The organism is Herbaspirillum lusitanum (genome assembly GCF_026127345.1).
GTDB lineage: Bacteria > Pseudomonadota > Gammaproteobacteria > Burkholderiales > Burkholderiaceae_D > Herbaspirillum > Herbaspirillum lusitanum.
Genome location: NZ_QXFG01000016.1, coordinates 1 through 55,940 on the forward strand (window position 1 = coordinate 1; position 55,940 = coordinate 55,940).

The 55,940-nt window shown below is 56.0% G+C and carries 58 protein-coding genes and 1 tRNA gene (1 of these 59 running past the window's edge); 27 read left to right on the forward strand and 32 right to left on the reverse strand.

Annotated elements, in window-relative coordinates; translation table 11 throughout:
• From DXT88_RS20755 to DXT88_RS20765, 3 genes are all read left to right on the forward strand, one after another.
• The coding region (locus DXT88_RS20755) for a heavy metal sensor histidine kinase (protein ID WP_265215858.1) at window positions 1–1,279 on the forward strand (1,279 nt) is incomplete at its 5' end.
• Between the two features lie 562 nt (window positions 1,280–1,841).
• Window positions 1,842–2,069: a hypothetical protein gene (locus tag DXT88_RS20760; RefSeq protein WP_265215859.1), complete on the forward strand. Its 228-nt coding sequence runs from the start codon at window positions 1,842–1,844 to the stop codon at window positions 2,067–2,069.
• Window positions 2,062–4,548 carry an AAA family ATPase gene (locus tag DXT88_RS20765; protein WP_265215860.1) on the forward strand — a complete coding sequence of 829 codons (2,487 nt, stop codon included), beginning with the start codon at window positions 2,062–2,064 and terminating at the stop codon, window positions 4,546–4,548. Before DXT88_RS20760 ends, DXT88_RS20765 begins: the two co-directional genes overlap by 8 nt.
• A gap of 2 nt (window positions 4,549–4,550) precedes the next feature.
• Here DXT88_RS20765 and arsH read toward each other — a convergent pair whose 3' ends face one another.
• The gene (gene arsH, locus DXT88_RS20770) at window positions 4,551–5,273 is read right to left on the reverse strand and encodes an arsenical resistance protein ArsH (protein ID WP_265215861.1); all 723 of its coding nucleotides are present in this window, start codon (window positions 5,271–5,273) and stop codon (window positions 4,551–4,553) included.
• On the reverse strand, window positions 5,254–5,685 hold the full coding sequence (gene arsC, locus DXT88_RS20775; protein ID WP_265215862.1) for an arsenate reductase (glutaredoxin): 432 nt from the start codon (window positions 5,683–5,685) through the stop codon (window positions 5,254–5,256). Before arsC ends, arsH begins: the two co-directional genes overlap by 20 nt.
• A gap of 173 nt (window positions 5,686–5,858) precedes the next feature.
• Between arsC and DXT88_RS20780 the strand changes: the two genes are divergently transcribed.
• From DXT88_RS20780 to DXT88_RS20800, 5 genes are all read left to right on the forward strand, one after another.
• On the forward strand, window positions 5,859–6,203 hold the full coding sequence (locus DXT88_RS20780) for a DUF190 domain-containing protein (RefSeq protein WP_034303927.1): 345 nt from the start codon (window positions 5,859–5,861) through the stop codon (window positions 6,201–6,203).
• Between the two features lie 32 nt (window positions 6,204–6,235).
• Window positions 6,236–6,613 (forward strand): fluoride efflux transporter CrcB, encoded by a 378-nt coding sequence (crcB, locus tag DXT88_RS20785; protein WP_265215863.1) that lies wholly within the window; start codon window positions 6,236–6,238, stop codon window positions 6,611–6,613.
• Between the two features lie 19 nt (window positions 6,614–6,632).
• On the forward strand, window positions 6,633–6,956 hold the full coding sequence (locus DXT88_RS20790) for a DUF190 domain-containing protein (protein ID WP_265215864.1): 324 nt from the start codon (window positions 6,633–6,635) through the stop codon (window positions 6,954–6,956).
• A gap of 16 nt (window positions 6,957–6,972) precedes the next feature.
• On the forward strand, window positions 6,973–7,254 hold the full coding sequence (locus DXT88_RS20795; RefSeq protein WP_265215865.1) for a hypothetical protein: 282 nt from the start codon (window positions 6,973–6,975) through the stop codon (window positions 7,252–7,254).
• Between the two features lie 327 nt (window positions 7,255–7,581).
• Entirely contained in the window at window positions 7,582–7,818 is a 237-nt protein-coding gene (locus DXT88_RS20800; protein ID WP_265215866.1) for a hypothetical protein, read from the forward strand.
• Window positions 7,819–8,024: 206 nt separating this feature from the next.
• Here DXT88_RS20800 and DXT88_RS20805 read toward each other — a convergent pair whose 3' ends face one another.
• Both DXT88_RS20805 and DXT88_RS20810 read right to left on the reverse strand, forming a co-directional pair.
• Window positions 8,025–8,651 carry a hypothetical protein gene (locus tag DXT88_RS20805; RefSeq protein ID WP_265215867.1) on the reverse strand — a complete coding sequence of 209 codons (627 nt, stop codon included), beginning with the start codon at window positions 8,649–8,651 and terminating at the stop codon, window positions 8,025–8,027.
• Between the two features lie 178 nt (window positions 8,652–8,829).
• Window positions 8,830–9,147, reverse strand: coding sequence for a hypothetical protein (locus tag DXT88_RS20810; RefSeq protein WP_265215868.1), 318 nt, complete (start codon window positions 9,145–9,147; stop codon window positions 8,830–8,832).
• Between the two features lie 133 nt (window positions 9,148–9,280).
• Here DXT88_RS20810 and DXT88_RS20815 point away from each other — a divergent pair, with 133 nt between their 5' ends.
• The 3 genes from DXT88_RS20815 (at window position 9,281) to DXT88_RS20825 (ending at window position 11,705) form a co-directional block, all read left to right on the forward strand.
• Window positions 9,281–9,526: a helix-turn-helix domain-containing protein gene (locus DXT88_RS20815; RefSeq protein ID WP_083458331.1), complete on the forward strand. Its 246-nt coding sequence runs from the start codon at window positions 9,281–9,283 to the stop codon at window positions 9,524–9,526.
• A 355-nt stretch (window positions 9,527–9,881) separates the two neighbouring features.
• The gene (locus DXT88_RS20820) at window positions 9,882–10,076 is read left to right on the forward strand and encodes a hypothetical protein (protein ID WP_265215869.1); all 195 of its coding nucleotides are present in this window, start codon (window positions 9,882–9,884) and stop codon (window positions 10,074–10,076) included.
• 12 nt (window positions 10,077–10,088) lie between these two features.
• Window positions 10,089–11,705 (forward strand): hypothetical protein, encoded by a 1,617-nt coding sequence (locus tag DXT88_RS20825; RefSeq protein ID WP_265215870.1) that lies wholly within the window; start codon window positions 10,089–10,091, stop codon window positions 11,703–11,705.
• A gap of 99 nt (window positions 11,706–11,804) precedes the next feature.
• On the opposite strand, the gene DXT88_RS20830 is transcribed toward DXT88_RS20825, so the two are convergent.
• The 3 genes from DXT88_RS20830 to DXT88_RS20840 are packed head-to-tail and all read right to left on the reverse strand — an operon-like array spanning window position 11,805 to window position 17,003.
• Window positions 11,805–13,154, reverse strand: a complete 1,350-nt coding sequence (locus DXT88_RS20830; RefSeq protein ID WP_321161128.1) for a TniQ family protein — start codon at window positions 13,152–13,154, stop codon at window positions 11,805–11,807.
• Window positions 13,147–14,307 carry an ATP-binding protein gene (locus DXT88_RS20835; RefSeq protein ID WP_265215872.1) on the reverse strand — a complete coding sequence of 387 codons (1,161 nt, stop codon included), beginning with the start codon at window positions 14,305–14,307 and terminating at the stop codon, window positions 13,147–13,149. Before DXT88_RS20835 ends, DXT88_RS20830 begins: the two co-directional genes overlap by 8 nt.
• Entirely contained in the window at window positions 14,304–17,003 is a 2,700-nt protein-coding gene (locus DXT88_RS20840) for a TnsA endonuclease N-terminal domain-containing protein (RefSeq protein ID WP_265215873.1), read from the reverse strand. Before DXT88_RS20840 ends, DXT88_RS20835 begins: the two co-directional genes overlap by 4 nt.
• Before the next feature lie 450 nt (window positions 17,004–17,453).
• Here DXT88_RS20840 and DXT88_RS20845 point away from each other — a divergent pair, with 450 nt between their 5' ends.
• The 3 genes from DXT88_RS20845 to DXT88_RS20855 all read left to right on the forward strand — a co-directional run bounded on the left by DXT88_RS20845 (window position 17,454) and on the right by DXT88_RS20855 (window position 19,847).
• Window positions 17,454–18,317, forward strand: coding sequence for a hypothetical protein (locus DXT88_RS20845; protein ID WP_265215874.1), 864 nt, complete (start codon window positions 17,454–17,456; stop codon window positions 18,315–18,317).
• 74 nt (window positions 18,318–18,391) lie between these two features.
• Window positions 18,392–18,775 carry a hypothetical protein gene (locus DXT88_RS20850; RefSeq protein WP_265215875.1) on the forward strand — a complete coding sequence of 128 codons (384 nt, stop codon included), beginning with the start codon at window positions 18,392–18,394 and terminating at the stop codon, window positions 18,773–18,775.
• Between the two features lie 46 nt (window positions 18,776–18,821).
• A complete protein-coding gene (locus DXT88_RS20855) occupies window positions 18,822–19,847 on the forward strand; it encodes a tyrosine-type recombinase/integrase (RefSeq protein WP_265215876.1) in 1,026 nt (341 codons plus the stop codon).
• An 80-nt stretch (window positions 19,848–19,927) separates the two neighbouring features.
• On the opposite strand, the gene DXT88_RS20860 is transcribed toward DXT88_RS20855, so the two are convergent.
• Window positions 19,928–20,003: transfer RNA gene (locus tag DXT88_RS20860), tRNA-Arg, on the reverse strand.
• A 205-nt stretch (window positions 20,004–20,208) separates the two neighbouring features.
• Between DXT88_RS20860 and DXT88_RS20865 the strand changes: the two genes are divergently transcribed.
• Window positions 20,209–20,763: a c-type cytochrome gene (locus DXT88_RS20865; RefSeq protein WP_265215877.1), complete on the forward strand. Its 555-nt coding sequence runs from the start codon at window positions 20,209–20,211 to the stop codon at window positions 20,761–20,763.
• Window positions 20,764–20,859: 96 nt separating this feature from the next.
• Here DXT88_RS20865 and DXT88_RS20870 read toward each other — a convergent pair whose 3' ends face one another.
• From DXT88_RS20870 to DXT88_RS20890, 5 genes are all read right to left on the reverse strand, one after another.
• On the reverse strand, window positions 20,860–21,516 hold the full coding sequence (locus DXT88_RS20870) for an OmpA family protein (RefSeq protein WP_265215878.1): 657 nt from the start codon (window positions 21,514–21,516) through the stop codon (window positions 20,860–20,862).
• An 83-nt stretch (window positions 21,517–21,599) separates the two neighbouring features.
• A complete protein-coding gene (locus tag DXT88_RS20875) occupies window positions 21,600–22,010 on the reverse strand; it encodes a hypothetical protein (RefSeq protein ID WP_265215879.1) in 411 nt (136 codons plus the stop codon).
• Between the two features lie 20 nt (window positions 22,011–22,030).
• A complete protein-coding gene (locus DXT88_RS20880) occupies window positions 22,031–22,423 on the reverse strand; it encodes a phage holin family protein (protein WP_265215880.1) in 393 nt (130 codons plus the stop codon).
• Window positions 22,424–22,440: 17 nt separating this feature from the next.
• Window positions 22,441–22,746, reverse strand: coding sequence for a DUF883 family protein (locus DXT88_RS20885; RefSeq protein WP_029363715.1), 306 nt, complete (start codon window positions 22,744–22,746; stop codon window positions 22,441–22,443).
• Between the two features lie 160 nt (window positions 22,747–22,906).
• A complete protein-coding gene (locus DXT88_RS20890) occupies window positions 22,907–23,929 on the reverse strand; it encodes a gamma-glutamyl-gamma-aminobutyrate hydrolase family protein (protein ID WP_029363717.1) in 1,023 nt (340 codons plus the stop codon).
• A 280-nt stretch (window positions 23,930–24,209) separates the two neighbouring features.
• On the opposite strand from DXT88_RS20890, the gene kefF reads away from it, so the two are divergent.
• Together kefF and kefC are read left to right on the forward strand one after the other, a co-directional pair.
• The gene (kefF, locus tag DXT88_RS20895) at window positions 24,210–24,779 is read left to right on the forward strand and encodes a glutathione-regulated potassium-efflux system oxidoreductase KefF (protein WP_265215881.1); all 570 of its coding nucleotides are present in this window, start codon (window positions 24,210–24,212) and stop codon (window positions 24,777–24,779) included.
• 21 nt (window positions 24,780–24,800) lie between these two features.
• Window positions 24,801–26,600: a glutathione-regulated potassium-efflux system protein KefC gene (gene kefC, locus DXT88_RS20900; RefSeq protein WP_265215882.1), complete on the forward strand. Its 1,800-nt coding sequence runs from the start codon at window positions 24,801–24,803 to the stop codon at window positions 26,598–26,600.
• Window positions 26,601–26,664: 64 nt separating this feature from the next.
• Here kefC and DXT88_RS20905 read toward each other — a convergent pair whose 3' ends face one another.
• The 5 genes from DXT88_RS20905 to DXT88_RS20925 all read right to left on the reverse strand — a co-directional run bounded on the left by DXT88_RS20905 (window position 26,665) and on the right by DXT88_RS20925 (window position 31,563).
• Window positions 26,665–28,131, reverse strand: a complete 1,467-nt coding sequence (locus tag DXT88_RS20905) for a DegQ family serine endoprotease (protein WP_265215883.1) — start codon at window positions 28,129–28,131, stop codon at window positions 26,665–26,667.
• A 90-nt stretch (window positions 28,132–28,221) separates the two neighbouring features.
• Complete coding sequence (locus DXT88_RS20910) at window positions 28,222–29,526, reverse strand: sensor histidine kinase (protein WP_265215884.1); 1,305 nt, start codon at window positions 29,524–29,526, stop codon at window positions 28,222–28,224.
• Window positions 29,523–30,179 (reverse strand): response regulator, encoded by a 657-nt coding sequence (locus tag DXT88_RS20915; RefSeq protein ID WP_265215886.1) that lies wholly within the window; start codon window positions 30,177–30,179, stop codon window positions 29,523–29,525. The genes DXT88_RS20910 and DXT88_RS20915 overlap by 4 nt, the downstream gene beginning before the upstream one ends.
• Window positions 30,180–30,188: 9 nt before the next feature.
• Entirely contained in the window at window positions 30,189–30,383 is a 195-nt protein-coding gene (locus DXT88_RS20920) for a DUF2905 domain-containing protein (protein WP_265215887.1), read from the reverse strand.
• A gap of 22 nt (window positions 30,384–30,405) precedes the next feature.
• Entirely contained in the window at window positions 30,406–31,563 is a 1,158-nt protein-coding gene (locus DXT88_RS20925; protein ID WP_265215888.1) for a class I SAM-dependent methyltransferase, read from the reverse strand.
• An 88-nt stretch (window positions 31,564–31,651) separates the two neighbouring features.
• Here DXT88_RS20925 and DXT88_RS20930 point away from each other — a divergent pair, with 88 nt between their 5' ends.
• The 9 genes from DXT88_RS20930 (at window position 31,652) to rfbD (ending at window position 39,828) form a co-directional block, all read left to right on the forward strand.
• On the forward strand, window positions 31,652–32,425 hold the full coding sequence (locus tag DXT88_RS20930; RefSeq protein ID WP_265215889.1) for an SDR family oxidoreductase: 774 nt from the start codon (window positions 31,652–31,654) through the stop codon (window positions 32,423–32,425).
• A gap of 40 nt (window positions 32,426–32,465) precedes the next feature.
• On the forward strand, window positions 32,466–32,861 hold the full coding sequence (locus DXT88_RS20935) for a dihydroneopterin aldolase (RefSeq protein ID WP_016835279.1): 396 nt from the start codon (window positions 32,466–32,468) through the stop codon (window positions 32,859–32,861).
• Between the two features lie 23 nt (window positions 32,862–32,884).
• Entirely contained in the window at window positions 32,885–33,844 is a 960-nt protein-coding gene (gene ttcA, locus DXT88_RS20940; RefSeq protein WP_016835280.1) for a tRNA 2-thiocytidine(32) synthetase TtcA, read from the forward strand.
• 347 nt (window positions 33,845–34,191) lie between these two features.
• Window positions 34,192–35,271 carry a CDP-glucose 4,6-dehydratase gene (gene rfbG, locus DXT88_RS20945; RefSeq protein WP_016835281.1) on the forward strand — a complete coding sequence of 360 codons (1,080 nt, stop codon included), beginning with the start codon at window positions 34,192–34,194 and terminating at the stop codon, window positions 35,269–35,271.
• 31 nt (window positions 35,272–35,302) lie between these two features.
• On the forward strand, window positions 35,303–36,313 hold the full coding sequence (gene galE / locus DXT88_RS20950) for a UDP-glucose 4-epimerase GalE (protein ID WP_265215890.1): 1,011 nt from the start codon (window positions 35,303–35,305) through the stop codon (window positions 36,311–36,313).
• A gap of 59 nt (window positions 36,314–36,372) precedes the next feature.
• Window positions 36,373–37,440 (forward strand): dTDP-glucose 4,6-dehydratase, encoded by a 1,068-nt coding sequence (rfbB, locus tag DXT88_RS20955; RefSeq protein WP_265215891.1) that lies wholly within the window; start codon window positions 36,373–36,375, stop codon window positions 37,438–37,440.
• On the forward strand, window positions 37,437–38,342 hold the full coding sequence (rfbA, locus tag DXT88_RS20960) for a glucose-1-phosphate thymidylyltransferase RfbA (RefSeq protein WP_265215892.1): 906 nt from the start codon (window positions 37,437–37,439) through the stop codon (window positions 38,340–38,342). Before rfbB ends, rfbA begins: the two co-directional genes overlap by 4 nt.
• Window positions 38,343–38,350: 8 nt before the next feature.
• The gene (gene rfbC / locus DXT88_RS20965; protein ID WP_265215893.1) at window positions 38,351–38,896 is read left to right on the forward strand and encodes a dTDP-4-dehydrorhamnose 3,5-epimerase; all 546 of its coding nucleotides are present in this window, start codon (window positions 38,351–38,353) and stop codon (window positions 38,894–38,896) included.
• Window positions 38,893–39,828 carry a dTDP-4-dehydrorhamnose reductase gene (gene rfbD, locus DXT88_RS20970; protein ID WP_265215894.1) on the forward strand — a complete coding sequence of 312 codons (936 nt, stop codon included), beginning with the start codon at window positions 38,893–38,895 and terminating at the stop codon, window positions 39,826–39,828. The genes rfbC and rfbD overlap by 4 nt, the downstream gene beginning before the upstream one ends.
• Before the next feature lie 53 nt (window positions 39,829–39,881).
• Here the strand turns inward: rfbD and DXT88_RS20975 are convergent, their stop codons facing one another.
• The 4 genes from DXT88_RS20975 to rfbF are packed head-to-tail and all read right to left on the reverse strand — an operon-like array spanning window position 39,882 to window position 44,141.
• Entirely contained in the window at window positions 39,882–41,525 is a 1,644-nt protein-coding gene (locus tag DXT88_RS20975; RefSeq protein ID WP_265215895.1) for a hypothetical protein, read from the reverse strand.
• Between the two features lie 33 nt (window positions 41,526–41,558).
• Window positions 41,559–42,782 (reverse strand): class I SAM-dependent methyltransferase, encoded by a 1,224-nt coding sequence (locus DXT88_RS20980; protein WP_265215896.1) that lies wholly within the window; start codon window positions 42,780–42,782, stop codon window positions 41,559–41,561.
• On the reverse strand, window positions 42,779–43,330 hold the full coding sequence (locus tag DXT88_RS20985; RefSeq protein WP_265215897.1) for a dTDP-4-dehydrorhamnose 3,5-epimerase family protein: 552 nt from the start codon (window positions 43,328–43,330) through the stop codon (window positions 42,779–42,781). Before DXT88_RS20985 ends, DXT88_RS20980 begins: the two co-directional genes overlap by 4 nt.
• A gap of 34 nt (window positions 43,331–43,364) precedes the next feature.
• Window positions 43,365–44,141, reverse strand: a complete 777-nt coding sequence (gene rfbF, locus DXT88_RS20990) for a glucose-1-phosphate cytidylyltransferase (RefSeq protein WP_265215898.1) — start codon at window positions 44,139–44,141, stop codon at window positions 43,365–43,367.
• Window positions 44,142–44,501: 360 nt separating this feature from the next.
• Between rfbF and DXT88_RS20995 the strand changes: the two genes are divergently transcribed.
• Window positions 44,502–46,466 carry a glycosyltransferase family protein gene (locus tag DXT88_RS20995; RefSeq protein WP_265215899.1) on the forward strand — a complete coding sequence of 655 codons (1,965 nt, stop codon included), beginning with the start codon at window positions 44,502–44,504 and terminating at the stop codon, window positions 46,464–46,466.
• 82 nt (window positions 46,467–46,548) lie between these two features.
• On the opposite strand, the gene DXT88_RS21000 is transcribed toward DXT88_RS20995, so the two are convergent.
• From DXT88_RS21000 to DXT88_RS21045, 10 genes are all read right to left on the reverse strand, one after another.
• Window positions 46,549–47,229: a PIG-L deacetylase family protein gene (locus DXT88_RS21000; RefSeq protein WP_265215900.1), complete on the reverse strand. Its 681-nt coding sequence runs from the start codon at window positions 47,227–47,229 to the stop codon at window positions 46,549–46,551.
• The gene (locus tag DXT88_RS21005; protein ID WP_265215901.1) at window positions 47,226–48,272 is read right to left on the reverse strand and encodes an N-acetylneuraminate synthase family protein; all 1,047 of its coding nucleotides are present in this window, start codon (window positions 48,270–48,272) and stop codon (window positions 47,226–47,228) included. The genes DXT88_RS21000 and DXT88_RS21005 overlap by 4 nt, the downstream gene beginning before the upstream one ends.
• 8 nt (window positions 48,273–48,280) lie before the next feature.
• Complete coding sequence (locus DXT88_RS21010; protein ID WP_265215902.1) at window positions 48,281–48,982, reverse strand: WbqC family protein; 702 nt, start codon at window positions 48,980–48,982, stop codon at window positions 48,281–48,283.
• Window positions 48,979–50,073: a GNAT family N-acetyltransferase gene (locus DXT88_RS21015; RefSeq protein WP_265215903.1), complete on the reverse strand. Its 1,095-nt coding sequence runs from the start codon at window positions 50,071–50,073 to the stop codon at window positions 48,979–48,981. Before DXT88_RS21015 ends, DXT88_RS21010 begins: the two co-directional genes overlap by 4 nt.
• A gap of 32 nt (window positions 50,074–50,105) precedes the next feature.
• Window positions 50,106–51,155 carry an N-acetylneuraminate synthase family protein gene (locus DXT88_RS21020; protein WP_265215904.1) on the reverse strand — a complete coding sequence of 350 codons (1,050 nt, stop codon included), beginning with the start codon at window positions 51,153–51,155 and terminating at the stop codon, window positions 50,106–50,108.
• A complete protein-coding gene (gene pseG / locus DXT88_RS21025) occupies window positions 51,152–52,198 on the reverse strand; it encodes a UDP-2,4-diacetamido-2,4,6-trideoxy-beta-L-altropyranose hydrolase (protein WP_265215905.1) in 1,047 nt (348 codons plus the stop codon). Before pseG ends, DXT88_RS21020 begins: the two co-directional genes overlap by 4 nt.
• Window positions 52,182–52,910, reverse strand: coding sequence for an acylneuraminate cytidylyltransferase family protein (locus tag DXT88_RS21030; RefSeq protein WP_265215906.1), 729 nt, complete (start codon window positions 52,908–52,910; stop codon window positions 52,182–52,184). Before DXT88_RS21030 ends, pseG begins: the two co-directional genes overlap by 17 nt.
• 4 nt (window positions 52,911–52,914) lie before the next feature.
• Entirely contained in the window at window positions 52,915–54,114 is a 1,200-nt protein-coding gene (pseC, locus tag DXT88_RS21035) for a UDP-4-amino-4,6-dideoxy-N-acetyl-beta-L-altrosamine transaminase (protein ID WP_265215993.1), read from the reverse strand.
• A complete protein-coding gene (gene pseB / locus DXT88_RS21040) occupies window positions 54,114–55,112 on the reverse strand; it encodes a UDP-N-acetylglucosamine 4,6-dehydratase (inverting) (protein WP_265215907.1) in 999 nt (332 codons plus the stop codon). The genes pseC and pseB overlap by 1 nt, the downstream gene beginning before the upstream one ends.
• Window positions 55,113–55,180: 68 nt before the next feature.
• A protein-coding gene (locus tag DXT88_RS21045; RefSeq protein ID WP_265215908.1) for a methyltransferase domain-containing protein crosses the window boundary here: on the reverse strand, window positions 55,181–55,940 show its end. 1,238 nt of this gene lie beyond the right edge of the window; only the last 760 of its 1,998 coding nucleotides appear in the window; the start codon falls outside the window, past its right edge; its stop codon occupies window positions 55,181–55,183.

Genomic DNA, 55,940 nt, shown 5'->3' on the forward strand with positions numbered 1-55,940 from the left:
CAAGCACTTTACCGATCAGGATGAGCAACTGCTGGAAAAAGAACTGCAGCTCATCCGCATGGTGGTTAATGAGCGAGGCGCTGACGCCATTACCTCGACCTTTGGAGAGGCATTACACAACCATCCGGGCTTTTACGTTCACATCAGCTCACTGAGCGGACAGGCCTTGTATTCGACACTAGGCGATGCTGCCGCGCCGATGCTCGCTGCTGCACAGTCCGCCGTGCCGGGTCGCTCCTTTGCGGTGCCTGTGGGCGAGCACCAGGAATTCCAAGCAATCAAAGCCCGACTGAAGGATGATCAAAGCGGTCGAGAACTGCAAGTCATTGTGGCGGTTGACACCGAGATCCATGATCACTTCATGCGCAATTTCCAGGCCACCCTTGTTCTCTACATCGCGGGTTCAGCCTTAATTGTCGTGCTCCTGAGCTGGTGGGCGGCGCGCCGTGGGCTGGCCCCGTTGCGCGCCATGTCGGACAAAGTACAAGCGATCTCTTCTCATAACTTCGGCGAGCGCATGTCCGTCGAGATGCTGCCTATCGAAATTGCTGATCTAGCGGCCAAGCTGAACGCCATGCTGGAGCGACTCCAGCGCGACTTTAATCGCATCACGAACTTTTCGACCGATATCGCCCACGAGCTGCGCACGCCTATTACCAACTTACTGACCCAAACGGACGTGGTCCTGACGCTGCCACGCACTAACGAGGCCTATCGCGACATCCTTTTGTCGAATGCCGAGGAGTTACAGCGACTCGCCCGAACCATTTCCGATATGCTGTTCTTGGCCCAAACAGAAAACGGTATTACCTTGCCCAGCTATGAGCAACTGAGTCTACAAGAGGAAATCTCAGAGCTATTCGATTTTTATGATGCGTTGGCAGAAGAAAAGAATGTCTTGATGCGGCTTGTAGGGGGAGCCACGATTCGAGGCGATCGCCTGATGGTACGCAGAGCATTGAGTAACTTGATCTCCAACGCCATGCGTTATACGCCGCCGGCGGGAACCATTGCAGTATCTATTGACAGGTCCGAAAGAGACATCCGCGTTCATGTCGAAAACGATGGCCCAGAGATACCATCCGAGCATCTTCCTCATTTGTTTGACCGGTTTTACCGGGCGGACAAGGCCCGTACCAAGCTAGACTCTGATTCTGCTGGTTTAGGATTGTCCATCACAAAAGCCATCATGCGCGCCCATCAGGGAGAGGTGTCTGTCCAGTCGGCACAAGGTAAAACCCGATTCACGCTGCTATTCCCCAATGCTGCGAGGTTGTAGCGATAGTCATATCGACTCCCCAAAAAATATGTCAGGAAGCCCCGCAGTGAGGCCAGGATCGACCAGCGCCATCTTTATTTTGTGTAGCTGATCATCGAAATGGATTTAAAAAAATGACTGCGAACAGCCGCACTGCAGCTCGATTACATATAGGTAATCGAGCTCCTCCTTTTATTCACCTAAATATGTGCAGCTGGCCGCGCCAGTCAGTTGCGTTCTAACTGCGCCACCAAGTAGCACTTCAATCACGCCATCTACTTGCAACAGAGACGCGCCACCCCGGAGCGTGTAGATGCTCCACAAAATTGAATGAATATCAGATGCGCCACCCATTCTCGCCTATTGCGCCAGCTACCCTGCTTAATCATAAATACTCGGATTAGCCCTAGATAGTGAGTTGTTATCCCACTTCATCAATATTTATGATCGCTTTTTACGGTTCAGGTGTAATGTTAGTGGTCAGTCCGTCAATTAAAAATCTTTCAATTAAGTCGGACTTAAAGATGTAAGCACGCCTTCTGCTTTAATTTCGAATTAAAACAATTGTACTGAGGGGACAGTTATGGACGGGAAAGATAATCTTATTGAGACGCCGGCAGCATTTTTAGAGGCTCTTGGAGAGACTCTGAGTGGAAAAGCCAAAATTGACGTCGGGCTAGCAGATATCCTGAAAATTCATGTGTTAAAGACGAAGCCTGCACAGAATGCCGTGACACAAGCCAAAACGGCTATTTTGAAGCTCGCCGCCGAACGCGCCGCAGCTCCCAAAGCGGAGGTTGATAATGGCTGATGCTCCGTATTTTCTTCAGGCACTCCACTTAACCGGATTCCGCGCGTACCTGCAGCCGAAGACCTTCAACTTCAGTAAACAACGTTGCTTGGCAATTTTTGCGCCGAATGGTAGCGGAAAATCGAGTTTCGTCGATGCGTTGGAGTTCCTCTTTTCTGAGGAAGGCACATTGGAACGGCTAGGATTACGCGCGATCAATAACAACGCCGGCGTGACCGCGCTGGCGCACAATCTAGCTGAGGGTACGAAAATCGCACCAGCGGTGAGCGTCGATATCGTTAGTGGAAAAACAATCACGAGTGGTAGTCGAACGGCTTTAGGGGCAAATCGCCCAATGCCGCCAGCCGTTGCTGCAATGAAAAAATGCTTTACGGTACTGCCAATTATTCGTGGCCATGCACTGCGGACTTTCGTTGAAAACCACCAACCCGAACGGCGGTATACCGACGTCGCCACATGGCTGCAACTTGGGCCTTTGGTCGAAGTTCAGAAAAATATCAGGGCCTTGCGCACTCAGGTGAAACTCGCGGCGGAGGATATGACCTCCCTGCAGCGTGTTGATACCCAGCTCAGCAAAGAAACGTTCCAAGCGTTGAAGAACTGGGACACAGCAGCCGTACAAGCGCACGCAAACACTAATATTCTTGCGCCACTCGATAAAACTCTAGCATTGGCAGAGCTGAAAGTAGCCGATCCGGCTTATATCGCTCTGGTAACTCGTGCAACGGCCGAAGAAAAACAGGTCGGACTTGCGGGACTTCGGCAAATGCGTAACGCAGCTGTGGCCCTCTGGTCGACAGAGATTGATGTTGATGGCGAACCGCATATAAAAGGTACGATCGTGGAGTTCGAAGCCGCCGTGATGGCATTGGCGACCGCGACAACAAGAGAAGAAGAAGAGCGTGGAAAAGCTGCGAATTCAGTCTTTGAAGCATTATGGAACGCGGCCGAGCCGGTGTTCGCTGAAGGAGCAACCATCCCCCAAGTCTGCCCTGTATGTATCACGCCAATTGAGAATACTACGGCGGGAAGCGCTGAGGCAATCCGGGGACACATTGTCAAACATTTGGACGAATTGGCCGACTATGCCAACGCAAAAAAAACGCTCACTGCATCTCAGGCAAAGATAAAACAGGCGCACACGAACTTGGTCGCAAGTTTGCCTGGTCTAATCGGACTTCTTGCCGACGAGACGGCATTAAAGGTCGCTTTGGTCGCATATCAGGCCGCGATTGTAGCGTGGCGCGAAGGAGTAAGCCCTTCCTCGATCGACATCGTCTCGGCAATTCCGACGTTGCTCACAGAACTCGGCCAAGCGATTGCTGACATCGAGGCCAAGCAAGGTGATCACACTTACGCCAAAGCCAAAATCAAGATTGATAATTTATTCGGGTTGGATGCGGAATACGGCTTAGCACTTCGCACTCAAAAGGAATTGGAAGTACTCTCCGAAAATTTGACTGCACAGGCGACGATGATATCGGGTGAAATTCGCAAAAAGGTTCAAGCGCTGCTGAACATGTTGCAAACACCGATGAACGATATCTACCGGCAAATCCAAGGAGCGGAAGCAGCGCCGATTCGGTTGGAGCTCCCCTCGGAGGATGACACCAATCAACAGCGACTCCATCTGGTCATCGACTTTGCTAAAAATCGAACCGGGGTTCAACCGGGTGGATACCTCAGTGATTCCCAAATCCATTCTATAGCGTTGGCATTGCAACTGGCCGCGATCAAGCAATTTAACGCGGCTGCGCCTGTAATCGCTCTTGACGATATCGTTACATCTTACGACGCCGATCATCGCCGCGCGATCGCTGCACTCATTGCTACGACTTTCGGCAATAGTCAGATTCTCATTACTACTCATGATGAACGCTTCTTTAATTATTTAAAGGATCAACTTGAAGCAAAAACTTGGCAGTTCACCCGTATCATAGGCCTCGATCCAACATTCGGACCACGGTTCGCCGATCACAAGGTTAGCGACGAGATGATCATGGAACGCTGGGAAAGTGGTCATTCTGCCGCCAATGAGATGCGGCAGGCTGAGGAAGAGTGGCTACTTGGTATATGTCGGGACTTTGGAGTCAGCCTTCGGATACGCCCTTTGGAGAAGGCGTACTCTTTTGAGCGATCTGAACTTGCATCGGCATTAGCTGAACTGTTGAAAGATACGAAGCTGGAGCCGGCTCTAATCCCAGGAGTAAAAAATCGTTTTCTGACGAGCTTACAAAAAGGTGAAATAGAGAACTTCGGAAGTCATTTCCAAGATGCTCCATATGGTGATGGTTCAATCGGCGACGAAAAGGCTCGATGGGCGGAGTTCCAAGCATTCAAGATGCAGTTCGCTTGTCCAAAATGCAGTCGTGCTAAATTCCAGCGACCATTCACTTTAAAGAAACCAGTTTGCGCGCACAATGGTTGTGAAGCTCAATTTGAGTTTAAGCAGGCAATGCCGGCGGCCGGCACCGTGTGATACTAAATCGTACGAAAATTGACCTGTTTCGACAATTGTTCAGCCGTTTCTCTTCGCTCGCTGTAACGATCCGTCAGAAACGGAGAAACGTCTCGAGTGAGCAGAGTGAATTTGAAGAGTTCTTCCATCACGTCTACTACGCGCTCGTAGTAAGACGACTGCTTCATGCGTCCGCCTTCTTCAAATTCGAGAAATGCCTTGGCAACGGAAGACTGGTTGGGGATGGTAATCATCCGCATCCATCGACCGAGAATACGCATCTGATTGACCGCGTTGAAGGACTGCGAGCCTCCTGAGACTTCCATGACTGCCAGCGTTTTCCCCTGAGTCGGACGAACGGAGCCTTGTGTGAGCGGAATCCAATCGATTTGTGCCTTCAGGATGCCGGTCATGGCCCCGTGACGCTCTGGTGAGCACCACACCATCCCTTCGGACCATATGGCCAATTCGCGCAGCTCCTGCACTTTCGGATGGGTTTCTGGCTCGCTGTCCGGCAGTGGTAAGCCACGCGGATCGAAGATTTTAACTTCACCGCCCATTGCCTCGAGGAGGCGTGCGGCCTCCATCGTCAGCAAACGGCTATAGGAGCGTTCGCGCACCGAGCCATACAGCAGCAAGAACCGCGGCGCATGCGTCGAGGTAGCGACATTGGCGAAGTCGGTCGCCGCCGGCGCCTTGAAGAGATCCCCGGCGACGTTGGGAAGGTCATTTAGCTGGTGTGACACGTTGGCCCTCCGCGTTGATGACAACTTCACCGTCTTCCTTGGTAAAGGGGCCTTTTTGAGGATTCGGCAGGATATCCAGCACTGCCTCTGACGGACGGCACAGCAGCGTGCCCTTGGAAGTCACAACAAACGGGCGATTGATCAGGATCGGATTGGCGAGCATGGCATCGAGCAGTTGCTCATCCGTCAGCGCAGGATTGTCCAGGCCGAGCTCGGCATAAGGTGTGCCTTTTTGGCGAATCGCTTCGCGCACGGTCAGGCCCGCATCCTTGATGAGGGTAATCAAGGTGTCGCGCGACGGCGGATGCTGAAGATACTCGATCACGGTCGGCTCTTCACCGCTGTTACGGATCAAAGCGAGCGTATTGCGGGACGTGCCGCATGCCGGGTTGTGATAGATCGTGGTAGTCATGACGTTTTCCTAAGGAACAGAAGAAATTGTTTTGGAGCGTGAAGGCGTAGTGGCATAGAAGAACAGCCCGGCGCCAAGGCTGGCAATGCCAATCAGCGCGACGATGGCACCTGGATAGCCGCCACCAGCGGCATAAAGAGCATCGACTCCATCCACCAAAGACCAATCCAATCATGAGTGAACTGACCGCATTGCGACTGTATTTCCCTATCTCGGCCAAAGCCAAGGCAACACGCTTTTGGCATCGCCTGTCCGCACCGGCGCTTGCCCATCATTTACTGGCCGTCGCGCGCCGCGCCGGCATCCAGCAAGCCATGCTGCATCACATCGATGCCGGTTACCTGGCGGGGGAAAAGCTAAGTGTTCATCACCCGGAGGTTTCGTCAATGCGGCATCCGCAGTGCCTGGAGCTGATCGATACGGAAAAGCATCTACGCAAATACCTCCATGACCATGCGGAGGAATTGCAAAAAGTGCGTGCAGTGCTCTTTAAATGCGAATTGCCTTTGGAGAATTAGCACGTAGGCGACACCAATAAAGAGGCGATGGAATGCTGAAATCGATCGTGGTCATTGGTCTCGGCGGCGCTGCAGGATGCCTGATGCGCTGGCTGCTGAGCAGCAAGCTCAATGGCATGTTTTCGGTCATTCCGTTTGGCACGCTCACCGCGAATCTGGTGGGCTGCTACCTGATCGGCGTAGCCATTGCCTATCTGGGAGCACATCCGACGCTGGGGCCAGAGTGGCGACTGTTCATAGTGACGGGATTTTTAGGCGGATTGACGACGTTTTCCACCTTTTCAGCGGAAGTCGTTTCATTACTGCAATCAGGACGGCTGATGTGGGCATTTGGCGCAATCACTTTGCACGTCGCGGGCGCATTGGCGATGACATTTCTCGGCATCACAACAGTGGTGCTGACACGGTAACAACACTCAGGAGACAGAAATGAAAGGCTTTCAGATTACGTTTTTTACGCAACAAGATCGCAAGCATGCCGGCAAACAGCTGGCTGAATGGTTGCTCCAGTTTGCTCAGGCGCATGGTGCCCGCGGCGCAACGATCCTAGCCGGCAGCGAGAGTTTCGGGCGCGATGGCCATTTCCACTCCGCGCATTTCTTTGAACTGGCCGATCAACCTATCGAAGTCACGATGGCGGTCGACGAAAAGACTGCTGACACGCTATTCGGTGCCTTAGCCAAGGAAGGCGTCTCTGTGTTTTACGTCAAGACTGCTGTTGAATTCGGCTCAATCGGAACCCCTGAAAACTGATCAGACAGGAGGAGACATGCAAAACAATACCTATCAATGCACAGAACAGCAGCGCGATAGCGTCGAGGAGATGGTTCTAGCTAAACGGACGAAGCTAAATCTGCAAATTTGGGGACTGACGGCAATTCATCTTTTACTACTGACCAGTTGGGTTGGCCTGTCTCGGTTGAACCATCGAAGTCCGCGCATGTTACTGGGCCTGTTGATTCTGACGGCCTTGACCTGGCTTTGGCTCGTCGTCACTGCGAGTCGACGTTTTGCGCTATGGAATGAGTGCGAGCGAGAACATACAAAGTAAAACAATTGTCCGTCTTACTGAGGAGAAAAGGATGAATACCAGCCGCATTAAACGTGGTGTTTCGCATCACCGGAATTCCTATTTGAATGGATTAGAGCATTGGCAAGAAAGCCTGACTCTGATGATTCTTCTGACCCTGCTTTGCGTATTAGGCCTCAACAATTCAGGCGTCGATGAGTGGCTATTGGAGCTTCTGAAGTGGGTGGGTACAGATTGCTCCTGGTGCACTATTCACCCCTCGTAATCACGAGCTAAGTATTGATACCAGCGCACTCCATAAGTGAGCATATTCGCAACGACGCCATACCCATCTATAGAAATGAAAACATGCTGAAAATCGAAATTCCTGAAGTATTGCGTAACAAATTAGGCCCTGAGATGGAGCCAAATACGCACTGGATTGACGTGAAGTTAATCGATGGTCGGCTATTTAGAAACTTGGTTGTGCAGGACGGTATGTATATCACCGGAAGTAAAAACGATTCGATTGCAGACACAGAAATGTCATTTTTCAGCCGAGATATTTTTCTCATTCGTAGGCATAGTGTTTTGCCATTTTGGTGAAAATCGTGAATTTTTAGCGCCTAATTACACGAAAAATTGCCAGCCCCATTCACGTCAGTTCTTTCATGAGCGGATCTTTAAACTTGAAGTTCTCCAGAGGGCGTTATGATAAGGGCGGACGTAAAAGTGCAATAGATTGACGCTACAAATGAGGGATAGAATTTGCGCCCACCTGAACTGAGGCAGGGCAGCACGGATGCCCTACTTTACGTAGGAATAGCGTAGAGCTTTACCAGATCAAGGACCCGCTGGACGCGCTCGTCATGCGATTGCCTCATGTATTTATACTGGCATTCCTCAATGGCGCCCCTGGTTTCATAAGGCATGCCCGCCAGCACCTCAGAAGGCGTCAACTCGTTGAGTTCGTCATAGGCACACACCCAAAACGCATGAATTTCCTGAGGAAGCCGCCCGGCAAGATAAGGAAGAACTTTTTCGATCAGCCTAGGGGCCGGCCCCACAAACTGCCAAATAGGGAAAAGACCCTCAACGGTCTCTCCCCGGGAGGGTATTTGATAGTAGCGAGCGGCGGTAACAGCACCATTAAGTTCGGCAATCGTCACAGATATCCAGCCTCGCGCGACGACCTCAGCAGCACTGAGCTTAGCGATAGGTAATGCAAAGAGCGCTTCAGATCTGCGGGCAGATGTAACATAGGCAGCCTCCATTGCTTCGGTGACTAAGGGAAGAATGTCTTGAGGTATACGCTGGCTCGTCGTTCCGACCAGATGGCCGATCACTGATTCGACGAATCGATCGAACGAAATAGGTGTGGAGGTCCGCCATGAGGATAGCGCTGCAGCGTCCCCGTTCTTTGGATGCGTTTTCATCATGCGGATGCACCTACTTTATGGAGGATTTAGGAGACGGAGTGCGACAGATTACCCATGAGAGCCAAATCTCGGACGTATATCCGTTCAAGGCATTCTGAATGCAAATGGGCCCAAAAGCCGACGCTGCAGGAAGGGCCGTCGCCAAGATCGTCTCAAGCCAGAAACCGAAGCAGGCATTCTATTTCCAGAAGCGCTTATACAGTTTATAGGCGATGAAGCCCCAAAATACAACGGAGCCGATTCCCGTAAGAACCTCCGTTATATCTTTGCTTTTAAATAGCTGCGCGACGAGCCCTACCACAAAGATACTGCCGACGATCAACGTCACCAACCAGCCAAAGAAGCTCAGTTGCCCTCCCGTTTGATACATCACCCCACCACAGAAGGGACATAGATGTTGCGTCGCCATGTACCGCAAAGCGCCAAAGACCGGACGGTAGTGCCATAGTTTTGGCGTGCATTGCCGACGGCAATGCGGGCATTCAATCTTATCCAATGGAAATTCCCTTGTGATGGCGCCCTGAGATTAGTCGACAGACAGTGCGCCCCTGCGCATGCTGGCGATTTCAAAGCAAAATGGGTCGTAAATGCCGTGGTCGTTATTGCATTATAGAACGACGATATACGGCATGCCAAGAGCCTCTTCCAAAGTCGATATCAATGGAGATCTCGTCGCCCTCGGGGCGGCGGTACGACTTCATCGGAAGAATATTGGCCTCTCCCAGGAAGCACTCGCAGACCTCGCAAAGATTGATCGAAGTCACATGGGTAAAATTGAACGAGGTGAGCGCAATGTCAGCGTATTGAATGTGCTTCGTATTGCGCATGCACTGAACACCACATTGGCACAGCTGAGTCAGAGCGCCGACCTCTGACAAGACTTCCTCGCTACCTATAGCCAAAAAATCACCGATAGATAATATCTATTCAATTCTTCCGCTCAATTTACGTTCGAACTCGTCGCTGTTTAAAAGCCACTTATGCGTAGACAACGTAGAAACAGAGTACAAAAAAGAGCGTAAATTTATTTGTCATCTCGAGAACTATTAAGCTATATTGAATTTACGCAACGTAAAAAGCGTTGTGTAACAAGGGGATAGCCGTTGTAGCTGACGTTATCGTATATAATTTTCAGCTTAATTTTTTGAACTCGATCCAATAAGGGTCAGTCGAAATTACTGTCGATACACTATCGACGACGACTAAAATGGTATGTCAGGAGAAAGAGTCATGAGATCAGATACCGCACTCGGCTTGTTCGTGTTGGAAGCAGCGCGTGGTAATGAAAAGAAACATGTATTCACCGCTGACCAAGCACAAACAGTACGCGAACAACTGTCCGAAACGATAAATAAAAAAGTAGAAGAAATTCGCTCGAAACAGCGTCGCGCGTTGGAAGAAAGCGCGACTGTGACGATATTCTAAAATCGTTTTAATATGGAAGCCGCCTCATCAGGCGGCTTTTTTATGGCTGATAGATTACAACTAAAAACATTCGCCAACGCTGAGGATCTGGAACAACTCATCCGAGAACAACTGAAAGAGCTAACGAAACTTGGTGCTTTCAGGAGCGGGATGAATCATCTTCCAATGTTGAACTGCATCCAAACCTTGGTCGAAGCCAAAGCGACCACGATGCTTGTTCAGACGCGTGTTCCCGATCCCGATTTTCTAGCGGAGTTTGGCGCGTATTACAGTCGTCAGTTTGCCGACGTCCCTCGTTTTTGCACGCGACTCCATTTTTTTGCGCAAAATGCAGCTGCTGACGAAGAAGTGCTCACCTATCTGGACCGCGTATCCAAAGCTAGCTATTTAGGATTCCTGACGTTACGGCCAATCATTAAAAGTCCGATTGGTGCTTCTATTCTGGCTGCGAATACAGCGAACGGATTCATTCGTTGTTTGGACGTGTTCCCAGTGCATATCGCCGGCGTGGAGTTCTCCGTCAGTGGTACACCATTCATGCAACAAGACAACGCTGTGGGCGCATGCGCACAAGCGTCTATTTGGATGGCATTGCGAACACTGCGCAAGAGAGAAGGCGATCGCGCGTACGACCCGGCTCAAATTACGGATGCCGCGACGAAGTACTTCGTTCACGGGCGAATTAGACCAAATCGCAACGGCCTCACTCAACTGCAAATGATCGAAGCGATTCGCGCTGCAGGCTATTCACCTCATACGATCCAGCTTTCGCACGGCGCCAACGATCAAGAACCAATGGACCAGTTGGCCATCGATACCGCGTCAAAAATCGTCCATGCCTATATCGAATCTGAAATACCGGTTGTGCTAATTTTGTTTCCTCCTTCAGGAGGGCACGCTGTTGTCGCAATCGGCCACAAATGGGATGAGGCGAGGGCTGCTAACGTTAGAACGACCATCACCCTTCCGAGCGGACTAGCTTTGTCCTGCGCTCATGCCGCGAGTTGGGTGCCTGCGTTGCTGATCCACAATGACAATACCGGCCCGTACCGCGACTTTGAAGCTTCCGCCGGCGCCGTCGCAGAATATTCTTTCAAGTACGCTGCGTACGCGATTCCACTTCTGCCTGTTGATGTCTTTATGACAGGCGAAGAGGCTATTACAATCGCCACCAGTTTTTTTGGCGAGATTCTACAAGGATTTAAGAGCGAGAATTTACTCGACGACGCTGGACTTACTACATTGACGGCAAGTCTCGCGGTACGACTGCTATTGGTGGAAAAGAGGAAATTGCGTCGGTGGGCAGCCACGGAGCACATGGTTCCAGAACTGCGCGACAAAATTCGCTTGATGGAAATGCCTAAACGCGTCTGGATGCTAGAGATACATCAGGTTGCGCAATACGGTGCTCAAACGAAAGCGAATACGCCAGAAAGCCTGGTCGGGATTGTTCTCATTGACCCCACGGCAGACATTCCGGTGTCGTCCTGCCTGCTAATTCATTTAAATTTGCCGGCGCTCGTTGGACTTCCTCACGGTATTGTCCTAACTTGGAATCGCGAGGAGGGAGCCCCTTTTCAAGCACTACAAACAGCCGATCAGGGCCCCACTCGGCCAATAAGAACATAGATCGATACCAACCCAATTATCTTTGGCGACACATACGAAGGATTCTGACCTTTATTCTAGCGCCTCCATACATCTGCCTACGCATTCGCGAGAAAACGTTCAAGTAGGCTCCACAAATCCATGCGCCACCAGATATTGGTAGTACACCTTGGCTAGCTCAGGGCGTGCTAGTGCCAAGCCATGTTGCTTCAGAAATTTGTCCACGACGCGACGAAATGGAGGCACACGATGCATCGCTAAGCTACCGAGAACAGACTCCAGGACACCGCGCCGATAATCGATGGCGATAGAAGCCGTCATCTTCTTCTGCTTCCGATAGCGTTCGCTTATTTGTCCGCACACTTCTGGAAACCAATATTTCAAAGCGCTGCGCCGCAATCGTACGCGCCGACCTAGTTCGTTAACCGTTTTCGCGGAATTGTGATGCAGCTCTGTCGTGAGAAGGTCAAATACCTCATCCCAGTTTGTATGCCTCAAAAAAGGCCTAGGCGCCCGGCAAACACGCGAACGCATCCTCGCTCCACACTGCGTCGCCGGCCGGTAGCAAAACTCGAGATTCTGAGAACATAAATCGAAGACATCGACCCCGCATGCGATCGCTAACGCAAGCAAACTGGGGAGCGACGGTTTATGTCCTTTTGAAAGCCATGCGTTAGCCGTCCAATTGTCCCATCCCATCTGGCGGCAAAATAACGCTTTGTTATCTTGCGCATGTACCGCGATGGCAACACGAACATTGCTGCAAAAGTACTCAAGTGAGACCTTGGCCGGAGACTGAGCGTTTTGCGCCATGGATTCCAGGGCCAACTCTACGTCCACATTGACAGGAAGAGTGTCTGCACAGACGACGTCAGATAGTGAGCGTCCACAATAGCCACAACGACCAATATTTGGAAAAGAGGAGATAAACGGTTGGTGCCTACTGCAACCTGGGCAGCGCTCTAACAACTGAACGAAGTGTTTGGTGCAAGTTTGATACAGCCGGAGCGACCAAGATAGAGGTGAAAATGTCGAGACACCTTTTATCCTCTGTTCCAAATAACAAATAGGGCACCATCGAGGATAACGAGCCAAGATGCCTTCACCATTTTTAGGCAAAACTGGCGCCCACTTCAAGAGTGTCAAGTCTTGCAGGTCGTCTCTTGAAGTCAGCTGATTGATGGTCTCGGAAAATATCCTGGCATATTTTCCGAGACCATCGATCGGTCCGGCATCTTTCACAAAAAAACGATTAGATAAGATCGGCGCCAATTCGGGTACTTCATCGGCAAGGACTTTTTTCATCAGCCGACGAGGGCTCACCATGTGTTCACGAGAGAGCCGTAGAAAATAGGATCGGAGCCCCTCGGGAACGCCCTCCTCAGTTCTCATGAATTCGAGCCTGAAGAGCCTGCTTCGACTCTCCCGAAATGATCGTATATCGTCATCCCATGGTAGCTCCTCATACATGGTTCTGCGCTCCTACTGGATCGCGGTGTGGCTTACGAATCCCGATTCTTCCTTTCGTCTTCTTAGGTGAAACAGCTTTGGGAGACTGCGCCGCAGGCATCTTTTCAGCGGTGCCGAGCAATTCAGCGATATCTTCAATGGGAATGTCCGACAACGCGGCTTCTCCATTCGTTGCTTCGATAATCAACCGTCTCAGAGCCTTATTGGGCAGCGCCCACGCTTTCAAACGATCCAAATCGAAGATTGGCGCCTCACTTCGAGATCGGTCGACTTCACTGAGTTCTTCGTACTCGCTCAAATCTTGAAAATATGCTTTTAAGGCCTTATCCAGCCAGGGCTTAAGAATTCCCACGCAGCCGAGCGAGCGGTTGTAGATATCTAACAACGTAGTCAGATCATCGACACAAATGGTGCAGGGAACTGGTAGTTTCGTCAAAAGTTGTCGCAAGGTGTCTTGAAACCAGCCCAGTTGCTCGGCATTTCGCGCGTCGTAACGGGGGAAGTGAATGATATTGCTTCGACGGACCAACTGACCACTCATGTCCCGAATATGAAGCAGTTCGTATGTACCAACAAGGACGACAGTAGTGTTAGTCAACGTAGCAAAAGATTTGATGGTGTCGAACATGTGTGTACGTTGCAATTCATCCTTGAGCATGTGATGCGCCTCATCAATGAATACAACTCTGGCGTTTCTATGCTTCAAGCAATTTTCCAGAGACTTGCGCAAAACGCTGACATTTTGACTGCCACGATATTCTTGCTTGGGAAGCTTGCTGAATAATTCACCCTGCGTAAAAGCAGCAATTTTCTCGTCAACCAAAGGCTCCCCGGCCGCGATCATGAGTCTGACTAGGAAATCATGCCAGTCAAATACCTTTTTAGGATTGGCCACCGCCTCTACAAGCACAGCAGGAATGATGTCACGGCGGCCTTCGAGGTCCGACATATTCTGAAGAATGAATTCCGAATACAGCTTCTGCGCCATTGTTGACTTTCCTGCCCCAGACGGCCCAGTGACGATGACAATACCGGCGCCGCTCTCACACTCAAGCGCGGCAAGGACATCGCTATGAGCACGATATAAAAATGGATGATCAGTACGGTAATGGTAGTAGGCCGTATAAATCTCTTGATATTTTTTATTGATCATTTGTATTCCCGAAATTGAAATTTACTCAGTTTTTTATGCGAAACGGTTGTGCCTCCAAGGAGCGCTGGAATTATCTGCACCTGTTGTGACGGGATTTGATTCACCGGCTCACCAGCGACAGGTTCAGTATCGTTATGCTCTTCGAGGTCGATAGACTTATTCAGCTCCGCGTCGCGTTTTTGCTGTATGAGAATGCTTTCCTTCTCAAACGTCTGCTGCAAATAGCGGCCATAGTCAGGTAACGTTTCTTTGAGCTTCTTCCCTTTCTGGCGATACTTTGCGTTGTACTCATCGGTGATCAGGGCAATTTCCTTCTCCGTGCGTCCCTTCAAATGACCGGCCATCGGAGTCTCGCATCGGCGCCAACGCCGGTTTACATAGGCATAGACATAGGAAAGATCAAACGGGTCGTACCGCACTAAGAAACGTTTTCTTTCTAATTCCGGCGCCTGAAGCTCGTTGGAAAAGTAATGAAACGGGCCGACCTTCAGCCCGCGTCCGGGTATCAGAGTGATCTGCGAATTGCCATAGCCAGGGAGAAACAGCACGCGAGATTCTTCATACGAAACATACTTCCATGCACGGGAGCCTCCCATTTTTTTACTATGCTCCATTGCCTGTTGGGGAGTGGTGCCCAGAGCGGAATGGTTCAAAGTTGGATAGACCTCGTAGATGTATTTATCGAGCGCTTCCGTCAGTACGGGCAGGTTCCATATCGCGTGTTTTCGAGGGTCATGAGAACGAGACACGCCACGAGGCTTCTTGAGGCGCTTGCTTGTGCCAGTAAGTTGGTGCGTAAAGTCCTTATCCACGACACCGAAAGCTGCTTCAATGACAGATCCATTACGGCTTTGGCCCGCCGGACGCTCGCGCTTAGTGATTTCTAGTCGGGCGAGAAGCTGCTCCCAGTAAGCGCTTAAGAATTCGCTACCCGCATCCGACACGATGGTCCGAGGGACCTGGTGATGACGCCGAACACACTCTCTCATCAACAGCATCAATGTCCGATAGCTGGGCTCATCGTAGGTCAGCACAAACGCTAAGATGACTCTCGTATAGGCATCAATGAGGAGCGACAACCATGGTCGGCCAAGATTGCCGCCATGGAGACTGTCAATTAGATGCACATCCATCTTCGTGTGATCTATATGTGCAACTTCAAGGAAACGCTCTCCATGTGGCGGAGAGGTTCTATCAAGGAACCACACGAACTCTTTCTGTATGTATGCCGCTTTCTCACCTTGACTTCCAAGCGTCTGGTCATACGCCTTAACGCGATTTTTTAGGTCTCGCCGCAATGCCTTCACGCTAGGTATCAATAGTCCCTTTTCCGTGCAAACAGCGGCGAGCATTGCGTGAATAGCACTAACAGATATATCTTTTGTCTTCCAGACCTCGGCCATCTTCCCAATTTCGTCCAATACCGCCGGCACTAGCCTGCGCGTGCGATTCCCTCGTGACTTTGCGCGGTCGATGAGTAAGATATATTCGCAGCCATATAACTCTTTCGATTTGCGTGCACGAGCTTCCCAGGTACGTCGAATACGGGGACAAGGTTTTTTTCCAGTGACGGAAAAAATTCTTTCAGGATCCTTCAGGCACTGAAGGCGCTCCAAGGCATCTTCGATTTCTTTCGGATGTGCGCTATTGCAAATTGCAGCCGCCTCAGCTCGTGCTGTCTCTTCCGGCTCACCGGATTTGATATCACCTATTGCGATGAGTCTTTCGAGATCATCGATGGGCAAGAAGATAGCTCTGTCATCTGGCCCTTTGAGGCAGCGATTATCGTCGCCTGCCTCGACTATTTCATAGATTTTGTTTTTCCATTTCAGTCGGCTCCCCACTGCGAGGGTGATCACTGGCGACTGATATATTTCCGCATCTTGTGTAAGCGCTATCTTTTTCCGAAATGAATATGCCTTAGCTTCCGCAATTTCCAGGAATATTTTCGTACTGCTGTGCTCTGATAAATGCTCCTCCTCCGCCAAGAAATGCAGCTGTTCATCCGCCAGCATTTTGTAGATGATGTCGGCGGTGCCATCTCCACCCCGACCGATTAGATTTCCCAGGGTAAGGAAAGGCGCGCCATCAAATAACTTCCGGATCTTTTTTTGTTCGACCAGCCCGATAGCAGCGCAACCCACCCTCCAATAGTCTTCAAGAAACACGGTATTGTTAAGTTGAGCCGATGAAAAAGAACATTCTGTAAATACTTCAAATTGGAGTCCAAGGCTCTTTGCATATTGCGAGCCGGGTACGTGCAGCCATTGATTTTTCTCGAAGATAAATGTGGTCTTTCCGTTCGCCACCTCTCCCTCTAGGAATTCGGTCTTTTTGCATTCAACCCAACCAATAAAATCCTTTGCCAATACAAAGAAGTCCGGGGTGTAGCCGTAACCAGTCACCTGTCCAAGCTTCGTTTTAGTATTCAATCTCAATTGAGGTGGTTGATCATAGTATTCGTAGACATCGTCATCGTGCTCCCATAAAGTCACCGCAGTCAGCTCCAACGAGCGACTCTCAGCTTGGATGACTTGTCCCATTTTTCTGCTGGCATAGCGACTATTGACGCTCTTTGGCGAACTCTGAGTTCGCCGCGATGGGTCACTGCCGCGTATGTTCGCCACCACTGCCCTGGCTTCTGGTGTAAGCCCCAGGTCATTCATCAATTTTTCTAGTTGTTCGTTGGTGAGCATATGTATTCTCCAGCGAGATAGCAGCCGAAATACTTTCTTTGAATGCCCCATTTCGGAAGGGTAGATTTCTCGAACAAACATCTCCCCAGCTGCTCTTGACTGACAAGAGCAGGTAAGCAATGATGAAACCATTCGTCGATTTGAATTGCTTCACATTGACTCACGACGGGGACGTCGGGAGTTACTTCCTTATTGGGCGTTCATTTAAGTGTTACGCGCTAATCCCTCTCAAATCTTTCACTGTCATTCCGCTTTACAAGGTCGAGCACCTGGGTGCCGGCTTGCCTTCAAATTGCGGGCAGCTCATTTGCGTCTGCTGTTACTGCAACTCTTGAGTACACGTTACCCGAGAGCTTTCAGATTTCAAGAGCATGTCTTAGCAAGACCCAGAATCTTAGTTTTATGCGCAAATACCTGTTTTGAAAGGTTTTTATGACAACAGGGAGGCCTTTGCGTAATCGATTTGAAAAAACAAGAACAAAATTTTGGACTGCGGTCGTCTATAAAGAGATTGCAGAAAGAGGGCTAGGGATAGACGAGGTGTTAGGTACCGATGGGAAGTGGAACAACATTTGGTCGCGATATCACCGCGGCCTGGTGGCACCATCCAAAGCCCGCCTTATGCGTATTGACAAGGCATTGCCTGGTACGAAGAGCTATTATTCAGCCCCCCTTTGGAGCCTGTGGACACGAGACCAATGGTCTTGGGCGAACTTGCTACGGAGCAGATACGATCTACCGCCTATATTCCAACAGGCATTTGATTTAGAAGATGAGTTGCGCGAGGCCGACCGTATCAGGCTCAAAAAAAAGCCAGGTCCAACATCAGTCAATGACATCTGGTATTCAAATTTCTTTGCTGGCAACCTGTTGACAAAGTCGTTTGCTATGATCCAAGACCGGCGGTTCGGCATTGGCGCTCTGTCAGCCATACTGATGATGCTTTATGAAAGCAAGCTGCGAGGAGATGTAGTCGCTTACTTCTGCCTATCGGTTGCATGGGCCCAAGCCGAGAGAGAACGGCACAAGCATCCGTTTTTACATCTTTTGCCCTTGACCGTCTTCAATGCCCCCCTAACTGAATTTCATTCCGTTGAATGGCCGGATGTTTTGGCGCCTCTTGAAATTTCAAAAAATCTTGCTAAGCACCTGCAAGAAACGCGTGTCGGCCCTAAGGATTTAGATGTGCTTCGTTTTCTTCAACAGATCTACGCGCGGAATTTTGTAGCGATTTGTTCCGACTTCTTGACCATACAAGAGGAGTTAGACGCGCTCAATCCAAAGGTTGGATATTGGCCGCCCGACATATTGTGAAGCGGACCGCACGCTGACCTCTTGATTTCCAAAGTTCACATGTAAAACTGTCCTTATCTACTAAGGAGAGCGACATGACATCAATCAACTCTAAGCAGCTTGCGGCCATCAAATTAATCGATGTGGAAGCCTTCGATATCCCCACCGCAACGTCATTGAAAGTAACGAGAACATGCCTGCGTACTCGATTGAAAGAGATATGCGAAATAAAGCGGAGTAGCAACGCCACAATCAAAATAACTTTCACGGATTACGCCAAGATGAAGTTCTGGTGCGAGTTAGATTTGAAGACCAAGGAGATGATCTTGGTGGAGTGGGATAGTGGCGACGAACAATTGAATTTCCTACTTCTGGAAGGGGTCACTAATAGCTGCCTCAATCTGTTGAATGCGACCGTGGCAGCCAAAGGAACCTCAATCCATCGGATGCTCACAAAAAAATTACCTTCGCGCATTTAAAAATCTACGATATTATTAATATGGTAGATATTTATATGAATGCATCATGCAAATCTCAGCCACTGATGGAAAGGCAATCACGGCCATTAATGAATGGCTTACCGCCTATCGTTCTGAGAATACGCGTAACACATACCATCGCGAATTCAAGCGTCTGTCGACCTGGCTTTTGGCTATAAAAATGAGTTTTACAGAGATCGACAGCGATCATCTTTCTCGTTATTTGAACGACTTCGCCTTGGGCAAATTGGATCTTGATCTAAACAAGCAGCAGCAAAAAAAGCGAAGCACTGTCACTCAGGCAAGAGATGTATTACGCCGTCTCTTTGAAAATCTCCGCAGGGAAGGCATCAGGGCTGACAACCCCATGGATTCAGTACCGGATGTTCTAGTCGACGAGGGAACTCCTTCCACGCCCATCGCCGCGGCCCAAGAACGGGAAAAATGGCACCAGTCTTACAACACTTGGCTAAACTCACCGGCACCTGAATTTGGAATGCGAGCGAACAGTGAGCGCAGCAACGCTTTAGCGGTATTCGTCTATTGGACTTCGCTACAACGATCTGAGCTCGCGAAAGCAAAGATGGCTGATATAAGGTCAGCTGAGGGAAATCAATGGTTTATTTGGGTAGAAAACACTCAGAAATCGACACGGACGAAGATATTGATTCCAACTTCAGCAATGAAAGCTATCCAACGCTATCGCATCTCACGTGGGTTACCTGAAATACCTGGGGATCACGAAACGGAGGTCCCGCTCTTTGCTCGAAAAAATACGGAACGCGCCTTGGACCCGTGGACAATTGCTCACATTCTAAAAAGTGATGCTCCTGAAATACTCGAGGGTGTTCGGTATATGCAAACTTCGATATCAAAATTGCGAAAAGCCTTTGTCGCGGACGGAGTATTGCATGGCGTATCGGAATTTGAAATTGGACAACATATTCGGTCACACCATGTTGTCCGGCATGTTGCTGCTCAGGTCAGCACGGACAGTTTCGGAGAAAGCATTGCTAAAATGCAAACAGCTCTGATCGGAGCGTTACCGAAGATGAGAGACACATCCAATTGATTGGGATGCATATGCATGCCAAACGGCATAATTATGATTCCCAAACCACGGGACTGGGATGAAACGGAGAACTGCAAATATGGTGCGGCTGGCGGGGATCGAACCCACGACCCTTGGCTTCGGAGGCCAATACTCTATCCACTGAGCTACAGCCGCTTTGGGACGAACGTCGAAGAGGGATGAAGGATACAGTTTTTCCCCCGCCCCGTCCACGGCGGGCAACTATTTTCCGTTCCCAATGAATTACATTGTGTCTATAATCTAAGGTTGGGCGAGACAGCGCTTCTCTAAACAGTAATAAACACCGATTTTCCAAAAAAATCGGGTCAACGCTTTCGAAGAATATTGCACTGAGGGAACTATGAGCGACGCACATAACGAACACCACGAATCCGCAATCAAAACGCCGAAACAGTTGATCGCTGCTGTATCGGCAGGCTTTCTGATCCCCATCGTCTGTATCGTCCTGCTGGTTGAGTACGTCACCAACGGCCAGACGACCGGCGCCGGTTCCGCCAGCCAAACCCCTGAAATGATCGCCGCGCGCATCAAGCCCGTGGCCAGCGAAGGCTTCACTTTCCGTGATGCCAACGCGCCCAAGCAATTGCTGAGCGGTGAAGAAGTCTTCAAATCCACCTGCGCAGCCTGCCACGGCGCCGGCATCGCAGGCGCACCGAAGGTCGGCGATCCTGCCGCCTGGAAAGCGCGCATCGGCGAAGGCTACGACAAACTGTTGGCGCACGCCATCAACGGCCTGAACGCAATGCCTCCGAAAGGCGGCAATCCTGATCTGGACGACGTGGAAATCGCCCGCACCGTGGTCTACATGGCCAATCAGTCCGGCGCCAAGTTCAAGGAACCCGAAGTGAAGGCTCCAGCCGCTGCGCCGGCTGCCGCTCCCGCAGAAAAGAAATAATCAATATCAAGTAGGCGTCGCCTCCCGGATGGCCGGCGACGCCCCGTAAAAAAGCCCCGCACTGCGGGGCTTTTTTATTGTTGCGACCAACCCTGATCAACGCTGCTGCGGTTCTGCCACGAAGATTTCAACGCGGCGATTCTTTGCCCGGTTTGCTTCGGTGTCATTGGCCACCAGCGGCTCATGCGAACCGCGGCCGTCAATGTGGAAACGGCCGGGAGAGACGCCGCGCGCCGTCAGGTAATCACGTGTACGGGCAGCGCGTTCCATCGACAAGGGATTGTTGACGGCGTCGCTGCCGGTACTGTCGGTGTGACCGATAATGTTCACCGTGGTGGCCGGGTTTTCGTTGAGCGTGGCGGCGAATTTATCGAGCACTGCGCGGAAGTTCGGCTGGATGTCGGCGCGACCGGTATTGAAGGAAATATCACTCGGGATCTCCAGTTTCAAGCGGTTATCCTGGGTCTGCGTCACTTGCACGCCGGTACCCTGGGTGGCTTGCTCCATGGCGCGCTTCTGGTTTTCCATGCGATTCGACCACACGTTGCCGATGACCGCGCCCAGGCCTGCGCCGATTGCAGCTCCGGCTGCCGTACGACCACCGCCGCCGCCTCCTGTGGCAGCGCCAAGGATGCCGCCCACGCCTGCGCCGACACCGGCGCCGGTTGCCGTGCCGCGCTGGGTCGCGGTCATGTCCGCACAACCGGTTGCGGCCAGAGTCAGCGCCAGCGCGCCGAGAGTTAATTTACGCATGATGATTTCCTTTATTCGTATGATTCCATGCGCCGTCGAACGGCGGGCATTGTTGCAGATCCGATTTCGGCGCTATTTCGGCGCTATTCGCCGTCAGGCGTGGAAGCGTCGTCAGTATCGGCATCGGCGCTCTGTTCGCGATCCTTGCGGCGCGTCAGGTAATACGCGACAGCCCCGCCCGCACTGATTACCGCGCCGTATAGCAAGGGCTTGCGCAGGTAGCGCCTGGACAGCAGCGAAATGCCGCCGATCAGCAGCGGCGATAGCGATTGCAGGTTGCTGCCGCCCTTGCCCGACAAGGCGCCGCTGAAGGTGGAAGACACTGCGCCGACGATACGGTTGAAGGCGCCCTTGGCCAGCGATTCGGCATTCAGGTTGGCGCGCACGGTGCCGCGCGCCTGCATGATGCCGATGCGGAACAAGGCGCCTTCCGCCAGCAGTTTGCGCTTGCGTTCTTCGAGCGGGACGTCCGGCTTCCAGTCTGTGTGAGGCATGATTTTCCCATTTCCCGAGGTCAGAGCAGCGCGTCGCGGTCTTTGCGAAGCTCCGCCATGGTGGCGGGCAAGGCCAGCTTGCCGTTGCGCAGCAGCGCGAAAGCATACCAGCCGATCGCCGCCGCAGCGGCGGTGAAGAACGCGCCGAGCACAATCAGGATCTTCCAGCCCCAGGAATCCCAGGCCAGGAACACCAGCAACACGGCCCAGAACGCAATCGCGAACCAGACGGCAATGACCCCCAGCGTAAACAGCACAAGGAATTTCACCAGGTTGCCGCCGATTTCCGACAGCTCCAGTGAAGCCAGCTCGATGCGGTTGATGATCAGCCCGAGCAGGTTCCTGGCGATGCCCAGCAATCCCGCGGTGAGACCGGGATTGGCCGGCTCCGCCTGCGTGTTTTTATGCTCCATTGTGTCGGCGCGTCCGATTATTTGCTGCGGCCGATGACCAGGCCGACCAAGAGGCCGACGCCGGCAGAAATCGCCACGGCGCGCCATGGATTTTCATGCACGTAGTCGTCGGTGGCGGCAGCAACTTCCTTGCCTTTTTCGATGGCCACGGCTTGCGCGTTTTGCGCCGCTTCGACCGCTGCTTCCAGCATGATCAGGCCCTTGCTGCGCAGTTCGTCGGCTTTATCGCCGGTGGCTGCAGCTGCTTCACGGAACAATTCTTGCGCATCTTTGACGAGGGTTTTCATATCGTTTCTCACTGTTTTAAGGGCGGACTTTGTCATGGAGATTCTCCTATTGATTAAATGCTCAAGCAAACGAAAGCGATTAAATGGGCGGGAGCCTGAGCATTGGCGCCGGTGACAGCGCGCCTCTGCGTACCTGCAGACGCAGGCTCATTTTGATAGCTTTCTTCTATATAAGTTTCAGCAACGGCCAAAACGTTCAAAAACGAGTTTCGCGCGCCGTACGCAGGAAACTGTCCAGGATAGGCATGCAATCGAGCAACTCCGGCCCGCCGGCGCGGTGGAACTCCGGATGCCACTGCAGACCCATCACGAACGGCGCCTTGCGATAGCGGATCGCCTCGACGATGTTGTCGGTGCCGGACACTGCTTCCACAGACAAGTCCCGGCCCAAGTCCTTCACGGCCTGATGGTGGATGGAGTTCACCACGGCGTTCTGGGTATTGACCAGCGAAGCCAGGGTCGAGCCGGGCGGGAACTTGAGTTCGTGATAGTTGCTGTCGTACAGATCATTGACGTGGGCGATCGCCGCCGGCACGTCGGTGGCGATGTCCTGGTACAGCGAACCACCGAAGGCCACGTTGATCAGTTGGCAACCGCGGCAGATGCCCAGGACCGGTTTGCCGGCTTCGATGAATTCATGCAGCAGTTCCAGCTCGTACATGTCGCGCACGCGGTCGCCGTTCCATTCGGGACGCGTGGCGGCCTCGGCGTAGCTCTGCGGCGAGACGTCGGCGCCGCCCTGCAGCACCAGACCGTCGAGATGCTTGGCGTAGTCGCGCAGACGGATGTTGCTGGGATGGACCAGGCCGTTGGTGTTGACGGTCGGGATCATGAACACCAGCACGTCGCGCGACATGACCCATTGCGCGATCGACTCTTCCAGGTATTGCAGCGTCTTGCCGCGCAAACCCTTGGCGCCGGTCTCCGGGTGGAAGATGCGCGCCGAGATGCCAATCTTGAGCGTGCGCTGCATGATGCGACGGCCGGCCTTGTCGGACATCGCCTTGAAACGCGCACCCAGCAACCGCCAGGTCTGCGCCCATGGCGTGTCAAGCGGCGGCGGCGAATACGCCGGATGCGGGGCTTGCTGAGCAGCTTGTTGCGCCTGCTGTTGCGCTGCTGTCGGCGCCTGTGCCGACGTCGATGCAGCAGGCGCATCGGGACGGGGCGGTCGTGGAGAACTTGGTTGATTGGCTTCGGAATCGCTAATATCGGACATGGCGGCTATGTTAGGTTGTTATCAATGGCTGTGACCAGGTGCTGCGTCCGCGAACAGGATTGCCAAAGTATAAGCGCATTGATTTGCTTTGGGCAGCCGGTCATGGGCCATGGGTGTCACAGAATGACGAAGAATGAGCCACCGCGGTCGCAGCGACTCATTCAACGATGTCTGGCGTCTTATCGTCCATCTTCAATAATCCAGACAACAAAGCGGCGATATATGTTCCAATCCTTTCTGACTTCTTTCCGGCTTATTTCTTGCTCAGGCAAGCTCCTACATGACCACTTCACGCATTCTTATCCTCTATGCGCATCCGGCCCACGAACGCTCGCGCGCCAACCGCGCCATGATCGAGGCCGCTCGCACGCTGCCCAACGTGCGCATCCATGACCTCTACGAGTGCTATCCCGATTTCCACATCGACGTCGACTACGAACAGACCCAGTTGCATGAAGCCGACCTGATCGTGTTCCATCATCCGATCCACTGGTACAGCATGCCGGCGCTGCAAAAGGAATGGACCGACCTGGTGCTGGAACGCGGCTGGGCCTTCGGCCCCGGCGGCGATGCCTTGCACGGCAAGGATTTCTGGCTGGTCGCGACCACCGGCGGCGACGAGACGTCGTATCAGCCGGGCGGGCGCCACGGCCATCCCTTCGACGACTTCCTGCCGCCTTACCAGCAGACCGCGCGACTGTGCGGCATGCAGTGGAAGACGCCCTACCTGCTGCACGGCGCGCACCAGATCGACAACAACGCCATGACCCTGCATGCCGCCAATTACCGCGCCCTGCTCGACAGCTACCCTGATTGGCCGGACGCTGCCTCCGCCGCCTCTCCACGTTAACGCCAGGACCACCAGAACACCATGGAACAAACTCTCCTGCATCCGTTGATTTACCTGCTGGCCGCGGTCGTCGCCGTGCCCATCGCCAAGAAGCTCGGCCTGGGCGCCGTGCTCGGCTACCTGCTGGCCGGCATCGCCATCGGTCCCTGGGGCCTGGGATTGATCAGTGAAGTCGAGGACATCCTGCACTTCTCCGAATTCGGCGTCGTGCTGCTGCTGTTCCTGATTGGACTCGAACTCGATCCGAAACGGCTGTGGTCGCTGCGCCGGCACATCTTCGGCTGGGGCAGCGCCCAGGTCGGACTGGTCAGCCTCGGCCTGTTCGGCGCGGCGCTGGCGGTCGGCATCGACTGGCGCGTGGCGCTGATCGGCGCGCTCGGCATGTCGCTCTCTTCCACCGCGATTGCACTGGCGACGCTGGGCGAGCGCAAGCTGACGGCGACGCCGGCCGGCTCGGCTGGCTTTGCGATCCTGCTGTTCCAGGACATCGCCGCGATCCCGATGATGGCGGCGGTGCCGCTGCTGGGCGTGGCGGTGGCGCAAGGCAGCGGCCAGGGCTGGCTGCACACGCTGCAAGTGGTCGCCGTGATCGCGCTGCTGATCTTCGGCGGCCGCTACCTGATCCGTCCGATCCTGCGCATCATCGCCAAGACCGACATGCGTGAAATATTCACCGCGTTCTCGCTGCTGCTGGTGATTGCGACCTGCCTGCTGATGCAATCGGTGGGCATGTCGATGGCGCTGGGCACCTTCCTCGCCGGCGTGCTGCTGGCGGATTCGGAATACCGCCACGCGCTCGAGAGCGATCTCGAACCGTTCAAGGGATTGCTGCTGGGGCTGTTCTTCATTGCCGTCGGCATGTCGGTCGACTTCGGCATCTTCCTCGAGCAGCCGTGGCTGATCCTCGGCATGGTGCTGGGCTTCCTGGTGATCAAGACCGCCGTGCTGTACGGACTGGCGAAATGCTTCCGCATCCCGCGCGACCAGCAGATCTTCTTTGCCTTCCTGCTGTCGCAGGGCGGCGAGTTCGCCTTCGTGGTGTTCGGCGCCGCAGCGACCGCGCAAGTGCTGACGCCGCGCATCTCGTCCATCCTGGTGGTGGTGGTGGCGCTGTCGATGGTGATCACGCCGTTGCTGCTGCTGTTCCACGATCGCGTTCTATTGCCGCGCCTGCAGGCGCGCGGCAGACAGCCTGAGGATGACATCGAGCCGCAGGACAATCCGGTGATCATCGCCGGCTTCGGCCGCTTCGGCCAGATCGTCGGTCGCCTGCTGCACGCCAACGGCATCGGCCTGACCATTCTCGACCACGATCCTGACCAGGTCGAATCGCTGCGCAAGTTCGGCTTCAAGGTGTTCTACGGCGACGCCACGCGCATCGACCTGCTGCGCACCGCGGGCGCCGACAAGGCGCGCCTGATCGTGATCGCCATCGACGATGCGCCGGCCAGCCTGAAGCTGGTGGAAGCCGTGCAACGCGCCTTCCCGCACCTGAAGATCGCCGCCCGCGCGCGCAACGTCACGCACCTGTACGACCTGATGGACCGCGGCGTCACCGTGCTCGAACGCGAGACCTTCGAGAGCGCGCTGCAGATGGGTCGCCAGGTATTGCGCCAGTTGGATTTCGGCGCGTATCGCGCGCACCGCGCCGCGATGAAATTCCGCGCCCACAATATCGAAACGCTGCACAAGCTGTATCCGCATTACAAGGATCAGCAGCAAATGGTGTCGATGGCCGTACAGGCACGCGAAGAACTGGAGGCGATGTTCGCCAGCGACAACGACGCCATCACCGACGGCGACAAGCATCGCTGGGATTAAGGTCGCAAATGCAAAAAGGCCGGACGCTAATGCGATCCGGCCTTTTCTTATTACGCCAACCGATTTAGTTCAAATACACCGGCACGAAGATCTTGTCGTCGCCGCGCTCCACCAGCAACGCCACGCTCTTGCCGGCCTTGCTCACCAGGCTGCGCAATTGCTCCACGCTGGTCACCGCATTGCCGTTCAAGGACAGGATCACGTCGCCGCTCTGGATGCCCGCCACCGCCGCCGGCCCGTTGACGTCTTCCACCAGCAAGCCGCCGTGCACGCCGATCTGCTGCTGTTCGCTCTTGTCCAGCGGACGCACCGCCAGCCCCAGCCGGCCCTGCGGCTCGTTGCGACTGGCTGCGGCTTCCTTGGTTGGCTTCAGTTCGCCGACCGTGATGTTGAGCGACTTGAGCGCACCGTTGCGCATCACCTCGATTTTCTGCGTGGTTCCCGGCGCGGTGTCGGCCACCAGCGTCGGCAGATCCACCGAGTGATCAATCGCCTGGCCGTTGAAGCGCAGGATCACGTCGCCCGCCTGCACGCCGGCCTTCTCGGCCGGGCTGCCCTTCTCGACCGAACTGACCAATGCGCCTTCCGATTTCTTCAGTCCGAAGGATTCCGCCAGCGCCTGGTTGATTTCCTGCACCGACACGCCGAGACGGCCGCGCGTCACCTTGCCGTGCTGGACCAGTTGTTGCTCGACCTTCATCGCGACATCAATGGGGATTGAAAACGACAGCCCCTGATAACCGCCGGTCTGGCTGTAGATCTGCGAATTGATGCCGACCACCTGGCCCTTCAGGTTGAACAACGGACCGCCCGAATTGCCGGGATTGACGGCGACGTCGGTCTGGATGAACGGCACGTAATTGTCGTCCGGCAGGGCGCGCGACTTGGCGCTGACGATACCGGCCGTGGCGGTGTTGTCGAAACCGTAGGGCGAGCCGATCGCCAGCACCGGTTCGCCGACCTTCATCAGCGCCGGGTTGCCGATCTGCACGGTCGGCAAATCCTTGGCCGCGATGCGGATCACGGCGATGTCGCTCTGCTTGTCGGCCCCCAGCACCTTGGCCTTGAACTCGCGGCGGTCGGTCAGCTTGACGGTGACTTCCTGTGCACCGTCGACCACGTGGGCATTGGTCAGGATCAGCCCGTCCGGGCTGATGATGAAGCCCGAGCCGAGACCGCGCATGATCTGCGGCGTGCGTGGCGGTTGCTGGAATTGCGGGCCGAAGCGCTTGAAGAATTCAGAAAACGGATCGTTGGGATCGACGTCGTCGGAAGCGTCGTCGGACACGCGCTTCGCCTTGCCGGTGACGCTGATGTTGACCACTGCAGGACCGGCACGCTCGACGATACCGGAGAAATCGGTCGGCGTCGCCAATGTGGGTGACGACGGGGCGGCAACAACGGGCGCCGGCAGGATCGCGGCCTGCGCCGCCGGCAGTTCGGCGCCGCGGAAGTACACGTAGCTGCCGCCGACGACGGCGGCCAGTGCGATGGCGAGCGTATTGCGAACGAAAACGGTACGGCGATTCATGATGCACTCCTTGCGATAGGGGTGGCCTCTCCACCCGATGGAATGCAGCGTAAGTCGCGAAAATTAAGGCAGACTTAAGGAAACAAACTGTTACACCTTGGCTTTGGCAAAACGGACCTCAACACGTAGACCCGTGCCGGTATTTTCCAGCCGTACGCGTGCGCCGTGCAAATCGGCGATCTGGCGCACGATGGCCAGGCCGAGGCCGCTGCCCGGTTGCGACGGCGGCACGTTGGCGGCACGGTGGAAGCGGTCGAACACGCGTTCCAGGTCCTGCTCGGGAATGCCCGGGCCGCGATCTTCCACGGTGACGACCAATGCGTCGCCGTCGCTGCGCATGGCGACATCGACGGTGCTGTCGGCCGGACTATACTGCAGCGCATTCGACAGCAGGTTGCCGAACAGGATGCGCAAGGCGTCGACATTGGCGTTGACGGCGCCCTCCACCTGCGTCGTCATGCCGAGGTCGATGCCCTTGTGTTCCGCCAGCGGCGCGTGATCCTGCACCGTGCTGCGCAACAACGGAGCCAGTTCCAGCGGCGCCATTTCCTGCACGCCGGGTTCCTGACGCGCCAGCGTCAGCAACTGATGCACGAGATGCGTGGTGCGATCGAGGCCATGGCGCAGATCGGCGAAAGCCGCGCGGCGCTCTTCGTCGTCGCCGGCGCGCTCGGCCAGTTGCGCCTGCAGCCGCAAGGCAGTGAGCGGCGTGCGCAACTCATGCGCAGCATCGGCGACGAAAGCGCGCTGCGTCTGCATGGCCTGGCGCAGGCGTTCGAGCAGATCGTTGAACGCATGCGTCAGCGGCCGGATTTCCTGCGGCAGGCCGTGATCGGCCACCGGCGCCAGCGTGTGCATGTCGCGCGACTGCACGTCGGCGGCGGCGCGCCGCACCGGCGCCAACGCGTGACCGACCGCGATCCAGATCAGCGCGCCGAGGAAGGGAAACAGCAACAGCAAGGGCATCACGGTCTTCACCGCCGCCTGCGCCGCCACCTGCTTGCGCGCGCTCTGCGGCTGCGACACCTGCGCCACGGTATTGCCGATCTGCGCGCTGTAGACGCGCCACATGCCGCCCGGTCCCGGGACGTCGGCGAAACCGAGCTCGGCCTGCTGCGGCATCACGCTGCGCGAGTGCGAGTGGTAAATCACGGTGCCGGTGCTGTCCCAGATCTGCATCATGATTTCATCATCAAGGCCGGGCGCGTCCTGGCCCGGGGCAATCGGTGCAAAGGCCTGGCGCGGCAGCGACGCGGCGATCTGGCGCATCTGGTAATCGAAGATTTCGTTGGCTTCGCCGCGCGCCTGGAAGTACAGCGCGATGCCGGCCAGCAGGATGCCGGCGCTCAGGCCGAGCGCCAGCCACAGCAATAGTTGTCGTCGAATGGAGTTCATTTGGGCACCAGATAACCGATTCCGCGCACGTTCTTGATGAAGTCGCTGCCGAGCTTCTTGCGCAAGGCGTGGATGTGAACTTCGATCGCATTGCTGTCGACGCCGTCATCCCAGCCGTAGAGTTTTTCTTCCAACTGGGCGCGCGACAACACCACGCCCGGGCGATCCAGGAAGGCCTGCAACAAGGTGAATTCGCGCGCCGACAGTGCGACCGGCCGGCCTTGCAGCAAGACTTCGCGCGTGGCCGGATTCAGGCTGACGTCGCGCACCTGGATGAGGCTGTCGGCGCGGCCCGCCTGGCGACGCAGCAAGGCGCGCATGCGCGCCGAGAGTTCTTCCAGGTCATAAGGCTTGATCAGGTAGTCATCGGCGCCGGCATCCAGCCCGGCGACGCGATCGGCGACGGCGTCGCGCGCGGTGGTAATCAGCACCGGCACCTTGTTGCCGGCCGCGCGCAATTCCTGCAATACGGCCAGGCCGTTCTTTTGCGGCAGCCCGAGGTCGAGCAGCACCAGCGCGTAATCCTCCTGGCGCAATGCCAGCGCCGCTGCGGCGCCGTCCTGCACCCAGTCGACCGCGAAACCGTCCTGACGCAAACCCTTGCGGGCCGCTTCACCTACCATCAGATCGTCTTCGACCAGCAGGATGCGCATGGTGGTCTCCTACAGGAAGCGCGCCAGCAAAAACACCACAGCCGAGATCAGGATGGTCGATGCAAACGGCAGCGAAAACACGCGCCCGAACAATTTGAAGCGCAAGTCTCCCGGCAGACGGCCGATGCCGAGCTTTTCCAGCCACGGCAACAAGCTGGAAAACACGACGACGGCGATGAAGATGACGACGACCCAACGAATCATATGAACTCTCTGCTATCTCTGTTTAAAGGCGATGGGTACGGTCATGCGTCAAAAGACGCCCGGGCCAGTCGACGTTCTTGCCCACGACGAGCACTTTGAACAGCTCGCCCATTTCAGCGGGCGAGATCAACTTTTGCACCGCATTGGATTGCGGCAGATATTGTGCGCTTTGTTCCGGCGACGTGCGCAGCAACAGCTCGCCGATGCCGGCGCTGAGCAGGAATCCCGCCTGGCTGGCGTAGCCCAGCACGTCCAGCCCGCCTTCGATCGCCGCACGCGCCATCGCCGTGAAGTCAACGTGCGCGGTGACGTCCTGCAAACCCGGCAGGTAAAACGGATCGGCGTGCGCATGATGGCGGTAGTGGCACATCAGCGTGCCCTGCGCGCGTCCGGGGAAATAGTATTCCGCCGCCGGGAAGCCGTAATCGATCAGCAGCGCCGCGGAATTTCCCTGTTGCAACATTGCCGCCAGCGATTGCATGAACGCGGCGCCGACGGGATGGACTTCAGTCAGATAACCGACCGGCAGCGCGTCGCCGTCAGGGATCTGCGCTGCCAGAATAGCGGCGGCGTCGGCACGGTCGGCGCGGTCGGCGAACGTGAAAGCGCCCGCATCATCGAGCGCCACGCCGCGCTCCAGCCATCCCCGTTCGCTACGCACTACCAGTTGCACCGGCATGGCGTCGAGCACCTCGTTGCCGATCACGACGCCGGAAAACGTCGCCGGCAGGCTGTCCAGCCATTGCACCTGCGGGAAGTCGCGCAGCTTTTCCTGTTGCCGCGCGCGCAATTGCGACGAGATTTCAACGATGTAATAGTGCTCCGGCAACTTGCCGGCTGCGCGCAGTTCGCTCAGGATATCGAACGCCAGTTTGCCTGTGCCGGCGCCGAACTCCATGATGGCCGCGCCGGTCTGCGGAAACAATTCTGTCGCCAAATGCGCCAAAGTAGCGCCGAAAAGCGGCGAAATTTCCGGTGCGGTTGTAAAATCACCGTCTTTGCCCAATTTGGCCGCACCGCCGCTGTAATAGCCCAGTGCAGGCGCGTACAGCACCAGTTCCATGTAGCGCGCAAACGAAATCCAGCCGCCATTGCGCCGGATGTCGTCGGCGATCAGGAGCTGGAGAGCGCGGGAAGCGGCAAGCGCGTCGGCGGAAGGTTCGGGTAGTTGCAGTTGCATGATGGGGCGTATTGTATTTGAATCCGCCCCTGCCTTCGCAATTGGCTCCCGCCGTCATTGCGCGCTCCATTCCCGGCCCCATCACGAAATGAACATCATGATTCCGTCTCGACAACAAGTTGCCCTCGTCACCGGCGCCGCCAAGCGTATCGGCCGCACGATCGCGCTCGCACTGGCGCGCGACGGCTGGGACATCGCCGTGCATTACGGCAAATCGGCAGCCGAGGCGCAAGCGCTGGTGGCTGAAATAGCCGCGCTGGGCCGGCGCGCCATCGCGCTGCAATGCGAACTGGCCGACGAGGCCGGCGTGCGCACGCTGGTGCGCCAGGCCGGGCGGCTGGGACCGGTGGCGTGCGTGGTGAACAATGCTTCGCTGTTCCGCGAAGACCGGGCCGAGAGCTTTTCGATGGACGCGCTGGACGCCCACATGCGCGCTAACGTCGCCGCCCCCGTACTGCTGGCGCAGGCCTTGTACGACGCCACGCCGCCGGGCCGCCAGGCCGTGGTCGTCAACCTGCTCGACCAGAAGCTGTACAATCCCAATCCCGATTTCCTGTCTTACACGCTGTCCAAGGCCGCGCTGCAAAGCGCCACCACCTTGCTGGCGCAGGCGCTGGCGCCGCGCGTACGAGTGGTCGGCGTGGCGCCCGGCATCACCATGGTCTCCGGCGACCAGAGCGAGGCCGGGTTCCGGAAGGCCCATCGCGTGACGCCGCTGGGCAAGAGCAGCACGCCGGACGACGTCGCCGCCGCGGTCTGCTTCGTTGCCACCGCGCAGGCGATCACCGGCACGACGATCCTGGTCGACGGCGGCCAGCACCTGGTGCCGCTGCAACGCGACGTGATGTTCCTTGCCAAATAGGCGTTTCGTTTTTTATTCATTTATCTCTTGTCTGGATTCCATGTTTTCTCTTTCCCATCCCGAACTGAACGATTGCCGCCGCCTGTTCCTGCGCAACTATGAAGTGCTGATCAACATCGGCGTGCACGAATTCGAGAAAAAGGGCGAGCAGCGCATCCTGATCAATGTCGACCTCTTCATCCCGCTGGCCATGTCGACGCCGGAACACGACCAGCTGCAGGAAGTGGTCGACTACGACTTCATCCGCAGCACCATCGCCAAGCGCATGGCGCAGGGCCATATCCATTTGCAGGAAACCTTGTGCGACGACGTCGTCAAGGCCATGCTGGCGCATCCCAAGGTGCGCGCCGTCCGCGTTTCCACCGAAAAGCCGGACGTCTATCCCGATTGCGACTCCGTCGGCGTGGAAGTCTTCCGCGTCAAAGAAGCGCTCTGAACCCTCTATTTGCAGGACCCAAGATGAACGATCTGCTCGAACACGCCAAACTCGCCGACAGCGCCGCTCCTGCCGAGGCCATCCCCTCGGTCAAGCAGGCGGAAAAACTCGCCTACGAAAACAACAAGCTGCACAAGCGCCTGTGCCGCCTGACCGGCCAGGCCATCGGCGACTACAACATGATCGAGGACGGCGACAAGGTGATGGTCTGCCTGTCCGGAGGCAAGGACAGCTACGCGCTGCTCGACATCCTGCTGACGCTGCGCGAGCGCGCGCCAATCCACTTCGACATCATCGCGGTGAACCTGGACCAGAAGCAGCCGAACTTCCCGGCCGATATCCTGCCCGCCTACCTGGAAAAACTGGGCGTGGCGTACCACATCGAAAACCAGGACACCTACAGCATCGTCAAGCGCGTGGTCCCGGAGGGCAAGACCACCTGCGCGCTGTGTTCGCGTTTACGCCGCGGCATCCTGTACCGCGTTGCAACAGAACTGGGCGCCACAAAAATTGCCTTGGGGCATCATCGCGACGACATCCTTGAAACCTTTTTCCTGAACATGTTCTTCGGCGGCAAACTCAAGGGTATGCCACCCAAGTTGCAGTCCGACGACGGCAAGCAGATCGTCATCCGTCCGCTTGCGTATGTGAAGGAAGCCGATCTCACCCGCTACGCCGAGGTCAAGGAATTCCCGATCATTCCGTGCGACCTGTGCGGCAGCCAGGAGAACCTGCAACGCAAGCAGATCAAGGGGCTCATGCGTGAATGGGAGAAGAAATTCCCGGGCCGCGTCGACAATATCTTCGCTTCATTCTCGACTGTGGCGCCTTCGCATCTGATGGACCGCAAGCTGTTCGACTTCGCCAACCTCAAGGCGACCGGTGAAGCTGACGCCAACGGCGACATCGCGTTCGATGAAGATCCATGTGCGACCGGCGCGCCTGCCGGGCAGAATGTGATCAAGCTGCACGTCGACGATTAACTTGCAAAGTAAATATCGGTTAAGCATAACGACGCACCTTGCGTGCAGTTATGCGTAAAAAATTATTTCAAAGTCCATATTTGCACGGATTGGATGCCAAATACCCTCCTGATCATCGCTTGAAGCCGTTGCCCCCCATGATTTAATTTGACCGTCATCTGCGTAATTTTCAGTACTCCTGAGCAATACGCAGCAGGATCACAATATCAATTAAATCAAGAAAGTCGCGACAGCCGCAGGGGCCTCAGAAAGGAGTTGGTGATCAACCCCTTCCGCCACCGAGATGGAACCACCATCCGCACCTCTGCCCATGCCGACACTGCTTATTTCGTGCATGAGGAAGTTTGATGGCAGCACAATTCTGGCGCGACAAGCGCGTATTCATCACCGGCCATACCGGCTTCAAGGGTAGCTGGCTGACCTTGTGGTTGCACCGTTGGGGCGCCAAGGTCTACGGCTATTCGCTGCCAGCGCCGACCAATCCGAGCCTGTTCCATCTGGCGCGACTCCAGAATTGCGTCCAAACCACCACCGGCGACGTGCGTGACCTCAGGCATTTGAGCGACACCATGGCGGCCGTGCAGCCGGACGTGGTGTTCCACCTGGCGGCGCAACCGCTGGTGCGCGACTCCTACAACACGCCGATCGACACCTTTGCCATCAACGTGATGGGCACCGCCCATCTGCTGGAAGCCGTACGTCATACGCCGAGCGTGCGCTCGGTAATCGTGGTGACCAGCGACAAATGCTATGAAAACCGCGAATGGCTGTGGGGCTACCGCGAAGACGACCCGATGGGCGGCCACGATCCGTACAGCAGCAGCAAGGGTGCTGCGGAACTGGTGACCTCGGCGTACCGCCGTTCCTACTTCCAGCATAACGCCGACGCCCACGCAGCGATTGCCACCGTCCGCGCCGGCAACGTCATCGGCGGCGGCGACTTCGCCGGCGACCGCCTGATCCCGGATTTCATCCGTGCGCTGGAAAAGGAAGAAGCCGTCAGCATCCGCAACCCGCACGCGATCCGTCCATGGCAATTCGTGCTGGAGCCCTTGTCGGGCTACCTGCAGGTGGCGCAGAAATTATATGAATCGGGCCAGCAATTCGCCGAAGGCTGGAACTTCGGTCCGGCCGACACCGACCTGCAGACCGTCAGCCAGCTGTGCGCGACGTTCAACCATTCGCTGCAGAAGAACGACGTGGCGCCGGTGGAGGTGCGCCTGGAAAGCCAGGCCGGCGCACCGCATGAAGCCGCTTTCCTGCGCCTCGACATTTCCAAGGCGCGCCAACGGCTGGACTGGGTTCCGAAGATGGAACTGTACACCGCGCTGGAATTGACCGCGCAGTGGTACGGCGGCTATATCAATAACGAAGACCTGCGGACGCTGAGCGAAAGCCAGATTGAGTTTTACCAGAATCTGACATAATCCAGCGTTCTGTCACTCGCAAGAAATCAGCATGAATATTCTCGTTACCGGCGGCGCCGGCTACATCGGTTCGCACACTTGCGTTGAGTTGCTCAAGGCCGGACACCAGGTAGTGGTGTTCGACAATTTCTGCAACAGTTTTCCCGAAGCGACGCGGCGCATCGGGCAAATCGCCGGAACCCCGCTGACGCTGGTGGAAGGCGACATTCGCGACCGCACGGCGATTGAGCGCGCCTTGCGCGAGAACGCCTGCGACGCGGTCATCCATTTCGCCGGCCTCAAGGCCGTCGGTGAATCGGTCGCCAAACCCCTCCTGTATTACGACAACAACGTCATCGGCACGGTCCGCCTGCTGGAAGCCATGCAAGCCACCGGCGTGAAGACCATCGTGTTCAGTTCCTCCGCCACGGTGTATGGCGTGCCGCAATTTCTACCCTATACCGAAGATCATCCGCTGTCCTCGACCAGTCCCTACGGGCGCGGCAAGCTCATGGTCGAAGATATCCTGCGCGATTACCATGTCGCCCAGCCGGACTCGCGCATTGCCCTGCTGCGCTACTTCAATCCTGTCGGCGCGCACCACAGCGGCCTGATCGGCGAAGATCCGCAAGGCGTGCCGAACAACCTGATGCCCTTCGTCACCCAGGTGGCGATAGGCAAACGCGACAGATTACAGATCTGGGGCGGCGACTACGACACTCCCGACGGCACCGGCGTGCGCGACTATATCCATGTGGAAGACCTCGCCGTCGGCCACGTCAAGGCGCTGGAACATCTGCGGCAACCGCAGTGCTTCGCCGTGAATCTCGGCAGCGGCCGCGGCCACAGCGTGCTCGAGGTCGTCAAGGCCTTCGAACAGGCCTGCGGCAAGAGCATCCCCTATGAAATCGGGCCGCGCCGCGCCGGCGATCTTCCCGCATACTATGCCGACGTCACGCTGGCAAAGTCGCTGTTGGGCTGGAAAGCGACGCGCTCCCTGGAAACCATGTGCGCCGACAGCTGGCGCTGGCAAGTAGCCAATCCGAATGGCTTTCGCGTATGATTCTTGCCTGCGAGGTCCCAAATAAGGCCTAGACAAGACGAACAAACGATTGATTAATTATGATATTTGTAACAGGTGGCGCCGGTTTCATCGGCAGTAATTTCATTCTCGATTTCCTGACAAGCCAGGATGAGCATGTCCTCAATATCGACAAGTTGACTTACGCAGGTAACCCGTACAACCTGACCAACCTTGAAGGCGACGCCCGCTATCATTTCTCGCAGGCCGATATCGCTGATCGCGAAAAAATCGACCAGTTGTTCGGACAACACCAGCCGCGGGCTATCATTCACTTTGCTGCCGAAAGCCACGTCGACCGCTCCATTCACAGCCCCGGGGAATTCATTCACACCAACGTCAACGGCACGTTCACCTTGTTGGAAGCAGCGCGGGCTTACTGGTCTGCGCTTCCTGCAGGCGCCAAGGAAGATTTTCGCTTCCTGCACGTCTCGACCGATGAAGTCTACGGAACGTTGGGTCCGGACGACGCTCCATTCAGCGAAACCACGCCGTACGCGCCCAACAGCCCCTATTCGGCGTCCAAGGCCGCCTCGGACCATCTGGTGCGCGCTTATCACCACACCTATGGCCTGCCGACGCTGACCACCAATTGCTCCAACAATTACGGCCCCTATCATTTCCCCGAGAAATTGATTCCGCTGGTCATCCTCAACGCGCTCGACGGCAAGCCGCTGCCGATCTACGGCGACGGCCAGCAAATCCGTGACTGGCTATTCGTCGGCGACCATTGCAACGCGATCCGCGAAGTGCTGGCGCGCGGCGTACCGGGCGAGACCTACAACATCGGCGGCTGGAACGAAAAAGCCAATCTCGACGTCGTGCATACGCTGTGTGACATTCTCGACGAGCTCAGTCCCAAGGCCGCCGGCAGCTATCGCGACCAGATAACCTTCGTGCAGGATCGCCCCGGCCATGACCGGCGCTATGCCATCGATGCCCACAAGCTCGAGCGCGAACTGGATTGGAAGCCGTCCGAAACTTTTGAAACAGGCATCGCCAAAACCGTGCGCTGGTATCTCGACAATCCACAATGGGTCGCCAACGTGCGCTCTGGCGGCTACCTGAAATGGCTGGAGCTCCAATACGGCAGTAAGGAAAAATCATGACCACAGCAGTACGCATCCTGCCTGAACGCAAAGGGATCATCCTCGCTGGCGGCTCGGGTACGCGCCTGTATCCGGCGACCACAGTAATCTCCAAGCAATTGATGCCCATCTATGACAAACCGATGGTCTACTACCCGCTGACCAGCCTGATGCTGGCGGGTATCCGCGACATCCTGATCATTTCCACGCCGCAGGATACGCCGCGCTTTGCCGAGCTGCTGGGCGACGGGCACCAGTGGGGCTTGAACCTCAGCTATGCGGTGCAACCTTCGCCGGACGGGCTGGCGCAGGCCTTCATTATCGGCCGTAGTTTTATCGACAATGCACCGTCCGCGTTGATTCTCGGCGACAACATCTTCTACGGTCGCGAGTTCGAAACGCAACTGCGCGCCGCTTCGACTGCGACAGACGGCGCAACGATTTTCGCCTACCATGTCAACGATCCGGAGCGTTATGGTGTGGTCGAGTTTGACCAAAATCGACGCGCCGTCAGCATCGTGGAGAAACCGCCTCTGCCCAAATCGAACTACGCCGTCACCGGCCTGTATTTCTACGATAATCAGGTGTGTGACATCGCGAGCGACATCAATCCTTCGGCGCGCGGCGAACTCGAAATCACCGACGTCAACAACACCTATCTGAATCGCAACCAGTTGCAGGTTGAATTGATGGGACGCGGCATTGCGTGGCTCGACACCGGCACCCACGATTCACTGTTGGAAGCCGGCCAATTCATTGCTACCATCGAAAAACGCCAAGGCTTGAAAGTGGCCTGTCCCGAAGAAATCGCCTATCGACGCGGCTATATCGATGCCGCGCAATTGGAACAACTGGCGGCACCGCTAAAGAAAAACGCATACGGTCAATACCTGTTGCATCTGCTGACCGACATGAGTTACTGAGCACCAAGATGAAAATTATTCCTACCGACATTCCCGACGTCATGGTTGTCGAGCCCACCGTCTTCGGCGACTCCCGAGGCTTTTTCTTCGAAAGTTTCAACACCCGCCGCTTTGCCGAATTGACGGGGATCACCGCCGACTTCGTGCAGGACAATCATTCGCGTTCGGGGCGTAATGTCTTGCGCGGACTGCACTACCAGATCCAGCATCCGCAGGGCAAGCTGGTACGCGTGACCTCCGGCGAAGTACTCGACATCGCTGTTGACGTGCGTAAGAATTCGCCGACTTTCGGCAAATGGACCGGCACCATCCTGTCAGCGGAAAACAAGCTGCAGATGTGGATACCAGCCGGCTTTGCGCATGGCTTCCTGGTGCGCAGCGAATATGCAGAATTCCTGTACAAGACGACGGACTACTGGATGCCGGAACACGAGCGCTGCATCCTCTGGAACGATCCCGCCATCGGCATCGACTGGGGCATCGAAGGCACGCCGGCGCTGTCGGCCAAGGACGTACAAGGGAAACTGCTGGCCGACGCCGATGTGTTCCCATGAAAATCCTGCTTACCGGCCAGAGCGGCCAGATCGGCAATGAACTGGCGTTGAGCCTGAAAGGCAAGGCGGAGATCGTGTCGTTCTCGCGCGCACAGATGAACCTGGCCGACCTCGATCAGGTGCGCGACGCCATCCGCGCTGCGCGCCCCGACCTCATCATCAACCCGGCCGCCTACACTGCCGTGGTGAAGGCCGAAAGCGAGCCGGAACTGGCCGCGCGCATCAACGGCGAAGCCCCTGGCGTCATCGCCGAAGAGGCTGAACGGCTCGGTGCGCCGCTGGTGCACTACTCTACCGACTACGTGTTCGACGGCGCCAAGGAAATTCCGTACGGCGAGGACGATCAAACCCATCCGATCAACGTCTACGGGCTGAGCAAATGCGCCGGAGAAGAGGCCATCGCGCGCCATTGTGAAGCCTACTGGATACTGCGCACCAGCTGGGTGTACAGCGTCGGCGGCGGCAACTTCCTCAAGACCGTGATCCGCCTCGCGCAAGAGCAGGAAAAATTCACCATCGTCGGCGACCAGTTCGGCGCACCGACATGGTCGAAGACCATCAGCGACGTGACTACTCGCCTGCTGCTCGACGACGAAGCGCAGATTTCCGGCGATCGCGTGCGCGGCGCCAGCGGCATCTATCATCTGACTGCCGCCGGAGAAACTTCCTGGCACGGCTACGCATCGTTCATCGTCGAGAAGCTGCAGGCCTTGCACGTGCCGATCAAGGTAGGCGGCAGCGGCATGATCACCCCAGTGCCGTCCAGCACCTACCCGGTGCCGCCGCATCGTCCCCGGAGTTCACGCCTGTCCGGCGCAAAGCTGGCGTCGACTTTCGGCGTGACGATGCCGCCATGGCAGACTGACGTCGCCGCTTGCCTTGAGGATATCGTGCGCGAGTACGGCCTGGCCGAGGGACGCAAGCTGGTTTGAAGAGGTGAGGATTTTCTTCCGGCATGCGATCTCGCCGGAAGAAAATGAACGCATCAGTTGCTCGGTACGTACAGTGTCTGGTCGCCACGGGTGATCAGGTTCAGCTGGCCCATGTACTGTTCGAAATTGTCCCCGCCGCAAATCGAGCGCAGGTAGCGCAACAGCAAATAGCTGCCGAGCCGCTCGGCGCAGAACGCCCAAGCGCGCGACTGATAGCCTTCGCGCTTGACTTCGTAGCGCTGCACGCAAGCCCACGCCACCGCTTCGATGTCGGCGATGCTCTTGAGCCAGAACTGCGCCGGAAACACACCCAGCTCGACGCCGCCCATGAAGAATACGCGCTCGTCAAAAAACAATGCCACTTCCCTGCTGTGCAGGACACCCAGCTCGACCGCTGCCGCCGCGAAGCGCAGCAAGTCTTCCACATGATGCGCACTCGCGTAGTGCTTGAGATAGCCGGCGCTTTGCCCGTCGGAGAGAAATCCGCAGGTTTTGCCGATCAGCAAATCGCTGGCGCCGGGATCGAGCATGCTGTCGAAGCTCTGGCGCTCCAACTCCTTGTCCGAGACCACGTCCATCATCCAGTTGTCCTCCGCCGGCACCCCGCTGATGCGTTCACGCGAAATGAACTTGCGGTACATGCAGACGCCGATGCGTTTGACGTTCGGATGATGCGCGAGGATATAGTTGCGCAGCGCAAAGTTGCCCACCATGCCGCCGACGATGGGATGGTAAGCCACCCATTTCGGCGCCAGCTCGCGCAGGTTCAAGCGTCCGGGCGCCTGCGATTCGCCGAGGTAGATCGGCGTGACGAAATCGGGGAAGCGGATCGGCAATTCGACGTGGGTGATGCAGCCGTAAATCAGTTCGACGTCACGCGCCGGGATGGCGGCGGGCGCCGGAGACGTCTCCGGCGCTTCCCCGGTGTACTGCAGAATGCTGTTCCTGAGCTCCAGGAAACGATCGATCAAGGTGATATCGCCGTTCGCAAGATAGTCGCGCTTCATCGCGTCGAGGCGCGGCAGCTTGTCCCGATACGCCAGCGAGGCCAGATCAGACAAGGGGCGTGCTGCATGATCGAACACGGCGATGCGCAGTTGCTGGTCCAGCGCCAGCACCAGCGAGGCGATGCGGTCGGTCAGCCAGGCCTTCAGGGCAACCGGCGTGGTGTCGCCTGAAGTTGCATTGAGACCGGCGGCAAGCGGCCCGTCGCCGGACTCGGCCAGTGCAAAGACTTGTTCGCACAGGTCGAACCAGGTCTTCCAGAACACCGGTTTGGCCAGCACGTTGCCGGCATGCGCGGTGGCGCGGGAGTCGGTGACAAACTCGCGCAGATCCAGCGACAGGCCGACGGCGTCCAGGTAATCCTGCGCCAATTGACGGAAGCCGGGATGACGGGACTCGGCTTCTTCGAACACATTCAGGAAGCATGCCGCATCGCGCTGGTTCGGCACGAACAGGTAGGCGTCGTTGCCGGGATTGCGCTCCACGAATTGCAACATGTCCGCAGCGGCGATACCACTCTGCTCGGCAAACTCGGCCGGGAAAAATCCGTACAACGCTTCTTCATCAACCACCTCGTTGATGAAGTACGCGCGGATCGCTGCATAGCTGCCCCAATCCGGGCGATCGCCCTCCTGCAACGGCAGGAAGCCGGCTTCAGGATGGTGCGAAATCTGGTAGAGATGGATGTTCATGATGCCTGCGGTATTCGTTTCTTGAGGGTGCGCTCACCAGACCTGCAGCTGCGGCACGGCGATCACGAACTGCCCGCCCCAAGTGCGGATCTCGGCCAGTTGCGCTTCGACTTCGGATTTCAGGTTCCACGGCAGGATCAGCACATAGTCCGGCCGCGCCGCCAGCAGCGCCGCCGGCGTCACGATCGACACATGGCTGCCCGGCATGTACTTGTCCTGCTTGGAGGCGGCGGCATCGGCCACCAGGGACAACAGATCGGCATGTACGCCGGAATAGTTGAGCAGGGTGTTGCCTTTGGCGGCTGCGCCATAGGCCAGCACCGTCTTGCCGGCACGCTTCTGTTCCAGCAGAAATTGCAGCAGGCCCAGCTTGATGGCCTCGGCCCGGGCCTGGAATCCCTGATACGTCTCGATGGCTTCCAGTCCGAATTCCTTTTCCTGCTTTTGCACGCGCGCCAGCGCTGCGCCGGGCTGATGCGCCGCGTTCAGGTGGCAGGCGTACACACGCAGGCTGCCGCCGTGTGTGGGGATCTGATCGACGTCGTACACGCGCAAGCCTAATGTGCGCATCATGCGGTCGACGCTGCCGAGCGCCAGGTAGGAAAAATGCTCGTGATAAATGGTATCGAACTGGCTCTGCTCAATCAGGTTCAGCAGATGCGGGAACTCAATCGTGATGGTGCCTTCGTCCTTCAGCAACACCGCCATGCCGCCGAGGAAATCGTTGATGTCCGGGACATGCGCCAACACATTGTTGGCGGCAATCAAATCGGCCTTGCCGTCGCGGGCGACGATGTCCTGCGCCAATTTCACGCCGAAGAATTCCTCGATGATCGGAATCCCCTTGGCGCGCGCTGCGTCGGCGGTGCTGGTGGTCGGTTCGACGCCGAGGCAAGGAATACCGCGCTGCTGCACGTACTGCAGCAGGTAGCCGTCATTGGCGGCAAGCTCCACCACCTTGGAATCCTTGCCGAGGCCAAGACGGCCGACGATCATGTCGACGTAGTCGGCGGCGTGCCTGAGCCACGTCGTTGACGTCGACGAGAAATACGCGTAGTCCGATTCGAACAGCTGATCGTAATGCGCATAGTCCTCGGTCTGCACCAGCCAGCACGAGCGGCAGACCATGACGCGCAGCGGGTAATGCGTCTCCGGGCGCAACAGGTCCTCCTGCCGCAGATAGGCATTCGATGGCGGCGAAAAACCGAGGTCGATGAAGGTATCGTGCAACTCGGTCTGGCAATGACGGCATTTCATAAGGTGATCCCGGAAAAATCGGCGCTCAGCAATGGGTGCTGCAGATCGCGTTCGGACAGGTTTTGCGGCGGCAACGGCCAGGCGATCGCGATGCGCGGATCATCGAACCGCAGCGCGCCTTCGGCCGCAGGTGTATAGGGGGCAGTGTGCAGGTAGAGCATCTGCACTTCATCGGTCAGTGCCTGGAAACCGTGGGCGCAGCCTTCCGGAATCAGCAAGGCGCGGTCATCCCCTGCTTCGAGTTCAAAACCGCGCCAAGCCAGGAAAGTCGGCGAGCCGCGACGCAGGTCGACGACTACGTCGAAGATCTTGCCGGTAAGGCAGCGGATGATTTTTTTCTCGGCATGCGGCGCATGCTGGAAATGCATGCCGCGCACGCTGCCCTGCTGCGCCGTATGGGAGTGGTTGATCTGGCGGATGACGGCGCCCTGCAGCGCGTCGGCCAGATTCGCATCGCAGAACCAGCGGGCAAAACCGCCGCGCTCGTCGCGCCGGCGGTCGGTTTCCACCAGCAGCACGCCGGCAATGTCGGTGGCGATAGTTCTCATGGACGTCGCCCCACGTCCGCGCTGACGTCCGCTCTCACGCCCATTTTTTCCATTGGGCCGCGTCGCTGTCCCAGAGCTGATTGAGCTGGATCTTGTCGCGCAGCGTGTCCATGCACTTCCAGAATCCGTGGTGCTGCCAGTTCAGCAGCATGCCGTCGCGGGCGATGTTTTCCAGCGGCGCGCGTTCAAAAATGGTGGCTTCGCCGTCTTGCAGGTAATCGAACACGCCGGCGCGGCACACCATGAAGCCGCCGTTGATCCAACCGAGGTCGCCGGGCGGCTTTTCGCGGAAGTCGTTGATATAGCCTTGGTCGTCGGTGTTGACCATGCCGAAACGCGCTTCCGGCTGCACGGTGGTCATCGTGACCAGCGCCTTGTGGCTGTCGTGATGGGCGACCAGCGCCTTGATGTCGACGTCGGCCACGCCGTCGCCGTAGGTCAGCATGAAGTCCTGTTCGCCGAGGTAATCGCGTGCCGCCAACAGGCGCCCGCCGGTTTGCGTATGCAAGCCGGTCTCCAGCAGTGTGATCTTCCACGGCTCGGATTTATTGCGATGCACCTCGACCTTGTTATCGACCAGGTCGATGGTGACATCGCCCTGGTGCAGGAAGTAGTTGGCGAAGTATTCCTTGATCAGGAAGCCCTTGTAACCGAGCAGGATCACGAATTCGTTGAAACCGAAGTGCGAATAGCTCTTCATGATGTGCCACAGGATGGGCTTGCCACCGATTTCCACCATCGGCTTTGGACGCACATCGGTCTCTTCGCCCAGACGCGTTCCCAGACCACCTGCAAGAATCACAACTTTCACTCTCTGCTCCCTAACACTGAAGTTGCGGCCCACCGAAATACGGTGCGAGCCGATTTACCCTGAGCCTTCTGTTTGATACGTATTTTTCAAGCATCCTATCCGTTTTAGCTTGGCCGAGATCCTTTGGACTAGACGGTTTATCCGCCCCAATTTGGCTTTTTAAGCGGTGGATAAGATATTCTCCGATTGTAATGACTCGATTTGTCCTGTTTTTGGCTGCCATCTTTGAATTTTGGCAGAAAATTACACTGATATACTCATCAGCACTGCGCCAGTCCACGCGTCGACGACCACTCCGCTCATTAAAACAATGAGGCAGATTCCCGCCATCTGCAGACACCCAGGGATAATAGATTACTCATGAAACAAGATTTGTTTGCCCGGCTACATTCGCCTTATTACGTGTACTGCTCGCCTTTTTCACCTGACTCAGGCGAGAAAAATGTGCTGCACTACCTGTGCCATGCACTTAATCTTGCCGGCGAGGAGGCCTATGTCACCGAGGCTAGCGTGGATACGCTGCGGACGCCAAGATTGACGCAAGACATCATCAACGGCCACATCAAGAACGGCCGTAATCCTGTCATGATCTACCCGCAGACGATCACGGGCAACCCTTTGAGCGCACCCAATGTCGTACGTTATCTGGTCGATGCTCCCGAGGGACGCACCCGCGAAGAAATGAACTGGGGACCACAAGACTTGATCTATGCCCAGCGAGAAGAACTGATTCCTGCGCACATGGAAGCGTCAGTTCTGGCCACACCGTTGGTCAACGACACAATATTTCATCTCGCAGCACCAGAAGCGCCGCGACAGGGTGCGCTATTGTGGCTCAGCCAGTATTTGAACAAAGGCGGCACGCTCGATGTTTTTACGCGCGACGCGCAGGAAATATCCTCCCGCATGCTGCCGCGCTCTCCTGAGCAGCTGGCTACGCTGTTTCGCCAGTCCGAAGTCATGTACACCTACGAAGCCTCGACGGCTTGCTATGAAGCGATCCTGTGCGGCTGCCCGGTTGTCTATCTGCCCAATCCGCTAACATTAAGCCGACCGATGCAAGGCCTTTCTTATTTGGAAGGCGCCGGCTCTGCATGGGGGGCTTCCGATGAACAATTGCGCAAGGCTAAAGAAACCGTCCATCTGGCACAGAATATCTACCTGCGATCCAAGGAGCGATTCTGGCTGGAGTTGGAAGATTTTATCTCCGCCACGCAACAACGCTTCGACCAAAAGACCCCAGTTGGGCCATCGGTGACGCCCACCCCAGCCGCCATCTCCACCCTGATCTCCCCCAATGCAACACCGGCACGCAGGAAACGCGCTCTGGTCTATTCAGTGGAATCGACCTGGAGCCCCTGCCCGCAAATCCGCCTGATCCGACCGTTTGCGCATTTGCAGGAGGAATGGGAACTGATCTGGGGAATCCAGAACGGCCAGTTGCAGACCGACCCCATCGACGGCGCCGACCTGATCATTTTGCATCGGTTTACGCCCGGCTTGATGCCACTTGCATCGCTCAAGGCGATTTTCGATCTGGGCAAACCGATCATTTACGAGTCCGACGATCTGCTCAACGAGATCCCGCATGATCATCCCGAAGCCGCCGCCGGCGCCAGCTGGAAGGAAGGTATCGAATACACGGTCCAACGTGCCAAAGCCGTCGTGGTGTCGACGCAGTTCCTCGCAGAAAAATACCGCAAGCTAAATCTCAACGTATATGTCTTGCCAAACTATATCGACTACGACATCTTCTATCGGCCCGTTCCGCAGCGAAGCGATGACAACATCACCATCGGCCTGCTCGGCTCCTCCATCCAGCCATCCAACTTTGCTCTCGTTGACGCCGCCTTGCGTACACTAGTCGAACGCTACGGCTCCCGGCTGCATATCTATTTTGTTGGCTGGGAATGCCCGAAAGGATGGGAACATCATCCTCAGACCACCTTCCTGTCGTTCGTACACGAGTACGTCAACTATGCTGCACAACTAAAGGAATGGAACTGGGACATTGCACTGATTCCGCTGGCGTCCGACGAATACAATCAATGCAAGAGTTACATCAAATGGCTAGATTATTCCGCGGCGGGAATTGCCTCGGTGTTCAGCGACGTCTCGGTCTACAACGAGGTCGTCACACACGACCGCACGGGTTTGTTGATGCCGAACTCCAGCGAAGCATGGCTAAACGCGATCACCATGCTGATCGAGTCGCCCGAAAAACGCCATGCCTTGGCAAGCGCAGGCCAACAGGAGGTCTGCAAAAATTATGGCCTGCAAGAGAAATCGAGGCTCTATAACCAGGTCTACCGCAGCCTGATCTGAACTGAAAATGAAATAGGGATGTGTGCAATGGCGCCGGAGCGACCACATCATTTCGCCTTCCGCGCAATACCGCGCGGCCAGCCTACCTGACCATACGGCCGAGCACAAAGCTTTCCGCCGCATCGGTACCGATGGTCGCGCCGCGCCAGCGCGCCAGGTGTTCTACCGCTTTGTACGAACGAGGATGTGGCCAGTCTCTCATCTCCATTTCGTATTCATGCAACGCGGCCAGCTTGGCATCGAGCGTAGTCGAGATATCAACGAACCAGGTAGGCGCGAATACTGGCGCGGAGCCGGGAATCTGCCATTCAGTGCTGGACGGCACTTCGAAATACAGCAGCGTTCGCACGGGATTTCCAGGCGTTGATCGACATGCGGTATTGACGGCATCATGGATCACACGGTGATCGATATTCATGTCGCCAGCATGGTGGGTATAGACCAGCGCAGGCGCGAACGAGGCAATCTTTTCTTCGATAACCTTGGTCACATCCAGCCGGTCCACCGAATCCATCCGGTTGTCCGGGAAGCCATGCAAGGACACTTCCATCACACCCAAGCGGCTATTGGCTGCTTGGGCCACGCGCGCCAGTTCAGCCAATTCGTCATGTCCGGAAGCGGCATCAAAGTCGCTGCGGCTGGTCAGCCCTTCGGCCATGATCATGACATGAACTTCATCGCCCTCTCGAACGTGCCTGGCCATAGCGCCGCCGCATCCCAATATTTCATCATCGGGATGCGCTGCGACAACCAACACCTTCATGCCAGATCCCCTTCCTTGAGCAAGGTGTCGGCAGCAATGAAGCCGGCCGCCTTCTTGCCCCACACCTCTTCCAGGCGAGAAGTCGGCATGCCGGTGCCGGGACGTTTGGCGCCGACATTTCCTTCGTTCAGAGGCTCGCCGGGCTCGATATCCCTAAGCGCACAAACACTGCGATAGTATTCACGACTGCCAGCAACATCCTTGTCAGACGGCACGATGACGGCGGCACCGAGCGCACGCTCGACATGCCTGATTTTTTTCACCCATGCGGCCAACTCATCCGGCTCCAGGGATTCGTGTGCATGGAATGCAAAATCCGAACGACTCAGGATAAGGCGCTTTTCAAGATAGGCGCTGCCCAGCGCCAAGGCTGCCACGTCGAGATCGTGGTCGTGCGCAGGGGATGAAAAACCGGCTGGCCACGGGAACATCTCGTTAAGCTTATTAACCGCGCGCATGTTCATCTGCATGTCGTCGGTAGTATGGAAGTCATGCATGAACAATACCGCACTGCCTCCTGCAGCCATGTACCAGTCGACAATCTGCCGCGCCTGCTCTTCCGTAGTGGGTCCGAGGTCGGCGAACATCGGCTTGCCTGTCTTGCCGATCTTTTCGATCAGTTGCTTGTAGGTTGAGTCCCAAGCGCCGATCTTGTGGAATTTCACCCCCAGGCGATCGAGCATATCGACGCCTTCCAAGTAGTCGACAGTGGCAAAGAAATCGAGTCCAGCCTTGGCGCTGGCATCGACGATACGCTTCCATTGCGCTTCCGTGAAGGTCAGCTTGGCAAACATTTCCTTCATGTTCACACGCTGCTCCTGGCCGTCGTGTACGACCAGATAGGTCGCGTTGGGATCAGATACCTGCTGTGGATCAATGACCTGGAACTTGATCGCGTCGATACCGGCCGCCTTGGCCTTCTCGATCAATGCGAGGGCTTTGTCGATATCGCCCATGCAGGTCGTGCCGACTTCTGCAATCAGATAGCAAGGAGCGTCTCCGCCGATCTTTCGCGGTCCCACGGTAAAGGTATTGTTCGACATATCAGTTTTCACGATTGAGAAGGGTTGGTCATGATCAGGTCGCGACTGCGCTCACCGCAGTTCATGGCCAGATCGAGGAAACTCATGTACGGCTCAAATGGCCGGTACTGCTGTGGATATTCGGGGTGGACATAATCATGATATTCAATGGTGATACCTGCCGCCGCAAATTTCTCGTGCTCCAGATAGTCGCGCCCGAACGGACCTGAAATATAGGTAGTGGCGCCCAGCTCACGGCAGATGTTGAGCACCAGATCGCTCTTCTTGCCATCCACGCCCAAGGCCGAACCGTATTTCAACGGCGTAGCCAGCGCGAGAACCTCGCTGATGAAGTAATGATTAATTGCGTCGATCAGGTCGAACAGGCGCGTCCAGGGGCGTTCGTAAAGCTGCTCCAGATATGGTGCATAGCGCTCGAAGTACTGCGATTTGCCATAGCTGTGACAAATCGCCTTCCAATGCTTTTCCGCCCAGTTGGCGGTATTGTCGATCTCCACCGCATTGATTTCCAGTTCGCCGAACTTGCCCTTGGTTCTGACCGGCACAGTCAACCAGTTCCAACCGTTTGCCGTGCGTATCTTATTGCGATTGACGGCACTGTTCTTCTCGAACTGCACCTGGTCCAACACCACGTGCATGTCCGATATGGCAATGCGGTTGAAATAACCCAGCCACGGCAGATAGGCTGGTTGGTTGATCGATAGCCTCATTGGTTGCGGTCTTTGTACAAGTAGATCGTGAAGTCGTTGGCGTGATAATCCTGACGCAAAGACACCCATGGCGTCAATGTCCGGCAAAATCTAAAAGTTTCCACAGGATCGGCATAGAATTCTCCGGCCTCTTTGTTCTTTGCGGCGCTGCTGAGCGAATTGAAAGCAACTGCAACACCTGCGCGTGCAAACATCGCCGTCACCATTGTTTGCAGAAAGCCCATGGGATTACCCTGTCGTTTGGCAAAAATCCCGCTTGCGACCACGATATCGGCAGGAGCGATGTCGTTGGCCTCATCCAGCAGGTTTCTCACGGAAAAATACTGTGCGCCGAAACGCTCCTGGGCCATTGAAATGAATTTCGGCACGATGTCGACCCCGGCATATTCCACCGCCACATCCTGCGTAAGGAGCCAATCGTACAGATCCCCCAAGCCGCAGCCGACATCCAGTATGCGCCGCCCAACCAATGGTGCCACCTCGGTCAGCACCCTGAAGCGCAACTGCTGCGATTGCCGGCTTCCCCAATTAAGCGAGCGACTGTCCACGCCATACAGCTTTGCCTGCGCTGCGTAATAATCGATGTTGAGTTGATCGTCCTGTCGCCATGCCTGTCGATCATCGTCCGGCGCATATTGAACCAGCGTAACATGTTCTGCCGGCGTGTCAGCGCGGAAAGCGTTCTGTACAAAACCCGACTTCAGAAATCCTGACATGCCGGCGGTATTGTCCGCACGCACATGCGCAATGACCCGGGTCAACTGCCACTGGCCACGGATCAGGCGGCAACCTTCGCGAATTGCTTGCGCGCCCCAACCTCTGCCGGTGAATTCCTGCATCAGATAGGCTGATATCACGCACTCGTCGCCATCGTCGCGATCAAAGCGAACGACACCGATCGGCGTAGCACTGTGGCTGACGACATACATCATCCGGTCGGCATTTCGCAGCGTTGCGGCAAACCAGGTCTGATGCTCTTCCCAACTCACTTCACGCTGGCTGGTCGAACGCGCCAGAATGAAGGGATCGTTCCGCCATGCAAAAATCTGCCGCTGGTCGTCTGAACTTGCTGGGCGCAAAGAGATAGTCACGTCAATTCAACCTTTCGCATGCAAACGTCTGTTCAAGCCGAGTCGCTGGAAGGAAAACAGGCGCCGCGTTCAAGTGGCTGGGTGAGCACCATTCCTACCAGTGACTCGGCCATCTTCGGGGGCAAACCATTTCCTGGCCTGCGGAATACGATGTCTTCCATTCCCACGACATGTCCTGCCGGCAAATTAGCAATGGCAACGCACGACAAGCGGAAGTTGGTCCGGTTACGCATCTCTGAGTCCGTCGGGCCGATCACTGACTGCCCCAAACTTTTTTCCAGGCGCCGGATGCCGGCAGTCAATTCGGAAAATTCTGTGGGGTCAGAAGAAAATGCATGGTCTGGGCCAGGCAGGTTCTTGTCCAGCGTGAAATGTTTTTCCACAAAACACGCTCCCAAGGCTACCGCCCCCAGGGCAGCCATATTCCCCCACGAATGATCGCTGAACCCGACCAGATGGCCGAACCGTTGACGCAAGGTGTCGATCTTGCGCAGGTTCACTTCTTCGTCCGGCGTCGGATATGCAGAGGTGCAATGTAACAGCACGAGTTCCTTGCCGCCGGCGTCTTCGAACGCGTTCACGGCGTCGGCGATTTCTTCTTCGATCGCCATGCCGGTGGACAATATGGTCGGCAAGCCGGAACGCGCCATGCTTCTGATCAACGGCAAATTCGTCAAATAGTCGGAACCGTTCTTGAGCAAGGGAGCGCCCGCGTCAAGCAAGTCGCGGATACCATCGTCGCCCGTCGGCGTACTAAAGAACACCACCCTCTTTGCGTCGCAATGGATGCGCAACTCTTGCAATTGCACCACACTCAGTTCGCAACGCCTGAACATATCGTACTGGGTTTCGGTGACAGTTCTTCCTTGCGACTGATAGGTATAGATCAGGGTACGGTCAGATAGGAAATTGTCAGTACGATAATTCTGGAATTTGACTGCATCGGCACCGGCATCCACGGCGGCGTCTATCATGCGCTTGGCCAGCGCCATATCGCCGTTGTGATTAATGCCTATTTCCGCTGCGATAAAACACGGATAACCGGGACCTATGTGTTTGCTGCCTGCCTGAATTGGTTTCATGATCTCTCCCTGAGCATTTCTTCAACGACGCGCCTGGCGCCTGCGCCGTCAACCAGCGCCCTGCCGCGGGCCTGCATTTTTTCACGCGCCGGCGCGTCCAGCGCCAGTTTCTTCAATTCCTCAGCCACGCACACGACATCCAGCCGGTCGCCCCATCCCAGCGAACGGGCGGCATCGGCGGCTTCCATCGACTCTGCAACGGCGCATTGATTCTCCGCCAGCACCACGACCAGGCAAGGCAATCCCATATACGCTGCTTCCAGGGTGGTTGAACCAGCGGCAATCAGCGCCATCTGCGCCCATCGCATGACGCCCGGCATGTCGTCGGTATACGGCAAGACGTCAATGCGATGTCCTGCACATCTAGCCTGGTCGGCGGCTGTGTTGATACGGTCGAGGTGCGGATTGCTCGATCCGGCAATGTATCTGACTTCGAAACCAATATCGACAACCCGCTCCAGCGCTGCGATGATGGTCAGACCCACACCGGCGGGATCGGAACCGCCCAAGGACACCAGCAAACGCGTAGCGCATGCGGGAACCGACGCCACATCGGTGCGCACGAAGCTTTCCCGCAACAATGAGAAACGCGGCCCCAGCAACAGATGCGTACTGCCGTCACAGGGGTAATTCAGCCCCTCCGCGTAGAAATTCTGGTTCAGGATCATGTCAACACAGTAGTGCGCCAAGGCTGGCAGGTCATCAATTACCATCAGCCTGGCACCGGTCCTGCGGATCGCAAGATGATCGTCCATATCGAATGCATAACCATCGAGAACGACCCAATCATCCTGCTGCGGCTTCGCCCAATACGGCCAGACGGCAGCATTGTCGCTATCCCCTGACTCGTCCAGCAACACTAGCCGATGCCCTTTCCGGACGATCCAGTCACGCAAGACCACATCGTCGATATGACCGACGAAATATGTCGTGGCGGCCGTACCGGCAAACGCGTTGGCCAGCGACAAACAACGCATCACATGACCGGTGCCGATGGCCGCATACGCATTGGCGCGAAAGAAAATATTAATCGAGCAATCCATCGATGCGTTCCGCCAGAAATTCGGCAAATTGGAAGTCCATTTCCGTGTCGATGTCGATGCTGCGCTCCCATGGCATTTCGTACGCCGCCAGCGGATAGCCGTAATAATCCTTCTCGCGCCGGAATGCCTTCACATTCACAATCGTCACGGCGCCGTTGCTCCTGACCAGCACCGGCAAGTCTGTGCCGGCCTTGGCACCGGTGCGACTGAGCCATTCCGGGTGCAACGGCGACAAGCCGCCGTCTTTCAAGATCAGAGAAGACAGTGGCGAATGCACTTCCTTTGACACACTCATGAGGAACTCGACTTTGCGCTCGTCGAATACCTGCATCGCATCGGCAATATCCTGCGCACGACAAAATGGCGAAGTCGGCAACAGAATGATCAAGGTATCGTAGCGCTCGCCAGCCTGCTCAAACGTATCCAACGCGTGCAAGGCGACATCGACCACACCGGCCGGATCGCGCGCAAGATGCGCCGGCCGCATGAAGGGAACATCCACACCGCACTGGCGCGCCTGCTCGGCGACAATCTCATCTTCCGTACTAACGCAAATGCGATCGACAAAATCCATTGCCTGTGCGCGCCTGATGGTCCGCGCCAGCAAACTGACGCCCTTCAACGGTCGCACGTTTTTCATGGGCAAGCGCACCGAACCGGCCTTGGCCGGGATCAACACGAGCGTTTTTCCAGTTTCAAGATGTTGCTGCATAGGTTTATACGTCCGACGATGCTTGACTCGCGACAGACGGGATCGCAAGGATGTCGCCCAGCTTGTCGACAACAAAATCCTGTTCTTCCGCCGTCAGGGTCGGGAACAACGGGAGACTGAGCGTTTCCGCGTAATACTGCTCTGCTTCAGGACAATATCCTTTTTTGAAACCCATCTTTTCATAATACGGTTGCCGATAGACCGGAATGTAGTGAATGTTGACAAGCACGCCGACAGCACGCATGGCTTCGTACACCTGCTTGTGCGTTCTTTCGATTTTCGTCAGATCGAGCCGGATGACATATAGATGGAAACCTGAATAGCTATCGGGATGCTGCCAAGGCGTAATGACCGGCAACTTTTCCAACAGCTCGTCGTAGCGACGGGCTATGGCATGGCGCCGGGCGACAAATTCCTCCAGGCGTTGCGCCTGACTCGCCCCTAACGCCGCCTGGATGTCGGTCATCCGATAATTAAACCCCAGCTCCGTCTGTTGATAGTTCCAGATTTCGCCGGGTTCGCGGAACACCATATCTGCAGGATCACTTGTAATGCCATGCGTACGCAACTGGCGAACCGATTTCGCCAGCGCGTCGTCTCTGGTGAGCACCATGCCGCCCTCGGCGGTAGTAATGATCTTGACCGGATGAAAACTGAAAATGACCACATCCGAATAACGACAGTTTCCGATCGGCTCATCAAGATACTTCCCACCGACAGCATGCGATGCATCTTCGATGATGCGGAAATCATACTGGTCCGCCAGATCTTTGATCGCGCGCATGTCGCAAGACTGGCCTGCGAAATGCACCGCGATGACAACCTTCGGCAATCGCCCCTGCGCTTGCGCCGACTGGAGTTTTGCCTGCAATTTTTCAGCGCAGAGGTTGTAGGTACGAGGATCGATATCGACAAAATCGACGGTAGCGCCGCAGTACAACGCACAGTTGGTCGACGCGACAAATGTGTTCGGCGAAGTCCAGACGATATCGCCAGGGCCAACGCCCAACGCCAGACAGGACAGGTGCAGCGCCGCCGTGGCGTTCGATACTGCAATCGCATGCTTGCCGCCGCAGCGGCTTGCAATTGCATCTTCAAAGCGCGATATCGCCGGGCCTTGCGTGATCCAGTCAGACGTCAGCGTATCCACCACCGCCTGAATATCCTGCGCAGAAATATCCTGCCGACCATAAGGAATGACCATCAACTTACCTGCTTGTTATATTCAAGAATTTGATCCACGCCAAGGAAGTGCGGGTTCTTCCCCGATTGATATTCAAATCCATGAGCTACCGGATGCCCCTGTTCACCCAGTTTGTTCACGCTGTAATCGTTGGTGGCGCTGTGAAAACGGATGGTCGGCTGCAAAACGAAGTGGTCGTCGAATTCAAGCGTCAAGTGCGAGTCATCCATCGGACACATGATCTCGTGCAATTTTTCGCCAGCGCGGATGCCGACATGCTTGTGCGGCAAATGCGGCGCCATCGCCCTGGCCAGGTCAACAATCCGCACAGACGGGATTTTCGGTACGAAGATCTCGCCGCCATACATGCGTTCAAAATTCTTCAACACAAAATCGACGCCCTGTTGCAAGGTGATCCAGAAGCGCGTCATGCGTTCATCGGTGATGGGCAGCGCCTCCGCATTGCCGGCAATGAGCTTGTCGAAGAATGGCACCACGGATCCGCGCGACCCCACGACATTGCCATAACGCACCACCGAAAACCTGGTCGGTTTGCCGCCGGCCATGTTATTGGCGGCAACGAACAACTTGTCGGAGGCCAGTTTGGTGGCGCCGTACAGATTGATCGGATTGGCGGCCTTGTCGGTCGATAGCGCGATAACTTTCTTGACGCCATTTGCCAGCGCCGCCTTGATCACGTTCTCAGCCCCGTAGATATTGGTCTTGACGCACTCCATCGGATTGTATTCCGCCGCCGGTACTTGCTTGAGCGCGGCTGCATGAATCACGTAATCGATGCCGCTCATCGCCTCCTGTAAGCGAGACAGGTCTCGTACGTCGCCAAGGAAATAGCGCATCTCCGCGCTACCGAACTCCTGCTGCATATCGAATTGCTTGAGCTCGTCGCGGGAAAAAATGACAATTCTTTTCGGTTTGTAACGCGCAAGAAGGGTTTTTGTATACTGCTTCCCAAAGGAGCCGGTACCGCCGGAAATAAACACTGACTTGCCGTTAAACATGATTCTTCCTTCTGATCTGTTGATTCTCGAGCATTCTGCAAGGCCAAAACGGCCCGCATTCGACGTTATTAATTAGAATCTTTTTCCAGCAGCAGATAGAACTGGAAAGTACACATCTCACGCCATTCTTCCTGAGTCACATTTTTGTAGATCACGCGCTCAGTTTCAATATTTCCCGGCAAGGTCGGCATGAAATTGTCCATCGACTGCTGCAGGCTCTTGTCGATGACGTGATGTTCGCCAACGACGCGGTAGCCTGTTTCCGTCACCAGTTTGATTATTTCCTTGTAGGTGAAAAAACGGATGTGCGTGATGTCCAGCAGCCCTGATGAATGATAAGCCCAGTTGCCGCGATGCAAACCGTCCACGAGAATCAAGTTGCGCACATTGGGGACGCTGACGACCAGTTGTCCCTTGGGAGACATATAGCGGCGCAGCTTCACCATGACATCCCATGGGTTGTACATATGCTCCAGCACATCAGCCAGAATCACGCCGTCAAGCGTGCCGGGAACAAGACCTTCGCGTTCGAGATCGAAGTCCTCGAACATCCCTATCATTACTTTGTCCAGACGATCCTGCGCGATCGTCGCAGCCACACGATTTGCCTCAATACCCCATACTTTGCAACCGGGGAATTTTTGCTTTGCGAGATAGCCGGTGCTGCCCGCAGCACAGCCGACATCCAGCACAATACCCGGATTGATGCGGAACATATCCACGACGTCCATGCGCCCTGCGGTGTGGTACGCGTCGACCAGGCTACTGTCTTCAAAATTCAGATATTGCTGCCATACATAACCTTGTTCGGGCGCTTCCAGCGGTTTG

Excerpts from the sequence above, each read along its gene's own strand:
- DXT88_RS20760 (WP_265215859.1), top strand. The coding sequence starts at position 1,842 with ATGGACGGGAAAGATAATCTTATTGAGACGCCGGCAGCATTTTTAGAG.
- DXT88_RS20765 (WP_265215860.1), top strand. The coding sequence starts at position 2,062 with ATGGCTGATGCTCCGTATTTTCTTCAGGCACTCCACTTAACCGGATTC.
- arsC (WP_265215862.1), bottom strand. The coding sequence starts at position 5,685 with ATGACTACCACGATCTATCACAACCCGGCATGCGGCACGTCCCGCAAT.
- DXT88_RS20780 (WP_034303927.1), top strand. The coding sequence starts at position 5,859 with ATGAGTGAACTGACCGCATTGCGACTGTATTTCCCTATCTCGGCCAAA.
- crcB (WP_265215863.1), top strand. The coding sequence starts at position 6,236 with ATGCTGAAATCGATCGTGGTCATTGGTCTCGGCGGCGCTGCAGGATGC.
- DXT88_RS20790 (WP_265215864.1), top strand. The coding sequence starts at position 6,633 with ATGAAAGGCTTTCAGATTACGTTTTTTACGCAACAAGATCGCAAGCAT.
- DXT88_RS20795 (WP_265215865.1), top strand. The coding sequence starts at position 6,973 with ATGCAAAACAATACCTATCAATGCACAGAACAGCAGCGCGATAGCGTC.
- DXT88_RS20800 (WP_265215866.1), top strand. The coding sequence starts at position 7,582 with ATGCTGAAAATCGAAATTCCTGAAGTATTGCGTAACAAATTAGGCCCT.
- DXT88_RS20805 (WP_265215867.1), bottom strand. The coding sequence starts at position 8,651 with ATGATGAAAACGCATCCAAAGAACGGGGACGCTGCAGCGCTATCCTCA.
- DXT88_RS20815 (WP_083458331.1), top strand. The coding sequence starts at position 9,281 with ATGCCAAGAGCCTCTTCCAAAGTCGATATCAATGGAGATCTCGTCGCC.
- DXT88_RS20820 (WP_265215869.1), top strand. The coding sequence starts at position 9,882 with ATGAGATCAGATACCGCACTCGGCTTGTTCGTGTTGGAAGCAGCGCGT.
- DXT88_RS20825 (WP_265215870.1), top strand. The coding sequence starts at position 10,089 with ATGGAAGCCGCCTCATCAGGCGGCTTTTTTATGGCTGATAGATTACAA.
- DXT88_RS20830 (WP_321161128.1), bottom strand. The coding sequence starts at position 13,154 with ATGTATGAGGAGCTACCATGGGATGACGATATACGATCATTTCGGGAG.
- DXT88_RS20835 (WP_265215872.1), bottom strand. The coding sequence starts at position 14,307 with ATGATCAATAAAAAATATCAAGAGATTTATACGGCCTACTACCATTAC.
- DXT88_RS20840 (WP_265215873.1), bottom strand. The coding sequence starts at position 17,003 with ATGCTCACCAACGAACAACTAGAAAAATTGATGAATGACCTGGGGCTT.
- DXT88_RS20850 (WP_265215875.1), top strand. The coding sequence starts at position 18,392 with ATGACATCAATCAACTCTAAGCAGCTTGCGGCCATCAAATTAATCGAT.
- DXT88_RS20855 (WP_265215876.1), top strand. The coding sequence starts at position 18,822 with ATGCAAATCTCAGCCACTGATGGAAAGGCAATCACGGCCATTAATGAA.
- DXT88_RS20865 (WP_265215877.1), top strand. The coding sequence starts at position 20,209 with ATGAGCGACGCACATAACGAACACCACGAATCCGCAATCAAAACGCCG.
- DXT88_RS20870 (WP_265215878.1), bottom strand. The coding sequence starts at position 21,516 with ATGCGTAAATTAACTCTCGGCGCGCTGGCGCTGACTCTGGCCGCAACC.
- DXT88_RS20875 (WP_265215879.1), bottom strand. The coding sequence starts at position 22,010 with ATGCCTCACACAGACTGGAAGCCGGACGTCCCGCTCGAAGAACGCAAG.
- DXT88_RS20880 (WP_265215880.1), bottom strand. The coding sequence starts at position 22,423 with ATGGAGCATAAAAACACGCAGGCGGAGCCGGCCAATCCCGGTCTCACC.
- DXT88_RS20885 (WP_029363715.1), bottom strand. The coding sequence starts at position 22,746 with ATGACAAAGTCCGCCCTTAAAACAGTGAGAAACGATATGAAAACCCTC.
- DXT88_RS20890 (WP_029363717.1), bottom strand. The coding sequence starts at position 23,929 with ATGTCCGATATTAGCGATTCCGAAGCCAATCAACCAAGTTCTCCACGA.
- kefF (WP_265215881.1), top strand. The coding sequence starts at position 24,210 with ATGACCACTTCACGCATTCTTATCCTCTATGCGCATCCGGCCCACGAA.
- kefC (WP_265215882.1), top strand. The coding sequence starts at position 24,801 with ATGGAACAAACTCTCCTGCATCCGTTGATTTACCTGCTGGCCGCGGTC.
- DXT88_RS20905 (WP_265215883.1), bottom strand. The coding sequence starts at position 28,131 with ATGAATCGCCGTACCGTTTTCGTTCGCAATACGCTCGCCATCGCACTG.
- DXT88_RS20910 (WP_265215884.1), bottom strand. The coding sequence starts at position 29,526 with ATGAACTCCATTCGACGACAACTATTGCTGTGGCTGGCGCTCGGCCTG.
- DXT88_RS20915 (WP_265215886.1), bottom strand. The coding sequence starts at position 30,179 with ATGCGCATCCTGCTGGTCGAAGACGATCTGATGGTAGGTGAAGCGGCC.
- DXT88_RS20920 (WP_265215887.1), bottom strand. The coding sequence starts at position 30,383 with ATGATTCGTTGGGTCGTCGTCATCTTCATCGCCGTCGTCGTGTTTTCC.
- DXT88_RS20925 (WP_265215888.1), bottom strand. The coding sequence starts at position 31,563 with ATGCAACTGCAACTACCCGAACCTTCCGCCGACGCGCTTGCCGCTTCC.
- DXT88_RS20930 (WP_265215889.1), top strand. The coding sequence starts at position 31,652 with ATGAACATCATGATTCCGTCTCGACAACAAGTTGCCCTCGTCACCGGC.
- DXT88_RS20935 (WP_016835279.1), top strand. The coding sequence starts at position 32,466 with ATGTTTTCTCTTTCCCATCCCGAACTGAACGATTGCCGCCGCCTGTTC.
- ttcA (WP_016835280.1), top strand. The coding sequence starts at position 32,885 with ATGAACGATCTGCTCGAACACGCCAAACTCGCCGACAGCGCCGCTCCT.
- rfbG (WP_016835281.1), top strand. The coding sequence starts at position 34,192 with ATGGCAGCACAATTCTGGCGCGACAAGCGCGTATTCATCACCGGCCAT.
- galE (WP_265215890.1), top strand. The coding sequence starts at position 35,303 with ATGAATATTCTCGTTACCGGCGGCGCCGGCTACATCGGTTCGCACACT.
- rfbB (WP_265215891.1), top strand. The coding sequence starts at position 36,373 with ATGATATTTGTAACAGGTGGCGCCGGTTTCATCGGCAGTAATTTCATT.
- rfbA (WP_265215892.1), top strand. The coding sequence starts at position 37,437 with ATGACCACAGCAGTACGCATCCTGCCTGAACGCAAAGGGATCATCCTC.
- rfbC (WP_265215893.1), top strand. The coding sequence starts at position 38,351 with ATGAAAATTATTCCTACCGACATTCCCGACGTCATGGTTGTCGAGCCC.
- rfbD (WP_265215894.1), top strand. The coding sequence starts at position 38,893 with ATGAAAATCCTGCTTACCGGCCAGAGCGGCCAGATCGGCAATGAACTG.
- DXT88_RS20975 (WP_265215895.1), bottom strand. The coding sequence starts at position 41,525 with ATGAACATCCATCTCTACCAGATTTCGCACCATCCTGAAGCCGGCTTC.
- DXT88_RS20980 (WP_265215896.1), bottom strand. The coding sequence starts at position 42,782 with ATGAAATGCCGTCATTGCCAGACCGAGTTGCACGATACCTTCATCGAC.
- DXT88_RS20985 (WP_265215897.1), bottom strand. The coding sequence starts at position 43,330 with ATGAGAACTATCGCCACCGACATTGCCGGCGTGCTGCTGGTGGAAACC.
- DXT88_RS20995 (WP_265215899.1), top strand. The coding sequence starts at position 44,502 with ATGAAACAAGATTTGTTTGCCCGGCTACATTCGCCTTATTACGTGTAC.
- DXT88_RS21000 (WP_265215900.1), bottom strand. The coding sequence starts at position 47,229 with ATGAAGGTGTTGGTTGTCGCAGCGCATCCCGATGATGAAATATTGGGA.
- DXT88_RS21005 (WP_265215901.1), bottom strand. The coding sequence starts at position 48,272 with ATGTCGAACAATACCTTTACCGTGGGACCGCGAAAGATCGGCGGAGAC.
- DXT88_RS21010 (WP_265215902.1), bottom strand. The coding sequence starts at position 48,982 with ATGAGGCTATCGATCAACCAACCAGCCTATCTGCCGTGGCTGGGTTAT.
- DXT88_RS21020 (WP_265215904.1), bottom strand. The coding sequence starts at position 51,155 with ATGAAACCAATTCAGGCAGGCAGCAAACACATAGGTCCCGGTTATCCG.
- pseG (WP_265215905.1), bottom strand. The coding sequence starts at position 52,198 with ATGGATTGCTCGATTAATATTTTCTTTCGCGCCAATGCGTATGCGGCC.
- DXT88_RS21030 (WP_265215906.1), bottom strand. The coding sequence starts at position 52,910 with ATGCAGCAACATCTTGAAACTGGAAAAACGCTCGTGTTGATCCCGGCC.
- pseC (WP_265215993.1), bottom strand. The coding sequence starts at position 54,114 with ATGGTCATTCCTTATGGTCGGCAGGATATTTCTGCGCAGGATATTCAG.
- pseB (WP_265215907.1), bottom strand. The coding sequence starts at position 55,112 with ATGTTTAACGGCAAGTCAGTGTTTATTTCCGGCGGTACCGGCTCCTTT.